The following is a 56,859-nucleotide window of genomic DNA, read 5'->3' as shown; positions in this document are numbered from 1 at the left end:
ATTTGCGTGACTTCTACCTCAAAAGCCTTAACCGCGATCAAAGCTTGACGGCGCGCCAGCGGCAGCCCCAACAAGCTATAACGAAAATCCGAACCTGGCGGCGCCGCTAGCTTGTAGCAATAATCATCGGGAGTCATCGATTCGTTGGTCGCTTGAGGGCGGTGGTTCGTTCCTCCGCACCGCCAATTTTTGCGTTCGGGAGCCGGCGAATTGCAATAGGCATGTTATTTGCCTTATTGCAGCTAACTTCTTCGAATACTCGTTGCAAAGCGAGGCCTATCATGATGACCATTGGCGATATTAATAAGCTGCCGGAATACGAGCGAGCCGTCACGCGCGCGTCCTATCACTACTATCGCGCCTTGTTGCACGGGGCTCCTGTCGCAACACGACTGCGGTTGCGGCAGTCCTGGCTGAGCGAAATGCGGCGGCGCTGGCCGGACGCTTGTAACGGCGCTCGGGCTTGATTCCGCAAACATCAGCGTTCTCCCGGTCGGACCGCGCAGGATGAGAGTTACTTGCGCGGCTGCAATTCTTGCAAGATGTCCTGGTTGTCCACGCTCAGCGGATTGAAAGGTACCGTCGACAGCGAGCTATCGTTTTCCTTTAATTCCTTGGCGGGCATATCGGCGGGCGGTTTGGCGCCATAGTGGACCTTGCCTTGCCGGTCAGTCCAGGTATAGATCTGCTTGGTCGGCTGCACGACGACCGGTTTGGCGTTGAGCTCGACGGCCTGCACCGGTTGGTTTTCAGGCCGGCGATTGCTGTAATGCACGCGTCCCGACCCATCCTTCCACGTATAAACACCCTCCTCGGCAACGATCGAACCGCTATGCAAGATCAGTAGGAAAGCTCCCAGCAGCAGAGGAGGCCACCTGCCGGCCAAGGAATGGCCCGCCGCGCGCTGGCGGGCTGAGGGAAACTGGAGGAAGTAGCACAATCCATCAAATCCGTCTTTGTGAAGGCCATTCATTGTCCGGGTCCTGCACGAAAGGAACAATCAAAACCGGCCGCTTCGAACTCAGGGTAATCCGCCGGGTGGTCGAGCCCAGAATGGCGTTGCCCAACGCATTGGATCCGGCGTGCGTGCCCATGGTGATCAAATCGGCGTCACAGCGGTCGGCCTCGCGCAAGATGGCTTCGTGCGGAATGCCGCTGACGACGCGGATTTCCGAGATGACTTGAGTCTGTTCGAGGGTCGATCCGAGTTCTTCGGCGCAGAACGTTTCCAAGCGCCGGTGGAATTTTTCCAGGATGCCGCTGGTGGCTTCGCGGTGTAACTCTTCCACCTTGTCAGGCGACAAGTAGTTATCCATCAGGAAGCGAACGGAGCTGCTCAGCGGTTCGACCACATGCAGCAGGACGATTTTGGCCTTGTGCTGTCTGGCCAATTCGACCGTAAAGCGTAGCACCGGTCGGGTGTAGGGGCTCAACGCCGTGGTATACAAGATAGTTTTGATCTGAGAGGACATACGCGCGCTCCGAACAGGGTGGAAGACCGAATAGGACGGCCGGTTGCTCAACCTGCTCCAACAAGCAATGGCCGTGCCCGCCGATAGCCTAATTCTAATCTTGTCTCTCTTGCAATCGCGCTTTGTGAAGCTCGCCTAACCAGCATGTCGTTATTGCAAAGCATGAAGCCAAGAAATCGTTGCGGATGTGGGTCGGTGGCCGCCGGACGGATTTTGAAGCGGGCGGCCAAGCCCGCCGAGCACAGCCGAAAATCAAGGCGATGGCGCTTGCAGTGGCCACCGGCCGCATTCGGCCCAGCAAGCAGCTCGCCTCAGGCGTTTGGGCCAAGGATGCCGGAAGGCGCGCTCGGTTGATCTCTCTTTAAACCCTCTATTGCTCTTAACCGTCATAGAGACTGGCTCAGATTGGGCCGGTCCAAACGGCCATTTCGAATGGCCCTGAAATGGAGCGTGATGAGAAACATCGAAGCAAGTTATTAATATATAAAGCTAAGCTAAGATTGGCCCGCTTTTTGCGATCAGCCTTCTCGGGCACATCGCAGCCGCCGGATCAAGGTCGCTCTTATCTTTTAGAGAAGACTGCGATTGTTGGAGCCGGCCGCGAGCCGGATCGTTTAAATCATTGGCTGAGAGTTATCATCATGCAACTGTCCGACGATACCGCGAAAAAATTTCCGAAAATGCTTTACTACGTAAAAATCAATATGCCGCAAGTGGCCGAGGTCCAAAAGATTGTCAACGCCATTCAGAAGCTGGCGGGAAAAACGACCAAGGAAACCATCAAAAATGCATTGAAGTGGGGCCAGGGTCCGACCATTACCGTGGTAAAGAATCTACGCTGCGCGGGTAAGAAAGCTTACGGTTGCTACACATGGAATTCCAATGAGTTGCGCGTCGATGAGAAATTAGTGAGGGATTTCGAAGCCGGCAAAGGTTTGGTCAGTATGAAAAACGGCAAGCAGGTCTATCTGCTTGGGGTGACGATCTTGCACGAGCTGACGCACTGGGCCGATGCTCAGGACGGCGTCGATGATGAAGTGCCGGGAGATCCTTCAAACGAAGAAGGTGAAGCTTATGAGAAAGGCGTTTATGGTGAAGTGCTGGGCTAATGTGGCGTGATGCTGGAGAAGGGCGGCTAGCGATGAAAAATGTTTCCCACGACCTGATGTTGTTGCTGGTATTGACGATCGGCGTTGCCTCGGCGCAAGCCGATGACATCAGACTTTCAGTACGGCCGGTCCTGCCCAGCCATCTGAGCCATGTGACATTCGCTGGGTCCGATGGATCGACTTGCCAAAAGGCGATCACCGTCAGGAACGCCGCCAATAACAGGGAAGGGGTAGCGGCTGAAAAAGCGTGGATTGCGTGGAAGTATCCGAAAGCGAAGGTAACGGAACAAGCGGTGAGCGGTGCTGGTAAAAAAACCTTTGATACGCTGGAAATAGAAACCATCCATGGCGAATCAAAGACCGTTTGCTTCGATATCACCGACTTCTTCGGGCAATGGTGACGGTACTGGCATGAGGCCGGCTTCGATAAGGCGTTGAAGCCGGCTGGTTCAAGCGCATAACCCCTCCTCCTTTTCAGAAATCGATGCCCATCGAGCAATTCGGTTTGCCGGCACAGGAGCTAAAGCGGTGATCAAATTCAAACCTTATCGCATCATTGTGAACGGTAACGATCAAGATGATGTGGAGTATGAACGATGGAAAGCGACGGGTGCCGATCCCGCCAAAAAGCCACAAAACCTGGATGACATGGAACTCAAGCCGAATCCGTTTTTTTCCGAGCAACATGCCTTGTATGAAACGGAGGTTTTTCGGCGTTTGTTGAAGATCAGCAAATTAAGAACGGGCCAATTAGTCCTGGCGGCCAGCCGCCAACTCGCTAGCGATCTTTACATCATACCGCCGGGCATCCGTGATACGGTGATCAGCATCGAGAGTGATAGTATTCGCTTTCAAATTTGCCCTGCTTCGACCGCCCATGCGCGCCCGGCCAACCGATACCTGAAAAACTCCCGAGTCGTATTTTCCCCGTTCCTGACAGGTTCTTGCCCTAAAGATGCGCCCTACGCGGATGACTCCACACTTTTACATGAATTGGTTCATGGGGTTCGGCCGAGCCAGTTCGAGAAATTAAAACCCGAGTCGACTAACGACCAATGGACCGACCTGGAGGAGTTTTTTGCGGTCATCGTCCAAGATATTTACCTGTCGGAGCGTGGCGACAAAGAGGTCAGAGGCGGCCATGACGCGGGGGCCAGCAGCTTGCCCGCCACCCGGACCGCATCCTACGAATTCATGGAAGATAAAACCAACCACGCTCGGGTCAAGGCGGCCCTCAAGCGCGAGAAGCTGGCCCAGCAGCTCGCCGTATTGGAGGATATTCCTTTCAATCCGTTTGCGGAATTCGAACGGGCGAAGCATGACCTGCGCTCGATTTAAGGCCCGCCCAACAAGCCGGCCTTGAAAGCCAGGCTCGCGCCCTGATAGACGCTGATGGCTTCGGCGATCGCCACCGGATCGTCAGCGGTCGGACGGGTGGTGAGCGATTCCCAATTCACGGTTTCGACGCGCGTCCGCTGGCCGGGGTTCAGGATGACCAGCCGGTCGTTTTCGAGATAGCCGACGGTCTGATAGGTGCTGATCAGTGCGTGTTCCTTGCCGGCGGGCAAGCGGTTCACATCATGGCCGAAAAACTTGCTGGTGTAAGACCAGTTCAACAAGCCAAGCAGAGTCGGGGCAATGTCGATCTGGGCGATCAGGCGTTGGTTGTGAGCGGCCGGGAACAGCTTGGGAGCGTAAATCAGCAGCGGAATCCGATAGCGCGCCAGCGGCAGATCGGTTTTGCCCGCCGCCGAGGCTTGGTGGTCGGCGACAATCACGAAAACGGTATCGTCAAACCACGGTTTGGTCGCGGCCCGCGCCAGAAAATCACCCAAGGCCCAATCGGCGTATTTGACCGCGCCATCGCGTCCGGTCTTGGGCGGAATGTCGATCCGGCCTTCCGGGTAGGTATAGGGCCGGTGGTTTGAAGTGGTCATGAGATGGGCGAAGAACGGTTGGACGGCGGCGTGCTTCGCGTCGAAGGTTTCCAAGGCCTTGGTATAAAGATCCTCATCGGCGATGCCCCAGATGTTTTCGTGATGAATTTTGCTCTTGTCCACGGCCAAGCGGTCGATCACTTCGTAACCGTTGTGACCGAAAAAGCCGTTCATGTTGTCGAAGTAGCCGTAACCGCCATACAGAAACAAGCTGGCGTAGCCTTTGGCGTTGAACACCGACGCCAGCGAAAACAGGTTTTCGTTGTGCGGGCGGCGGACGATGGCGTTGCCCGGCGTCGGCGGCACCGACAGCGCCAAGGCTTCCAAACCGCGCACGGTACGAGTTCCCGAAGCGAAGGCGCGGGGGAAGAACAGGCTTTCTCGGGTGAGGCGATCTAGGGTCGGCGTGATGTTTTTGGAGCTGCCGAAGCTTTGCATGAAGTCGGCGCTCATGCTTTCCAGCATCACCAGGACTACGTTCGGGTGCAGCTCTGGCCCTGGAGAGGTAATCCGGTAGGCCAATTGGCGCGGGTCGGCGCTGAGTGGTTCGCCGCCGGCCAACAGCATTTTCTGTCGCAATCGAGCGAAAACGACATCTTCAGGCAAGGTTCGATAAAAACGGCTGTAGTCGAGTTCGTTGTCCTTGAACGCGCGCACGAACTCGAACAAACCATTGCCGGCGATCTCTCGCGCATAAACATTTTGGAGCTCGTCACGGAGGTTGCCGGAGACGCTGGCCAGCAAGCCGACCGCCAGCAAGGCGTGCGCGCCGAACCCACCCAGCCGAGATTGCAGCGGGGTCGCCTGAGTGAGTCGACGCTTGAGGCGTCGTCGGAGTGAAACCGCCACCAGCAAGGACAAGCCCCCAAACGCGCCCAGAATCCAGCCGACCGGATAGGATTCGCGGATATTGCCGATGACTTCATCGGTATAAATCAGATAATCGACCGCGATGAAATTGAAGCGGGAGGAAAATTCGCTCCAGAAAAACCACTCCGCCGCCGCGCCGAACAGCAAGGCAAACAGACCGCCGGCCATTCCCACCAGCACCAGAATTTGCGTGAGTTGAAACCGAGCCCAGCGGGCGGACAGCACCGCCAGCAGCAAGCCCAACGGTAATGCGAGCAGCAGGGCGACGGTAAGATCGTAAAGCAGGCCCAACGCCGCCGCGCCGGCGAGCGTCGCCAGCGTCCAGTCGGCGTCGCCGCCCACACGCAGCGCCAGCGCGAGCCGGGTCAGGGCAAACAGCAGAAGGATGGCGGCGACGGTGTCCAGCACCAGGCCATAACGGCCAACCGGACACCGTCGGCCCGCTGAGCGAGCGTGATCAGCTTGGCTCGGAAGCGCCCATTCAAGCGGCTGCACTAGCCGTCCGTCGCGGTTGTTCGGAACCCTCGCTCGCGAGTTCGCCCAGCGTTTGGCGCAACGCCCGATTGACGGCGCTGACCACCGCGTTCAACGAGGCCGTGACGATGTTGCTGTCGATGCCGACCCCAAACCGCGTGGCCGGCTCGCCGTCCATCCGCACCTCGACATAGCAGACGGCGGTGGCGTTCGCGCCGGCCCCCATGGCGTGTTCGTGATAATCGACCACCTTTACGTCCAAACCATAATGCTGGTTCAAGGCGTCGGTGAAGGCGTCGATGGGTCCGTTGCCCTTGCCGGAAATCACTCGCTCCTGGCCGCGTTCGCGGATGGTGGAGGTCAGCTTGCGCACAGCGCTGGAATGACTGTCGGGAATGATGCGATGCTCGACGAAGTGGAACGGTTCGGTCCGTTGTAGGTATTCCGCCTCGAAGGCCGCCCAGATGTCATCCGAGGTGATTTCCTTGCCGGTGGCGTCGGCGATGGCTTGCACCCGCTGGCTGAATTCGACCTGCAAGCGGCGCGGCAGCTGCAAGCCGTGATCTTTTTCGAGCAGATAGGCGATACCGCCCTTGCCGGACTGGCTGTTGACCCGGATCACCGCCTCATAAGTCCGGCCCAGATCGGTCGGATCGATCGGTAAATAGGGGACTTCCCAGCGAGGATCGCCGCTGGCCCAGCGTTTTTCCTGCGCGGCGAAGCCTTTCTTGATCGCATCCTGATGCGAGCCGGAAAAGGCGGTGAACACCAGATCGCCGGCGTAGGGATGGCGGGGATGCACCGGAATCTGGTTGCAGTATTCGGCGGTGCGGACGATTTCGTCGATCACCGAGAAATCCAAACCCGGCTCGATGCCTTGACTGTAGAGATTCAACGCCAACGTGACCAGATCGACGTTACCGGTGCGCTCGCCGTTGCCGAACAAACAACCTTCCACCCGGTCGGCCCCCGCCATCAAGGCCAACTCGGCGGCGGCGACGGCGGTGCCGCGGTCGTTATGCGGGTGTACGCTGATGATGATGGAGTCGCGGCGCGAAACCCGTCGGCAGAACCATTCGATTTGATCGGCGTAGACGTTCGGCGTCGCCATCTCGACGGTCGCTGGCAAATTGAGAATCACCTTGCGCTCCGGCGTCGGTTGCCAGATATCCAGCACCGCCTCGCAGATTTCCAAGGCGAAATCCAACTCGGTAAAGCAGAAGGTTTCCGGCGAATACTCGAATGTCCACTCCGTTTCAGGTTGTTCGGCGGCGCATTCCGCGAACAGCCGCGCTCCGAATCGCGCCAGTTCGATGGAACCCGCGCGATCGACGCCGAACACCACTTCGCGGAAAATCGGCGCGGTGGCGTTGTACAGGTGCGAAATGGCGCGCTGGACCCCTTTCAAACTGGCGAAGGTGCGGCGGATCAAATCCTCGCGGGATTGGGTCAGCACTTGCACGGCCACATCGTCCGGCACCCGGCCGCCTTCGATCAGGCCGCGCACGAAGTCAAAATCGGTTTGCGAGGCCGACGGAAAGGCAACCTCGATTTCCTTGAAGCCCATCCGCACCAGCAGATCGAAGTAACGGCGCTTGCGCTCGCCATCCATCGGCTCGATCAGTGCTTGATTGCCGTCGCGCAAATCGGAGCTACACCAGCGCGGCGCGTGGCTGATGGTTTGGGACGGCCATTGCCGGTCCGGCAATTGGATCGGGGGAAAAGGGCGGTATTTACTACGGATATCCGAATGCATGATCAATTTCTCTCTGCTTGACGGTAGCTGGGGTTACAGTGCTGAAAAATGCGAATGCGGCGCGGATACGGCCGCCGGACCGCCGCTAGGCCCGACGACCGCGACTCAGTCGGAGCAGAGCAAGAGAGAGAACACGCACGAAAGCAGGACGATGAAGGCAACCCGCAATGCGGGGAGCGAAACAGGGGGATCGGTCAGAATCAGACATTGGGACAATCCTTGAAAGCGGTTCGGATGATCGACGGCGGCAGCAGAACCCGGCGCTCCACTCAGGAGGCCGGGCAACTCAGTCGCAGTTCGAACCGCTCGCGGGATTGTGCATTCATAATAGGTTCAAAATAACGCAGTCGGCCGTTTCAGGTCAAGTTGAATGTAAATCGTTATCATTAGTGAATCGGTCATGCCGACCATTGCGCCTTGGCTTTTCCTGACAGAGAGGGTTTATCTATGTCCGATACGTCGCAACCCCTGCAAACCGTCAAGGTCTGGGATCTACCAACCCGGATCTTTCACTGGACGCTGGTCGTGCTCATGATCGCCCAATGGCTGACCGCCGAGAACAGCGATACCATGACTTATCACATCTGGGGCGGTTACACGATCCTGGTTTTAGTGCTGTTCCGCCTGATCTGGGGCTTCGTGGGCAGCGATACCGTCCGCTTCGGCGATTTCGTCCGCGGGCCCGGCGCGGCGATAGAGTACGTCAAGGCGTTGCTGCGCGGCGAGACGCCGCTGTATCTCGGCCATAATCCCATGGGGGGCTGGTCGATCCTGGCGATGCTGGCGCTGTTGCTGGTTCAGGCGGGAACCGGTCTGTTCGCCAACGACGATATCACCATCGAGGGACCGCTGTACGGTTGGGTGTCAAAAAGCACCAGCGATTGGTTGACCACCGTTCATAAATTCAATTTCAACCTGTTGCTGGCGGTCATCGCGGTACATATTTCGGCGGTGTTGTTCTATTTGTTCGTGAAGCGCGAAAACCTGGTGCATCCGATGCTGAGCGGCCTCAAGCATTTGCCGCCGGATTCGATCGAACGGACCCCGCGAATGGTCAGCCCTTGGCTGGGTTTGGTGGTGCTGGCGGTCGCGATTGCGGCGGTTTGGCTGTTGGTGGGTTAGACGGCGGCGCAAACAGAAACGGGTCATGCGCCGGCATGACCCGCTCTCTTAAAAAGCTGAACTAACCATCAATCCTTGCGGAATTCCTTATGGCAGGCTTTGCAAGTTTCAGCGGTCTTGCCAAACTGCGCCTTGATCGCTTTCTCATCGCCGCTCTTGGCGGTTGCGGCCAGCTTGGCGGCTTCCTGTTGGAAATCCTTCATTTTGGTGTCAAATTCGCCCGCTTTCGTCCAGATCTCGGGTTTGGCCTCGGTGTTCTTGACCGCGTCTGGGCCGGTTCCCTTGGTGAAGCCTTCCGGTAGGGCTTTGCTGAGCATTTCGATGTATTGCGCGTGCCGGGCCACGGCGGCTGCATCGAATGGGGCTTCACCCTTCATCATCGCCCCGATGGGTTTGAAATTCCAGCCGATAATGGTGTAGACCGACTGGCGGTACTTAACGGTATCTTCTGGTTTCGCGTCGGCGGCGCTGACCGCTGTCCAGACGCTCATGCCCAGAATTCCACCCGCCAAAGCTATCGCGAATTGTTTTTTCATTGATTGCTCCAAAGCCCGCCACAGTAGATTTGATCCAAATAATAATGGCTATAGAGCGATTATTTTACAAGATCAGGCTGAAAGGAGGATGAATCAGCATCCGGCGTCGCTACCTGCAAGATGTAGCGCCAACCAGACCGCCGGCGGGGTTTCGCTGGTTTGTTCCACGCGATGCCGGTAATGCGCCGGGATATACACATAATCGCCGGGATTCAAAAGGCGCGCGGCATCCTCGCCAGCGAATAGCAAGGCCGCCTGACCTTGCAACAAAACCACCCATTCATCCCAAGCCTGGTCGTACCATTCGCCCGCTGGCGTCGCCTGTCCGCTGGAAACGATGCGTTCCAGGCGGCAGGATTCGGTGTGGAGCAGCTTATCAAACTGTTCCGAGGCGAGCGTGGCTGGAATGCCCGCGAACAAATTGCCGACTGGCAAGATCACGGCGTGATGCCGTTTCGGGGCGGAGCGGCGAGCCGGCGACGGATTGGGCGGCCACGGTTGGACGACGGCGCCGCAACCGACACTTCCCGCCATTGTCCGGGTAACAGCGCATCCAAGGTCCAGCCGCCGATGCGGCAGCGAACCAGCCGCAAGGTGGGATGTCCGACGGCGGCGGTCATCCTGCGAATTTGGCGGTTGCGTCCTTCGTGTAAGGTGATTTCCAGCCAGGCGGTCGGGATGGCCGCGCGATACCGGATCGGAGGCTCGCGCGGCCACAGCAGCGGTTCGCTAATGCGCCGCGCGCGAGCCGGGAGCGTGGGACCGTCGTTCAAGTCGATGCCCCGGCGCAGTTGCTCCAAGGCGGCTTCGGCAGGATTGCCCTCCACTTGGACCCAGTAGCTTTTGGACGGTTGGTAGCGCGGATGGCTGATGCGGGCTTGCAACAGGCCATTGTCGGTCAGCGCCAGCAAACCCTCGCTATCCCGATCCAGCCGGCCGGCGACACGAACGCCAGGGATAGTGAGATACGCCGCCAGCGTCGGCCGCCTGGCGGCGTCGGTGAATTGGCTCAGCACGCCATAGGGCTTGTTGAACAGGATCAAGCGGGCCGCCATCAGAACAACTTTCCTAGCTGCATGTATAACGAGGTATTGCCACCTTCGGCGTAGCCAGCGCCCAGGTAGAGCGGCCCGAGCAGCGTGTCGACGCCCACGAACACGCTGCCGGCCGGAATCAGCGAACCGAGCGTGATCTCGTGATAGTCGTTCCAGGCGCCGCCCACTTCCAGCGAGCCGCCCGCAAAAACCGGAATGCTGAAGGCGGCCGAGGTGTCGTCTAGTCGATACATGGAGAGCAACGCGCCCAATGCGGCGTACTGTCCCGAAAGTTGGCCGCTCTGATAGCCCGACAAATTTAAAAAGCCTCCTTGCAGAAAAAGGTCGTGAATACCTAATGCCTCACCCGACAATTTGCCCGCCAGCCGCAGGCGCGGGATCACCGAATATTGGCCCCACGTGTAAGCGTGCACGACATTCAGATCGAGCGTTCGAAAATCTCGATCGGCACCCAGCTCGGTCAGTGAATCGCGGAAAACCAGGTTGACGGAATCGCCCGAAGTCGGGAAGTTCAGGTTGTCTAGGGTATCCACTGTCCAGCGGAGCGAATAACCGCCCGCGTTGAAATTGCCTTCGTAAGCCGAGGGTTGACCCAAACGCAAATCGTTGCGGCCGGCTCCGTAAAATACGCCGAACGCCAATCGCCCCCAGCTTCCCAGATTGCGGCCGGCCTCCAGGCCGATTTCGGAGCGATAAACCCGAAAGCCGCTGCTCGCCGCGTAGGGGTCGTTGAAGACATCCAGATTGTATTGTTCGTACTTTAAGTAGGGGTTGAGATAGTAGTCTTGATCTTCGTTGAGCGGTTGGTGGAAGTCGCTGGTCAGGGCGATGTTGCCGCCCAGTTGGATGAAGTTGCGCCACTGCGCGCCCAGCCTGTTGAGCGCGCTCATGGTGTAGGCGGCGCCGACGCTGAATTCCGAGTCGCCCTTGAGATTGGCGCCGAGCAACATGCCGAACTTTAGGGTATCGGGGCCGATGTCTTGCTGGCGGGCTTCGACCACCAGGCCGGTTTTGCCGTTTTCTCGAAGCAGCGTGTAATTGACCCGCTGGAAGTCGCTCATGCCGTAAATCGCATTGAGATCGCGATTGAGTTTTTGGGGGTCGAGCCGGTCGCCCGGCTTGATGTGGAGTTGGCCGGCGATGACCTGATCGGACAGTCGGGTATCGTGCTCGATGCGGATGAAGTCGATGATCGGCCGCCCGGCTTGCGGGATGGGCGGCAGGCTGGCCAGATAGCTTTGATAGACCGCCGGCGCGGTGGTCAGCCGGGCCAGTTCCAGGTGTTGGGTCTGGGCGGCGGCATAGCCAATGGCCACGGCGTCGGCGGCGCGATTGAAGTCGATGCTGGTGAGATCCTGCAAATCGGGTACGATCAGTACGTCTTTGCGCCCCAAGGTGCTGAGTTGCTGGCTGGTGTTGCGGGCGGTCAGGATGTTGGTGAGCTGTTCGGTGATGGAAAGCACCGAGCTGAGTTTGTCGGCGCCGACCAGCGGCGCGCCCACGCTCACCGCGATGATGACATCGGGATGGCACAGCTCCCGCACCACATCCACCGGTACGTTATTGGCGACGCCGCCGTCCACCAGCAGCCGGCCATCGATCTTGACCGGCACCAGAATGCTGGGGATCGACATGCTGGCCCGCATCGCCCTGGCCAACTCGCCCGTTCCCAGCACCACCGGCGAACCGGTGGCCAGATCGGTCGCCACAGCCCGGAAGGGAATCCGCAACTGGTTGAAATCGTGCATGCTGGCGGCCGGCAACGACAGTTCCTCCAGCAGCAGCAACAGATTTTGCCCTTCGAGCAAGCCCATGGGCAACTGCACCCGGCCTTGCTTGATGCCGACTCGGGCGTTCAGCAGAACCCGCTGTTCCTGCTTGATGCGGAACGGCAGATCGGCGCGCGGCGGTCCGTCGGTGAAGATCTGAGGCCAGTCGATGTCTTGTAAGGTTGCGCTCATTTGATCGAGCGACATGCCGGAGGCGTACAAGCCGCCGATGATCGAGCCCATGCTGGTGCCGGCGATGCAGTCGACGGGAACCCGCATTTCTTCCAGGCGCTTGAGCACGCCGATGTGAGCGATGCCGCGAGCGCCGCCGCCGCCCAGCGCCAGCCCGATGCGCGGCCGGCCTGATTCGGTTGCAAGCGCCACCGGAGCGGTCCAGAGGGCTGCTAGCACCAACAGCAGTACGACGAACGTGGCAGGGAATGCAGGAAGAAACGGCCGCTGGATGGACATGGACGCTCGACGGTTGGGCTATTAAATTATGGGAGAAAGCATTCAGCGAAATTTCAGAGAATGTATGACAAATTTTCAAGGCAATGTGAAATGAGTTGCAAGGACCGAAGAGGGCGGTCGGCGGGAGGGTAAAAGGTATTGTCACCTCCAGCGCTCCCCGCCGTCGTTTCAGTACGGCAGGCCGAATTGGAAAAAGCAGTGGATTTCACCCGGATTGACTGATTTACAGGTGATAGGGCGGTCGGTTCCACCGAGATGCCATGATTGATGCGTGCTGAGTTGGAGGTGGTCATGTCTGACAATGAACGAGAGTCTTCCCAAGACGAACCCGCTATCGAAGAGCCGGTGCTGCGCGAGCGGCGCGATTTTCTGATCGGCTTGGGGAAATGGTCGAAAGCCGTCATCGGCGGCGTGGTGCTGGGCGGGGTGCTGCTGCCGGGTAAGGAAGCCGAGGCCGTGGGCTGGAGCAATCACAGCAACTGGGTCAATCTCGGCGGCGGCGGACCGGGTTGGGGCGGCCCCCGCTGGGGTTGGGGCGGCGGCTGGGGTTACGGCCCTGGCTGGTACAACCGCCGCCGTCACTGGTATAACGGACCCGGCTGGTACAACCGGCCCGGCTGGTACAACCGGCCCAGATGGGTGAACGGCGGCTGGTACAACCGCTGATCGCGCATGATGGACGAAGCGCTTTACAGCATTCCCCAGCAGTTGTCGGCGGCGGCGTGGCCGGGATGGTTGATCGTGCGAGCCAGCGATCCGGCCGCGTTGGTCGCGGCGCTGGCCTCGGAAAACCCCGAGCGCCTCATCGCCGTTCAATTGCTGGATTTGACCGCCGATTCCGAACCGTTCAACGCGTGGGCGCCGGGATTGCCGATCGAGCTGATCATGCGCGACCCCGCCGGCGAGTTTCCGCTGCTGTATGGTCATAGCAACCTGCTCGACAATCACCCGGTACGGGCGGTCGTTCCAGTCCAACCCGGTTTTGGCAAGGCGGTCAAGGTGGCGCTCGCCCTGGATTTTGCCGTGCGGCTGGAGCCGGCGCAACCCGAGCCGGCTTTGGTCGAGGAGTTGGCGGACATCCTGGAGTTTTATCTGCACCAAGCGACCGTTTCCCAACCTGTCGAATTTTTTCACGGCACGCTGTTGGGTTTTTATCACAATCAGCCGGAGCCGCTGTGGGCAGTGCTGGATGAAGAGCCGCAGTCCCTGCGTTACGTGGCCGATGACGGTACGGAATCGCGCCATGGCCGGCTGGCGGGCGCTGACATCCCGGCGGACAGCGCGCCCGATGCCGACTTGGCGGGTTGGATCGACCGAGTGCTGGCCAGCGCCGAGCAGTGTCGGAGCTGCGAGTTTTTAGCGAGCTGCGGCGGCTACTTCAAATGGCCGCGTCGCGATTATGACTGTGCTGGCGTCAAGCGCCTGTTCGGCGAGCTGCGCGCCGCCGCCGCCGACTTGCGCCGGGATTTGGCGGCGGCGCCGAACTGACCGATCACCCAAGCCCCGCCCGCGCCGGCAGGGCTTGAGTGCCGGCTCAGTAGCGCCGGTAGCGCCGGCGGGGTGGTGGCCGCCGGTATTCCTGGTCCTGACCGTAGATATTGCCGACCACAGCGCCCGCCGCGCCGCCGATGATCGCGCCGACGCCGGCATCGCCGCCGGTCAGACCGCCGATGGCCGCGCCGCCCGCCGCTCCCATGGCCGCGCCGCCCAGCGTACCCTGTTCGGTCGGTGTCATGTTGGCGCAGCCCGCGCTCAGCAAGAGAGTGGAGATCGCAAGCAAACAACCGAGTGTCTTCATGGTTGACCCCTTATTTTTTCGCTGCGGGCGGGTTGGGTTTCTGGGATAGCGCGTCCGCTTTTGGCGCCACGACCTCAAACCAGATCACTTCGAATATCGACCGCTTCTGTTGGTCGGGGTTCGCTTTGTAGTAGGTATCCACAGCCCCCATCATCTGCCGCAAGGTTGAGCCGTCCAGGGCTTGAACCATTTTTGGAACCAGCGTGCGGTATTTGGGCGCGGGACCGGTCAACTGGTACTCGGCCATCGCCATGTTGGTGATGCCGAGCAGGTAGGCCAGTTTTTCCCGTTCGGTGGCGGTGACCCATTTTTCGCCGTTGGGGAAGGGTAATTCCGCCTTGGCCGCGGAGATGGCCGCCGCCGGTTTTACCGCGGCCGGCTGAGGGGTGGGCTTCATGGGTTCGGCGGCCTGGGCGCTGGTCCCGCAAAGCAGGCCAACGGTCAGACCCAACGAGAGCAAAGCGGTCTCGAAACAGCGTGTTCTCGACATAAATCCTCCTTATTGACGAGGGTGAGAGTATCGCCGTTACCGGCGATTCAGGAGCCGGTGGCCGCCGGTGGTTGCCGCTCTTGCCGGGCGTTAAAGAGCCAAGCCCCGAGCAGATAAACCAACAGAAGGCCCAAGCCGATCCACAGCAGCAGGGGCGCTAGATTGCTAAAGGCGATATTGATGATCTCGCCGGCGAGGATGAACGCGGCGACCACGCACAGCCGCCAGTCGTGATAAAGGCCGGCGAGATAGGTGCTGAAGGCCAGCATCAGGCTGATGACGAAGCTGACTTGCCGGGAATCGAAGAGGTTGGTGAAGCCGTATTGGCCGGTCGAGGACATGATGAGCAAGAACGCCAGCGCCGTCATCACGCCCCAGTGCATGATCTGGTGCAGGATCAGCCGCAACCGATCATTGAACGTAGGGGGGGCGGAATCCCACTGGGTATAAATGCAAATCACTCCAAAAATCGGAATCAACCAGCGCCAAATGCGCTGGCTGTTACCCAGGTCGTAGCTGGTGTAGACGTTGGCGATCCAGGCCAGAATGACCATCAGATAGAAGCCGATATCATAAGGGCGAAACAGCCGTCTCAGCCAGCTCGGGCGCGGCCCCGGCGGCGGGTCTTGGACCAGTTCGAAGTCGGACATGACAGCATCCTTTAGCGGCGACGGAGTGGGTCGGTTGCGAACCTTCTTACAGGGTAGCGCATTGCTGCTTGATAAAACGAGCGGCGCTTTCCAGCACGATGTCTCGCGCCTGATGGTGCGGGACATGCCCGCAACCGGGCAGCCACAGGATTTCCCGTGGCCCGGCCACGCCGGCGGCGATGGCGTCGACCTGAGCGCGCGTGGCGTATTCATCATCCATCCCCTGAACGATCAAGGTCGGACAAGTAATATGGGGCAATTCGGCTTCCACGTTCCAGCGGCGGCGCGAGGGCCGCAACCAGGTATCGCACCAGCCCCGAAACGCCAGCTCGGTGTTCGCGCCGTGGTAGCGATGCAGGGCCTTGCGCAGCTCGCCGCGTTCGTAAGCGCCGCGAGCGGCTTCGATCCCGGTCAGGCAAACCTGCTCGATCAAAACGTGCGCGGCTTCGCAGATCGCCGCGCGGACCCGCTCGGGATAGGCGGCGGCGAACAGCAAGGCGATCGACGCCCCGTCGCTGTGCCCGAACAGGATGGGCGGATCGAGGATATCGCAAGCCATCAGCACCTCGGGTAGACTGTCGCGCGCCTCCCGCTCCAGGTAATCATCGGGGCGCGGGCCGCCCAGGGGGTCGGAGCGGCCATACCCCCAGCGCTCGTAAACCAGACCCGGCAGGCCGACGCGAGCGCACAGTTCCGCTGGAAAGTGCCGCCATTGGCCGATGCTGCCCAGACCTTCATGCAAGAAAACCAGGGTGGGGCCAGCGCCGCTGGCTTGAGCCGGCAACAGACGCTCGGCGTGCAAGCGGCGGCCGTCGACCTGAACAGTGAACGGTTTGCGGTGGATCTGCGAATTCATCGGTGAATTCATGCGGTGCGGTGTTCTTGAAAAATCGCCAGTAGGACATCCAGGCGCTGTCGGGGGTCGTTCATCTCCAGCAAGGCTTGGCGGGTGTGCAGCGGGAGCGGTAACAGTTCCGCCAGCCGATTGCCTATCCAGGCCGCATCTTCCCAATCCGGCGCCAGAAAGCGGGCATAGGACGCCAATTCTGCATTTTTCAGTAAATCGCGCAGCACGCGCGCGAGCGGCTCATGGCCGGGTAAGGGCGGTAGCGCCGGATCGTCCGGCAGCCACAACACCTGGCCGAGCAGCAATTGATCGGGCTGAAGCCGATGGCCGATCACCCGCAAGCGCTGCACGCCCAGGCAAGTGATCCCGAGCAAACCGTCGTCCAGGGCATCGAAATCCATGATGCGCGCCAGCGTGCCGACCGGATGGATGCTGGTCGGCGGGCCGCCCGCTTCGTGGCCTTGGTGGATCGTCACCACGCCGAAACCGCTGTCAGCGCGCAGACAGGCACTGATCATGTCCAGGTAGCGGGGCTCGAAAATCCGCAGCGGCAGAACGCCGCCGGGAAACAGGATGGTTTTCAACGGAAACAGCGGCAATTCTTGCGTGGCGGTTGCGGTCATCGAAAAAGCGGCCTCGATTCCGGTTCATGCTGGCCCCAATGCGGCAGTAGCGTATGCGGAATTTCCAACTGATCGAGGATTCGAGCCACAATGAAATCCACCAGTTCCGCGACGCTGGCCGGCCGATAATAAAAGCCGGGGTTGGCCGGCAGGATCACCGCGCCAGCGCGAGCCAAGCGCAGCATGTTTTCCAGATGGATCGCGGAAAACGGGGTCTCTCGCACCGCCAGAATTAATTTGCGGCCTTCTTTCAAGGTCACATCGGCGGCTCGTTCCAACAAGTTGTCGCTGTTGCCGTTGGCGATGGCCGCCAGAGCGCCGGTCGTGCACGGACACACCACCATCGCCCGCGCCGGCGCCGAGCCGCTGGCGGGCGGCGCGGTCCATTGGTCCTGGCCGAACACCCGCAGTTGCTCGGCGGCGCACTGGTAATGCTCGGTCAAAATCTTCTGAATGGCGTGCGGCCGGCCGGGTAATTGCATCTCGGTTTCCATGTGGATCACAATTTGGGCGGCCTTGGACAGCAGCAAGTAAACCGGCCAGCCGGCTTCGAGCAGGTATTGCAGCAACCGCAGCCCATAACGCGCTCCCGATGCGCCGGTCATCCCGAGAATGATGGGGCGATGGGCGGGCGGTCCGGTCGGGCTGGCCTGTTCTGAACGGCGCATGAGGTTTCCCAAATTTAACCGACTGCTACAGTGAGCGTGTTTTTCAAGGGCCGCTGTCCGCCGGTGTTCGGTTCGTAGCGCAAATCGGTGAGTGGAAGATTTAAAATAGGTCTAATTATTGCGATAGACGCTTGAACAAATAATAAATTTATGTATCATTAAATATACCAAAAATCGAAATTTTCTAACGCTAACGTAGGAAAAATAGGCATTATCATCGGCGGGTTGCTGGGTGTCAGGCCGCAATTGATGGGGCAATGTAAAACTTAGTATATCGGGAAGCCTTGAGGGATGCTCTAAGAAGGCAACATGCAAACCATTCTTATCGTTGACGACACGCCGGAAAATCTCCTGCTGCTGAGCGAGTTGCTTCAGCCCCATTACCGGGTGCGCGCCGCGAACTCAGGTGCGCGCGCCTTGCAGGTGGCCGCCAGCACGCCCCGACCGGACCTGATCTTGCTCGATGTCATGATGCCCGAAATGGACGGTTACATGGTCCTGGAGCGTCTGAAGGCGGAGTCTTGGACCGCTGGCATTCCGGTCATTTTCGTCACCGCGCTGGACCGCGGCAGCGACGAGGAACACGGGCTGGCGTTGGGAGCGGTGGATTACATCAGCAAACCGATCAAGCCGGCCGTCGTGCTGGCGCGGGTAAAAACCCAGCTCGATCTCAAACTTGCTCGCGACTGGCTGCAAGACCGCAACGCCGTTTTGGAGGCCGAGGTGGCGCGGCGGCTGGAAGAAAATCTGCTGATTCAGGATATCAGCATTCGGGCGCTGGCCCATCTGGCCGAAATCCGCGACCCGGAAACCGGCAATCACCTGCGCCGCACCCAAGGTTACATGCGGGCGCTGACCTCGCAGTTGCTGGAGCATCCCCGCTTTGCGGAGTTTCTGACCGAGCAGAACGTGCAGGCGTTGATCAAGTCCGCGCCCCTGCACGATATCGGTAAAGTGGGCATTCCCGACCATATCCTGCTCAAGCCGGGCAAACTGACTCCGGAGGAGTGGGAGATCATGAAAACACACAGCCGGCTGGGGCGCGACGCCATCGAACAAGCCGAGCGAGATGCTGAAAAGCCCGTGGAATTCCTGCGCATCGCTAAAGACATCGCCCATTACCATCATGAAAAGTGGGACGGTTCCGGCTATCCTGAAAAATTGGCCGGCGACGCTATCCCCGTTCCGGCCCGGCTGATGGCCTTGGCCGATGTGTTTGACGCGCTGATCGCCCGGCGGGTCTATAAGGCGCCGATCTCGTTCGAGCGCGCGGTTGGCATCATTCGCGAGGGACGGGCGAGCCATTTTGACCCGGATATCGTGGATGCTTTTCTGGACTGTTTGGACGAATTCGAAACCATCGCCGCGCGGTACGCCGACTGCGAGGCGGATATTCTCGCCAAGCTCGAACGGCTGTCGAGCGCGCCGGGGGCCGATGCTTGAACGGGTCGGGAGCTTGCCGGGCGAGAAGGTCTTGGCTTGAACTTTTTTTCTAGACAGACGGTGTGACAACGTTTGTGGATGCGAACCAAAATCAATCCATAAGCATCCTCTACAACCTGGCGCTGACCATGGCCGGCGAAACGCGCCCGCGCCCGCTGGCGACCGGGATGCTCCAGCAGTTGCTGGTCCATACGGGCTGCGCTTGCGGGGCGTTGCTGCTCGATTCCAAGCCAGGCGATGCGGCGACAGCCAGCGTAGAGGTGCAGGTCTATAGCACGGTGGGCAGTCAGTCTCTGCGCGACTTGGAAGGACAGACCATGCGTTGGCCGGCGCGGTTGCTGCAAAACGAGCAGGCCCTTGCTGAATTGAGCTGGTTTCCTGATAGAGCGCGCTATCCTCATGCGTTGCACCTGATTTTGCCGGAGGTCGGCCACGTCTTGCTGTTTTCGGCGCAACCGCTGGACGCCGCCGCGCGGCAGGCGAAGGTGCTGTTTTCACCCATTCTGACCAAATTCGCGCGCAGCCTGAAGCTTTGTTTGGACAGCGAACGCCAGCAGGCCGCTTTACTGGAAGCCAAGGATGCCGCCGAAGCGGCCAGTCGGGCCAAGAGCACGTTTCTGGCCAACATGAGCCACGAAATCCGCACGCCGATGAACGCGATCATCGGCTTGACCCATTTGCTGAGCCAGCAGATCAATGCGCCCAAGCAACGGGAGCCGCTCCTCAAGATCAGCGACGCCGCGCAACATCTGCTGCGCATTCTCAACGACATTCTAGATCTTTCCAAGATCGAGGCCGGCCGGCTTATTTTGGAAGAAACCGAGTTTTCGCTGGTTCAACTCATCGACCACACCTTCAGTCTGCTGGGGGAGCGGGCGGCCACCAAGGGGTTGGGGCTGATCCACGCAATCGCGCCGGAGGTGCCGGCGCGGTTGCGCGGTGATTCGTTGCGCTTGCGACAAATCTTGTTGAACTTCATCGGTAACGCCATCAAATTTTCCGAACGCGGGCAGATTACCGTCCATGCCCGGCTCGATGCTCAGGACGGCGAAAGCGTGCTGTTGCGCGTTGAAGTGGAAGATCAGGGCATCGGCCTGACGCCGGGCCAACAGTCGCGGTTGTTTCAAGCCTTCGTGCAAGCGGATGATTCCACCACGCGCCAATACGGCGGCACCGGCTTGGGGCTGGCGATCAGCCAGCGTCTGGCGCTGCTGATGGGCGGCGATGTGGGAGTCTCCAGCACCCTGGGCGTCGGTAGCACCTTCTGGCTGACGGTTTGGCTGGGCAAGGTGGCGAATGAAGCGGCCCAATATGCCGCTGTCGCGCCCGATGTCTCGCCCGAACAGCGGCTGGCCCAACAGTATCGCGGCGCGCGGCTGTTGCTGGTCGAGGACAATCCGGTCAATCAGGAAGTAGCCCGCGCGCTGTTGGAACATACCGGACTGGTGGTGGAGGTCGCCGACGATGGCCGACAGGCGGTGGAGCGGGTGCGCGATAATGACTATGCGCTGGTGTTGATGGACATGCAGATGCCGGTCATGGGCGGTCTTGAAGCGACCCGGTCCATCCGTCGCTTGCCTGACAAGGCGACTTTGCCGATCCTGGCGATGACGGCCAACGCTTTCGACGAAGATCGCCAGCACTGTTTGGATGCCGGCATGAACGCGTTTATCGGCAAGCCGGTGACGCCGGAAATCCTCTATCGGACGCTGCTGGCTTGGCTACCGGTTTCGGTGAGGGCGAATCCGCTCGAACCAGGCTCGAAAGTCGCGACCGCCGCCTTGACGCCAGCGACAGCGCTGGAGCAGCTCTCGCAACGCCACGGGGGGGCGCCGGTCCCGCCACCGTTGGAGCTAGCGGTCGAAGATCGGGTCCGGGCGCGTGAGGCGCTGGCGCAATTGGACGCCTTGTTAGCCGAGGACGATACCCGCGCCAACGCGCTCTGGTTTGAATCGGCGTTACTGATCGAGGCCGTTTTGGGTCCTGTAGCCGTTCGCTTGCGCGGGGAAATGGTTCGCTTCGAGTTCGATAAAGCGTTGCTGACGCTGCGCGCGGCTCTCGCATCCAATCCTATCGTGGCGGAGCGATAACCGCTATTGCGGCCCCGTAAGCAAGCGGGCGAGCCTGGAAACGCAAGTCGAGCTGATTCGGAAATGCCAGCCGCGCTCAGCCGCCAGCCGCGCGCAGGGATTTCAGCAAGCGTTCGTGAATGCCGCCGAAACCGCCGTTGCTCATGATCAAAACCTGCGTGCTCGGCTCGGCTCGTTCTCTAATCGCGGCCAACGTGTCATCGAGCGTGTGGCAGACTTGCCCGCGCGCGCCGAGCGCCGCCGCCACCGCGTCTAGGTTCCAACCCAGATCGGGCGCCTGATACAGCACCACGGCGTCCGCCGCCGCCAGCGCCGGGGCCAGGCTGTCCTTGAAAACGCCCAATTTCATGGTGTTGGAGCGCGGCTCCAGCACGGCGATGATCGGCCGGTCGCCGACGCGGGCGCGCAAACCGGCTAGCGTGGTGGCGATCGCGGTGGGGTGGTGGGCGAAATCGTCGTATACCGTCACGCCGTTGACCGTGCCGCGCGTTTCCAAGCGTCTCTTGACCCCTTCGAAGCGGGCCAGCGCGCGGATAGCCTGGTCGGACGGCACGCCGGCATGGCGGGCGGCGGCGATGGCGGCGAGTGCGTTGTGCACGTTATGCGCTCCCGATTGGGTCCATGCCACCCGGCCCTGCCGCACGCCGTGATAGCACACCTCGAAGGTGCTGCCATCGGCGGCGCAGTCACGCGCTTCCCAGTCGCGCGCGCCGAATTTTTCCACCGGCGTCCAGCAGCCCAGCGCCAGTACCTCAGTCAAGTTCGCGTCGTCGCCGTTGGCGACGACCAAACCCGCGCCGGGCACGGTCCGCAGCAGGTGATGGAACTGGCGTTGGATGGCGGCCAAATCGGGAAAGATGTCGGCGTGATCGAATTCCAGATTGTTCAACACCAGCGTGCGCGGCCGGTAATGGACGAACTTGGAGCGCTTGTCAAAAAACGCGGTGTCGTATTCGTCCGCTTCCACCACAAAGAAGGGCGCGCGTCCCAAGCGGGCGGACTGGCCGAAGTTGGCTGGAATGCCGCCGATCAGAAAACCGGGTTCCAGGCCGGCATCCTCCAGAATCCAAGCCAGCAGGCTGCTGGTGGTGGTCTTGCCGTGAGTGCCGGCCACCGCCAACACGTGCCGGTCGCGCAGCACGTACTCGGCCAGCCACGCCGGCCCGGAGGTGTAAGGCAGGTTGCCGTCGAGCATGGTTTCGACGATGGGGCGGCCCCGGCTCATCACGTTGCCGACCACGATCATGTCGGGCTTGAATTCAACGAGCTGGCCGGGATCGTAGCCTTCCCGCAGCGCGATGCCGGCTTCGGCCAGTTGGGTACTCATCGGCGGATAGACGTTGGCGTCGCAGCCGGAAACGGTGTGGCCGGCGGCGCGGGCCAGCAGGGCGACCCCGGCCATGAAGGTGCCGCAGATACCTAGAATATGAATGTGCATGTACGAATCTCTCCGATGGGTCCGAGCGCGGAACGGGTCGGTTCGGTTCAGGCAGGTTGCGGGCCGATCCAGCCCGTCAGCGTCCAGGACAGAAACGTGTAGCCCAGCGCGTATAAGGCGCCCTGCCAAATAGAGGCCTCGAAGGCGTGGCGCAGAATGTGGGCCATGACCGCGATGCTCCAGACCATCAATCCCAATAGCAGTAACGACGGTAGCTCGATACCGCCTTCTTGTCCCTGTTGGCTGATCCAGACCAGCAGCGGCAAGGCCAGCAAGCCCAACAGGGTACCGGAACCGGTCAGAGCGCTGAGGGTTTGTTCGAACCGTTGCGGATGCCGGCGCAGGATCAGCCCCAGATAGAGCAGCCCGCCCAACAGCACCATGTCCAGCAGGATTTGCAACAGCGCCACCGCAACCGCAACCGGGGCGCTGATCAACAGGACCACCAAGCCCGACAGCGCGTAAGCCAGCAAGCACATTTTGAGCAGGGGCGTCGAGGCCGGTACGTCTTGGGGCGCTTTGCGGAACAGGCAAATATCGAGGAACAGGTTGAACAGAGCGAGCATGATCGTCAGTGGCGGATGATCGAAGCGTCCGCCGCGGCGCCGGCCAGCAATCCAGCGATGTCGATGGCGTCGAAGGCGTAACGGTGGCCGCAAAATTCGCAATCGACTTGGATTGTGCCCTGTTCGTCCACGGTTTGCCGCAGTTCGGTTGCTCCCAGCGTGTGCAGCATGGCGGCGGTGCGTTCCCGCGAGCAGGTGCAACGATAGGCAAAGGCCTTCGGCTTGAACAGCCGCACGTCTTCTTCGTGAAACAGCCGGTGCAACAGGGTGGCGGCGTCCAGCTCCAGCAGCTCGGCCGGTTGCAGGGTGGCGGCCAGCGTTTCCAGGCGGTGCCAAGCATCCGCGTCGGCGGCGACCGTATCGGGTAACCGTTGCAACAGCAGTCCGGCGGCGATTCGTTCGTCGGCGCTCAGCCGCAGCCGGGTCGGCAGCTGTTCGGAGCGCTCGAAGTACTCTTCCAGCGCTTCGGCCAAGGTGGCGCCGCGCAAGCTCACCACGCCCTGATACGGTTCCCGGCCCTGACCGGGATCGAGGGTCAGCACCAGCGTGCCGTCGCCGCATAACTCCCGAAGCGGTTTCGATTCCGGTTCGCCGTCCCAGCGCGCCAAGGCGCGCAAGGTTCGCTCCGAGGTGACTTGGACCACCACCAGCCGCAGCGGTCCGCGCGCCTGGATTTGCAAGGTCAGCAGGCCGTCGAACGTGATGGCGGCCGCCAGCAGGACCGCGGCGGCGGTCGCTTCTCCCAACACCCGCCGCACCGCCGGCGGGTAAGCGCGGCGTTCGAGCACCGTCCGCCAGGCGGAATCGAGCTGGACGATCTCACCGCGGGCGGCCAGGCGTTCGAAGAGAAAGCGGTGCAGGGAATCGCGCTCGGCCATGATGGGCAGGTCGTCGGCTCAGCCTTTCAGCTTCACCATCAGTAGATCATTCACCTGTTGCGGGTTGGCCTTGCCCTTGGAGGCTTTCATCACCTGCCCGACGAAAAAGGCGAACAGCTTATCCTTGCCGGCGCGGTACTGCGCCAGTTGCTCGGGGTTGGCCGCGATCGCCTCATCGATCACCTTTTCGATGGCGGAGCTGTCGGTGATCTGTTTCAGGCCGCGTTTTTCGATGATGGCGTCGGTGTCGCCCTCGCCGGCCCACAGCGCCTCGAATACCTCCTTGGCGATTTTACCGGAGATGGTTTGATCTTGAATCCGCCGCAGCAGGCCGGCCAGGCGCGCCGGGCCGACCGGGCTGGCGGCGATGTCGCGATTGTCCTTGTTCAGAAAGGCCGACAGATCGCCCATCACCCAATTGGCGCACAGCTTCGGCTCTCCGCCCAGCGCCGCGACAGTCGCTTCGTAGTAATCGGCCAAAGCACGACTGGTGGTCAGCACCCCGGCATCGTAAGCCGATAGGCCGTATTGCGTCATGAAGCGTTGCTTCTTGGCGTCCGGCAGCTCCGGCAGGCCGGCGCGGGCGGCGGCGATGAAAGCTTCGTCGATGACCAGCGGCAACAGGTCGGGGTCGGGGAAGTAGCGGTAATCGTTGGCTTCCTCCTTGCCCCGCATCGAACGGGTTTCGCCTTTGTCCGGGTCGTACAGTCGGGTTTCCTGCGCCACCTTGCCGCCGGCTTCGAGCAAGTCGATTTGTCGCTCGATCTCGAATTCGATCGCCCGCTCGACGAAGCGGAACGAATTGAGGTTCTTGATTTCGGCGCGGGTGCCCAGCTTGGGGTCATGTTTGCGCCGCACCGACACGTTGGCGTCGCAGCGGAAGGAGCCTTCCTGCATGTTGCCGTCGCAGATGCCCAGATACACCACCAGCTGATGCAGCTTTTTCATGTAGGCCACCGCTTCCTTGGCCGAACGCAAATCCGGTTCGGAGACGATTTCCAAAAGCGGCGTGCCGGCCCGATTCAGGTCGATCCCGGACAGACCCTGGAAATCCTCGTGCAGCGACTTGCCGGCATCCTCCTCCAGATGGGCGCGAGTGATGCCGATCCGCTTGCTGGCTCCATCGTCCAGATCGACGGTCAACTGACCCTTTTGCACCACCGGCAGTTCGTACTGGCTGATTTGATAGCCTTTGGGCAGATCGGGATAAAAGTAATTCTTGCGGGCGAAGATCGAGCGCCGCGCGATCTCGGCGCCGATGGCCAGCCCGAACATCGCGGCCATGCGCACCGCCTCCCGATTGAGCACGGGCAATACGCCGGGCATGCCCAGATCGATGGCGCAGGCTTGAGTATTCGGTTCGGCGCCGTAAGCGGTGGACGCGCCGGAGAAAATTTTGCTGTCAGTGGCGAGTTGGGCGTGGATTTCCAGCCCGATGACCGTTTCCCATTCCATCCGTCGAAACCTTGCAATGATGAGTGAGCGTCAGGCGAACGCGGCGGGCGCGCGGGCGTGCCAGTCGGTGACCTGTTGGTAGCGGTGCGCCACGTTCAACAGGCGATCTTCGGCGAAGTAATCGCCGATCAGTTGCAGGCCGACCGGGCGCTGGCCGACGAAACCGACCGGCAGCGACAGCCCCGGCAGTCCGGCCAGATTGACCGCGATCGTGTAGATGTCGGACAGATACATGGTGATCGGATCGTCGGCCTTTTCGCCCAGATTGAAGGCCACGGTCGGCGAAGTCGGCCCGGCGATCACGTCCACCTGCTCGAAGGCGCGCCGGAAATCGTCGCTGATCAGCCGGCGGATTTGCTGCGCTTTCAGATAATAAGCATCGTAATAACCGGCGGATAGCACGAAGGTGCCAACCAGAATCCGGCGGGTGACTTCGGCCCCGAAGCCTTCGGCGCGCGAGCGGGTGTACAAATCCGCCAGATCCTTGGGCTGGTCGCAGCGGTGGCCGTAACGCACGCCGTCGAAGCGCGCCAGATTGGACGAGCATTCCGCCGGGGCGATCACGTAATAGGCGGGAACCGCCAACCGGCCGTTGGGCAGGCTGATGTCGAGCACGGTCGCGCCCAGTTTCCGATACTCGGCGATGGCGGCTTCGACCGCGCGGGCGACCCCATCGTCCAGACCTTCGCCGAAATACTCTTTCGGCAGGCCGATTTTCAAGCCGTCCAGCGGCCGGTCGAGCGCGGCGAGATAATCCGGCACCGGTCGCTCCACGCTGGTGGAATCGCGCGAATCGAAGCCGGCCATCGCGCCCAGCAACAGCGCGCAGTCCTCGGCGGTGCGCGCCATCGGCCCGCCCTGATCGAGGCTGGAGGCGTAAGCGATCATGCCCCAGCGCGATACCCGGCCGTAGGTCGGTTTGATGCCGGTGATGCCGCACAGCGCGGCGGGTTGGCGGATCGAGCCGCCGGTGTCGGTGCCGGTGGCGGCCGGCGCCAGGCGGGCGGCCACGGCGGCGGCGGAACCACCGGACGAGCCGCCCGGCACCGCGTCCAAGTCCCAGGGATTGCGCACCGGTCCGTAGAAGCTGGTTTCGTTGGACGAACCCATGGCAAATTCGTCCATGTTGGTTTTACCGAGCATCACCATGCCGGCGGTGTTCAGCTTTTCGACCAGCGTGGCGTCATAGGGGGCGATGAAGCGATCCAGCATCCGCGAGCCGCACGAGGTGCGCACTCCGTCCGTGCAGAAAATATCCTTTTGGGCGACGGGAACGCCGGTCAACGGCCCCGCTTCGCCGCGTTGGCGGCGCTGGTCGGCGGCGCGGGCCTGCGTCAAGGCCGCTTCGGCCGTCACCGTAATAAAAGCGTTCAGTCCCGGATTGAACCGTTCGATCCGTTCCAGAAAGGCGCGCGTCAGTTCCTCGCTGCTGAATTGACCGGCGGCGAGGCCGGCGCCGAGTTGAGCGATCGTCTTGTCGTGCATGGCGGGGGCAAAACCGTTTATTCGATGACTTTGGGGACCAGGTACAAACCGGCCTCGACGCGCGGGGCGATGGTTTGGAACCGTTCGCGCCGGTCGGGTTCGGCGACTTCATCGGCGCGCAGGCGTTGCGCCATGTCCAGCGGATGGGCCATCGGAACGACGCCGGCGGTGTCCGCGGCGCTCATCTGCTCCACCAGTTCCAGGATGGCCGACAGGTTGCGGGCGTAGGTCGGCACGTCTTGTTCGCGGATGGCCAGTCGCGCCAAATGGGCAATTTTAGCGACTTCGGCGGGTCCCAGGGACATCGTCTGAATTCTCCTTGCAACGTAAACGAACAGCAACCCTACCATATTTACCGACTTGCTCCTAACCCCCCTGCTTGCTAGCATTAGCCGCTTTTGGACAACCAGGTAGTTTAATAACATGTTCAAATGGTTGCGCGGTAAGTTCTCCAACGATCTTTCGATTGATCTGGGAACCGCTAACACGTTGATTTACGTGCGGGGTGCCGGCATCGTTCTCAACGAGCCCTCGGTGGTCGCCATCAATCAAGATCCCGTTCGGGGCGTCCGCACGATCTCGGCGGTTGGCACGGACGCCAAACGGATGTTGGGCCGCACCCCCAACAACGTGTCCACGATCCGGCCGATGAAAGACGGCGTGATCGCCGATTTCACCGTCACCGAGAAGATGCTCCAGCATTTCATCCGCAAGGTTCACGCCCGCAAGTTTTTCAACCCCAGCCCACGGGTGTTGATCAGCGTGCCCTGCGGCTCGACCCAGGTCGAGCGGCGGGCGATTCGCGAATCGGCGATGGGGGCCGGCGCGCGGGTGGTGTATCTGATTCCCGAACCGATGGCGGCGGCGATCGGCGCCGGCATCCCGGTCGAGGAAGCGCGCGGGGCGATGGTGCTCGACATCGGCGGCGGCACTTCGGAGGTCGCGGTGATCTCGCTGAACGGCATCGTCTTCGCCGGCGCGGTGCGCATCGGCGGCGACCGTTTCGATGAGGCCATCATCAATTATGTGCGGCGCAATTTCGGCGTGCTGATCGGCGAGCCGACCGCCGAGAAGATCAAGCACGAAATCGGCAGCGCCTATCCGACCAACGAAGTGCGCGAGATCGAGATCAAGGGCCGCAATCTGGCCGAGGGCGTGCCGCGCAGCTTCACCCTCAACAGCAACGAAATCCTGGAAGCCTTGCAGGAGCCGCTGTCGGGGATCATCGGTTCGGTGAAAATGGCGCTGGAGGCGACTCCGCCCGAGTTGGCCGCCGACGTGGCCGAGCGGGGTATCGTCCTGACCGGCGGCGGCGCGCTGATGCGCGATATCGACAAACTGCTGGTCGAGGAAACCGGCTTGAACGTGGTGATCGCCGATGATCCGCTGACCTGCGTGGCGCGCGGCGGCGGCCGGGTGCTGGAGCTGATCGCCAAGGACGAGCGCGCCATCGACGCCTTCGCCATCGAATGACCGTTGGCCGCTCTCGAACCCAGCAAGCGTATCCAATACTTGTTCAAGATCAATCCCACGGCGATCTTGCGGCTCGGGTTTTGGGTGCTGCTGTCCATCGTCATGATGACGGTGGACCACCGCTATCGGTATTTGAGCGGCGCGCGCGACGTGCTGGCGACCGCCATCTACCCCTTGCATTATCTAATGCGTTTGCCGACTGACACCAAGAGCTGGATGAACGAGAATCTGGCCGGCCGCGGCGCGCTGCTGGAAGAGAACGCCCGCTTGCGCGAGAAACAGTTGTTTTTCGACGTGCAATTGCAGAAATTGACCGCCTTGGAAGCAGAAAATCGCCGCTTGCGCTCGCTGTTGGAGTCGACGGTGAACATGACGGAACGGGTGCTGGTCGCCGAAATGCTGGCGGTGGATTTCGATTTGTACCGCCATCATATCCTGATCAACCGAGGCCGCCAGCACGGCGTCTACGTCGGTCAGCCGGTTCTCGACCAGCAAGGCGTGGTCGGCCAGATCATCCAGGCCGATCCGCTCACCTCGACGGTGATTCTCATCACCGATCTCAGCCACGCCCTGCCGATCCAGATCAACCGCACCGGAGTGCGGACCTTAGCGCTCGGCACCGGTAACTTTCAGGAGCTAAAATTGCCGCACATCCCCAACAACGAGGATGTGAAAATCGGTGATTTATTGGTCACCTCGGGTTTGGGGGGGCGATTTCCGCCCGGCTATCCGGTCGGTACGGTCGCCAAGGTGGCCTTCGATCCCGGCAGCCCCTTCGCCAGCATCGTGGCTAAACCGGTCGCTCGCTTGGACCGAATCCGGGAAGTGATGCTGTTGGAAGGCGGCGCCGACATCCAGCAATCCGCTCCGACCGTCAAGGACCCGGAACCGATCGCCAAGGGGCTGGCCCCGACCGTCAAGAGACCCGGTACGGCGCGCCCGCCATGACCGGGGACCCCCGTTCCGGCGGCTGGATCATCGCGCTCAGTTTTCTCCTGGCGTTTTTGCTGGGGGGGATCCCGTGGCCGGGCTGGTTGGAGCGGTTTCGACCCGATTGGGTGGCGATGGCGCTGATTTTCTGGAGCATCGCGCTGCCGCATCGCGTCGGCATCGGCAGCGGCTGGTTGGTCGGATTGCTGCTGGATGTGGGGCGCGGCGCGCTGTTGGGCCAACATGCCCTGGCGCTCGCGGCAGTGGCGTATTTGACCTTGCAGACTTACCGGCGCATCCGGGTGGTTCCGGTTTGGCAGCAGACCTTCAGCATCTTGGTCTTCTTGTTGGTCGAGCAGATTTTGGTGTTCTGGATCAGCGGAGTGATCGGTTATCCACCGAAAGACTGGTGGTATCTGGCGCCGGCGGTGGGTGGCATGGTGTGCTGGCCCTTGGTGTTCATCATCTTGCGCGATGTATGCCTGTATTTTCAGATCAGTTGAGCGTGGCGGGCCGACATGAGTCAGTGGCGTTCGGCGGCTAGGCCGCCCATGGATAAGCTGCTGGTCCGGGAAAAGGACAACACGGCTGAAAGCGAGCTGTTTTTCCGGCGTGTGCTGATCATGGTGGTGGCGGTGTTCGTGGCGTTGCTGGCGGTCTCGGGCCGGTTGGTCTATCTCCAGGTGCTCAACCACGACCGGTTCACGACGCTTTCCGAAAGCAACCGCGTCCGCCTGCAACCGCTGCCGCCGACCCGCGGCTTTATCTACGACCGCAACGGGGTGCTGCTGGCCGATAATCTGGCCTCCTACCATCTTGAAGTCACCCCGGATCAGACGCGGGATTTGGACGCCACCCTGGCGGCGATTCGAGCTCGTATCGCGCTGTCGGATGGCGATATCGAAAGGTTTCGCAAGCTGGCGCGGCGCAACCCGCCGTACACCGGAGCGCCGCTGCGCTTTCAGTTGACCGACGAGGAAATCGCCCGCTTGGCCATCGACCTGTATCGCATGCCCGGCGTGGATATCAAGGCCGATCTGACCCGTCGCTATCCTTTGAAAGCGCTGGGCGTTCACGCCATCGGCTACGTCGGGCGCATCGACGAGGCCGAATTGAGCAAGCTGGACCCCGGCCAATACAGCGGCAGCACCCATATCGGCAAGACCGGGGTGGAGCGTTCCTACGAAGAGGTGTTGCGCGGGCGCGCCGGTTACGAGGAGGTCGAAACCAACGCCGAAGGTCGCCCGCTGCGGGTTTTGAAACGGACCGCGCCAGTGCCGGGGCAAAACATCTATCTCAGCCTCGACATGCGCCTGCAAGCCATCGCCGAAAAAGTGTTGGAAGGTCACAACGGCGCCATCGTCGCCCTCGACCCGCGCAACGGCGAGGTACTGGCCTTGGCCAGCCAGCCGATTTACGACCCCAACCCGTTCGTCAACGGCATCGATTTCGCCTCCTATCGCCAGCTCAATACCTCTAAGGACCGGCCGCTGCTCAACCGCGCGCTGCGCGGGGTTTATCCGCCCGGTTCCACCATCAAGCCGCTGATGGCGCTGGCGGGGTTGGAGTATGGGGTCGTCAACCGCAACAGCGGCGTTTTCTGCGCGGGGGTGTATCGCTTGCCGGGCGTGAGCCGTAAGTTTCACGACTGGAAGCGCAGCGGACACGGCAGCGTCAGCCTGGATCGAGCGCTCGCCCAGTCCTGCGACGTGTATTTCTACAATTTGGCGATCAATCTCAGCATCGATCGAATTGATGCGTTTCTGGACAAGTTCAGCATGGGCCGACCGACCGGTATCGATCTGCCCGGTGAGAAAGGCGCTTTGCTGCCCTCACGGGAATGGAAGCGCAAGATCCACAAGCAGGACTGGTTCGGCGGCGACACGCTGAGCGCCGGCATCGGCCAGGGGTTTTTCCTGGCGACGCCGTTGCAGTTGGCGCACGCGGTCGCGATCATCGCCCAACGGGGCGGCAACCATCAACCCAGAATCGTCCATGTCACCGAAGATCCTGGCACTCGGGTCAAAACGCCGGCCGAGCCGCGAAAGCTGCCGCCCGTGGCGGTTAAAAACCCGCGCTTTTGGGATGCGGTCATCACCGGCATGGTCCACGTGGTCGAGGGCGGCACCGCCCACAAAATCAGAAGCCCCAAGTATCAAATCGCCGGCAAGACCGGTACGGCGCAGGTGTTCACGCTGGGTCAGGGCGAACGGTACAACGCCAAGCGTCTGGCAAAACATCTGCTGGACCATGCGCTGTTCATCGCTTTCGCCCCAGTGAACGATCCGCGCATCGCCGTGGCGGTGATCGCCGAGCACGGCGGCGGCGGCAGCGCCACCGCCGCACCGTTGGCCCGTAAGGTCATGGACGCCTATTTGCTGGATAAATATGATAATTCTGTCCTCGAAGGCCTGGAGCCCACGCCGGCTGTGAAACGCAATGGATTGGAATAACGGTCGCCGGCTGTTAGGGTCGATCCAGCTCGACCCTCCGTTGCTGCTGGGCTTGTTGATGGTTTCGGGATTGGGCTTAGTCGTGCTCTACAGCGCCGGCCAGCGCAATCTCGATTTGGTGTACGGTCAAGCCATGCGCCTGGGGTTGGGGTTCGCCATCATGCTGGCGCTGGCCCAACTGCGCCCGAGTTATATCCGGTTTTGGTCGCCGTGGATCTACTTGGTCGGCGTGTTGTTGCTGCTGGCGGTGATGGTGGCGGGTGACGTTTCCAAAGGCGCGCGGCGCTGGCTGGATCTCGGCGTGCTGCGGTTTCAACCGTCGGAGATCATGAAGCTGGCCGTGCCGATGATGATGGCGTGGTTTTTTGCCGAAAAACCGTTGCCGCCGCGCTGGTTGCCGCTGTTGATCGGCGCGCTGATCACGGCGGTCCCCTTCATTTTGATCGCCAAGCAACCGGATTTGGGTACGGCGCTGGTGGTGGGTTGCGCGGGCGCCGTCGCGCTGTTTCTGGCCGGGCTGAGCTGGGTGTTGATCGTGACCTTGCTGGCCTTGTTGGGGGCGGTGATTCCGCTGTTCTGGACCTTTGTGATGCACGATTACCAGCGGCAGCGGGTGTGGACCTTCCTCGACCCGGAAAGCGACCCGCTGGGGACCGGCTATCATATCATTCAGTCCAAGATCGCCATCGGTTCGGGGGGGATTTACGGTAAGGGTTGGTTGAACGGCACCCAGTCCCATCTGGATTTTCTGCCGGAAGGATCGACCGATTTCATCTTCGCCGCCTTTTCCGAGGAGTTCGGGCTGGTCGGCGGCTGTGTGTTGTTGACGCTGTATTTTTTCATCATCGCCCGCTGCCTGTACATGGCCACCCGGGCGTCCGATACCTACGGTCGCTTGTTATGCGGCAGCCTGACGCTGATCTTTTTTGTCTATGCGTTCGTAAACTCCGGGATGGTGTCCGGGCTGTTGCCGGTGGTGGGGTTGCCGTTGCCGCTGTTCAGCTATGGGGGAACTTCCCTAGTGACGATCATGGCCAGCTTCGGTATGCTGATGAGCGTTTATTCGCACCGCCGGACTCTGACGCGGTAACCGCCACCCTTGCCAATGACGAATTTGCGCGTGAATAGCCCGTTGTTGCTTGCTTTGATCCTGCTGTTGAGCGCTTGCGCGCAGCCCATGACGGCCCAGCGCCCAGCGTATGCCCCGATGGGCTCATTGCCTGATGCCGCCCCAGCCCCCGCACCGCCGCCGGATTCGGCGGCGGATTCGACGGGCGCGATTCCTGGCCAGCCGCTGGGCGGCCGTTCCGACGTGCGAGCGTTCATCCGCCAGATGGCGGCCCAGCACGGCTTCAATGCGGGACGGTTGCAGGCGACTTTCGACCGCGCTTACGCTCAACCCAGCATCATCGCCGCTATGTCCAGACCGGCCGAAGCCAAGCCTTGGCACGGCTATCGCTCCATTTTCCTCAATGCCAAACGCATCGAGGGCGGCGCGGCATTCTGGCGCGCCAACGCGGCGGCGCTGGCGCGCGCCGAACAGGTTTATGGGGTGCCGCCGGAGTATGTGGTCGCCATCATCGGCGTCGAAACCCAATACGGCGGCAACATGGGCAAATACCGGGTGCTGGAAGCGCTGGCCACCCTGGCGTTCGACTACCCCCGGCGCGCGGATTATTTTCGCAAGGAACTGGAGAGTTTCCTGCTGCTGGCCCGCGCGGAGAGCGTCGATCCGCTGATGCCGCGCGGTTCTTACGCCGGAGCCATGGGCTACGGGCAGTTCATGCCGAGCAGCTTTCGGACTTATGCGGTGGATTTCGACGGTGACGGCCATCGCGATCTGTGGCGGAACCCGCGAGACGCCATCGGCAGCGTCGCCAATTATTTCAAAAAGCATGGTTGGCAAACCGGCGAGCCGGTCGCTGCCCCGGCGGCGGTCAGCGGCGGCAGCTATCCGGCCTTGGTCAGCCGGCGCTTGAGCCTGCCACAACACAGCGTCGGCGGCCTGCGGAGTCAGGGAGTCTCACCTTTAGAGCCAGTGAACGACGGACAAGCGGCGATGTTATTGGAGTTACAAGGCCGCGATGACCCCGAATACTGGCTGGGATTTCATAATTTTTACGTGATCACTCGCTACAATCACAGTCAGTTGTACGCCTTGGCGGTGTACCAGCTCAGTCAGGAAATTCGCGAGCGCTACCTTCGAAATCAAACGGGGGTTCTCAAGCCGGAACCCAGCGTTCGCGCCGGCTGAGCGATCCACAAAATCCATGAGAAGCGCACTGATGGAACGCATCGATCGATGCGTCCGGCGGTGAGGGAGGTGTTTTTATGGTGAAATCGTATTGGAATCACGCCTTGGTTTGGGCGTCGCTGGCGGGCGCGCTCACCGGCTGTAGCACGGTTCCCGAACATTCCGCGCCGGCCGGTCCACCAGCCACCGAGCCGCCTGCAAGCGCTCAAAATGGCGGCAAGGACCCGGTCTTACAGCTCGAACCACCCAGCCGCAGCGGCAATGCCGACAGTTACGTGGTGTTCGGCCGGCGCTATCGGGTGAAGGAAACCAGCGAAGGTTATCGCGAACAAGGTACCGCTTCCTGGTACGGCAAGGATTTTCACGGTCGCAAGACCTCCAGCGGCCCGCGCTACAACATGTTCGACTTGACCGCCGCGCACAAGAGCTTGCCGATCCCGACCTACGTGCGGGTGAGCAATTTGACGAATGGGCGGGATGTGGTGGTCAAGGTGACCGATCGCGGACCATTTGTCGGCAACCGGCTCATCGATCTGTCTTATACGGCCGCCGAACGCTTGGGTATGTTGGGAAAAGGCACGGCCCAAGTGGAAGTGACCGCACTGGAGCCTTACCAAGTACTCCCCAAACTGGCGGCGCGGCGTGCCGAAGCCAAGGAACGTTTGGCCGACCCACCGCCTCAGGGGCAATCGAATCCGGAATCTGCCACCATCTCCACCGCTCGCGAAAAGCCGAACCGACCCGCGGAGCCGGCAGCATCCCGAGCAGAGCTGACGGCCGTTCGTGCTGAAATGCCGCCACAGCCGGATCGTCCGACCCAACCGGCGGCGAACACTGAACCCTCCGCGCTTCAACTCGCCTATACGGAACCGCGCCCGCCGGAAACGCCGGCGGTTGTTCGCGCTGAAACACCGCCACAGCCGGATCGTCCGACCCAACCGGCGGCGAACACTGAACTCTCCGCGCTTCAGCGCACCCTTGCGGAGCCGCGCCGCTCGGAAACACCCGTATTGGATGTGCCCGCGCCACGCCAGGCCGCAGAGTCAGAAGCCGCCGTGAAGCGGACTCCCGCAGTCGCACGGAGCCGGATCCAACCTCGCGCGCGGCTGGCCGCCGAGCCGCTGGCGCCCGCCAAAAGCAAGTTGCTAGCGGTGGGACGCCCGGATGGCGGCCAGTCGGAACCGCATTCGACCGGAACGAACTCGCTCGGGTCCCGTAAGGCATCCAACTCGGCCAAACGCGTGGAGCCTCGGCCCTTTCGAGAAGCTGGCGCGCTCAAACCGGTGGTGGCGCGGCTGGCTGGCGTGAAGATGAACCGCTCGCGTTCCGCCGGCGACTGAGCTGGGCTTGACGTGCGAGCACAGGCCGCCTTGTCGGTTGCGACGCTGAGGCGGTTTGCTGTTGGGACTCGTTTCTGGCTAAAATCATTCATTTAGTTTGCCACTCCTGAACTGAAAGACCGTTGCGACATGCCGCATTCAAAGAAAATCCGTAGCTTGTTTTTGCCGTTCCTCGCGTTTGTTGTATTGCTGTCGAACGGGGTTCCCGTTCGAGCCGAGCCCGTACCGCCACCGCCGCAAGTGCCGGTGCGCGGTTACGTGTTGATGGATTATCAGAGTGGCAACCTCCTGGCCAACATGAAGGGCGACGAACGGATGGAGCCGGCCAGCATCACCAAGCTGATGACCGGTTATGTGATCTACAAGGCCCTGAAATCCGGCAAGATCCATCTGGACGATAAAGTCACCATTACCGAGCGGGCTTGGAAGGTGGTCGGTTCCAAGATGTTCGTCAAGGTCGGCACTCAGGTGCCGGTGGAAGAATTGTTGATGGGCATGGTGGTCCAGTCCGGCAATGACGCGACCGTGGCGCTGGCCGAGCATGTGGCCGGTTCCGAGGAAACCTTCGCCAAGCTGATGAACCAGGAAGCGGAGCGGCTGGGCTTGAAGGGCAGCCACTTCACCAACGCGGCCGGCTTGCCCGATTCCAACCATTACATGTCCGCTCGCGACATCGCCGTCTTGACGCGGGCGCTGATCCGGGATTTTCCCGAGCATTACGCGCGTTATTCGGTGCGCAGCTTCAAGTACAACAATATCGAACAGCCCAATCGCAATCGTCTGTTGTTCACCGATTCCTCGGTGGATGGCGTCAAGACCGGCCACACCGAGTCGGCGGGCTACTGTCTGGTGTCGTCCGCCAAACGTAACGACACCCGTCTGATCGGCGTGGTGTTGGGCGCCGCCAAAGAGAAAGACCGCTTTCAAGCCAGTGAGGCGCTGCTGAACTACGGCTTCAGCTTTTTCGAAAGCCGCAAGCTGTACGATGGCGCTACCCCCATCGTTAGCTCTCGCATTTGGAAGGGGAAGGAGAATGAGCTTCCGTTGGGAGTGGCCTATCCTTTGTACGTGACCGTGCCCAAGGGGCAAGCGCCGCAGGTCAGCACCACCACCACCGTTCAGCCCAAAATCGTCGCGCCGGCGCAGAAAGATCAGCCCTTCGGCGAGATCGTGGTCAAATTGGGCGATCAGGAAGTGAGCAAGATTCCTTTGGTCGCACTGAAGGAAGTGCCGGAAAGCGGCTGGTTCGGACGTTTGCTCGATTCGATCTTGATGTTTTTCTATTATCTTTTCCATTGACCGCGAGTGATGGATGTTAAAGCGCCTGGACCGGATGACGGTTCGCTGTTGCGGTTTCCGTGCGATTTTCCCATCAAGGTCATGGGGGCCAGCACGGCTGAACTGCGCCTGCTGGCTATCGAACTGGTGCGCCGGCACGTTCCCGATCTGAATGAGGCGCAAGTGCGAGTACGGGACAGCCGCGCCGGTCGTTACCAGTCAGTGACGGTGACGGTGCGCGCCCGAGACCGCGAGCAATTGGACGCCATCTATCGGGAACTCAGCGGCCACCCGCAAATCGCGCTGGTGCTGTGATCCCGACCGCGCCCGTCCGGCGGGCCGAGCCGTTGCTGCTGCGTCGGTTGGGACGGTATGATTATCGAGCGGTATTCGATGCGATGCGCGCGTTCACCGCGCGCCGGGACGTTGCGACCCCGGATGAATTGTGGTGGGTCGAGCATCCTCCGGTCTTTACCCAAGGCCAAGCCGGCAAGGCGGAGCATTTGCTGGCGCCGGGAGAGATTCCGGTGGTCCAGGTGGATCGCGGCGGTCAGGTGACTTATCACGGCCCCGGTCAATTGGTGGTGTACTGTTTGCTGGACGTGCGCCGGCTGGGATTGGGCCCGCGCGCGCTGGTGACGGCGCTGGAGCGGTCGGTGATCGAATGGCTGGCCGACCGGGGCGTCGCCGCGCGCGCCCGACCCGATGCGCCGGGCGTTTACGTGGCGGATGCCAAGGTGGCGTCGCTGGGCTTGCGCATCCGGCAGGGCCGTTCCTACCACGGCCTGAGTCTCAACGTCGCCATGGACTTGGAGCCGTTCACTCGCATCAATCCTTGCGGTTATCCCGGCTTGCGGGTGACTCAGTTGCGCGAGATCGGGATCGAGCTGACGCTGGAAGCCGCCGCCGAGGAGTTATTACCGCGCCTCGGCCACAAACTGGGCTACACTTGTTTCGGCCATTGTGCGGGTTTGCCTTGATGGCTGCTATTTTTGTTCCGCTGCCGGATTTGACGGGCAATAACGGCAAACCCTTGAATCGAATCTTGGGTGTTCGCGCGTTCACTTTCAGGAACCCATTATGTCCGAACCTACCAGTCCTCGCGATGCCGTGGCCGGTTCCCTCGAACCCACCCTAACCCAACCCGCGGTCCGACCGGATTCCCGCCAAGGTGAGAAGCTGCGCGGCGCGGAAAAAGTCGCCCGCATTCCCGTCAAGATCGCTCCGACCGACCCCAAGCAGCGCCCGCGCAAGCCCGCCTGGATCCGGGCCCAATTCCCCGGCACGGCGGAAGTACTGCGGCTGAAACAGGTTTTGCGGGACAATCGGTTGCATACGGTCTGCGAGGAAGCCAACTGCCCGAACCTCGGCGAATGCTTCGGCCACGGCACGGCCACCTTCATGATCATGGGCGATATCTGCACCCGGCGCTGCCCGTTCTGCGATGTGGGACACGGCCGGCCCAACCCGCTCGATCCCGACGAGCCTGACAACTTAGCCCGCACGGTGGCGGCGATGGGTTTGAACTACGTGGTGATCACCTCGGTGGATCGAGATGACTTGCGCGACGGCGGCGCGGCCCATTTCGCCGCTTGCGTCCGAGCCGTGCGCGCCGGGCGACCGGGAATCGTCATCGAAACCTTGACGCCCGATTTTCGGGGGCGCATGGATGTGGCGCTGGCTATTCTGGAGCAGGCGCCGCCGGACGTGTTCAATCACAATCTGGAAACCGTGCCGCGCTTGTACCGGAAGGCCCGACCCGGCGCTGATTATCAGTACTCGCTGGAGTTGTTGCGGCGCTTCAAGGAGCGCCAGCCACGCGTTCCCACCAAGTCGGGCTTGATGCTGGGTTTGGGTGAAACGCTGGCGGAAATCGAGGAGGTCATGCGCGCGCTGCGCGCCCACGCGGTGGACATGCTGACGCTGGGCCAGTATTTGCAGCCCAGCCTCCACCATTTGCCGGTCGAACGCTATGTGCCGCCGGAGGAATTCGAACAACTGCGGGTGTTCGGCGAGTCGCTGGGTTTCACCCACGTGGCCTCCGCGCCCATGGTGCGTTCCTCCTATCACGCCGATTCCCAAGCCAAGGGCGCCGGCGTGGGCTGAACGCGACCCCGAGACGGGCGTTGTTTTTCTCGCCTGAGCGGTAGGTCTGTAGCCGGAGAAAGGAACCGCGGGGCTTCTTTAGCGAGGAGTTTAGCCGCTTATCAGGCGGGTGAAGCCCTCGGGCGAGACTCGATGGGCTTGATCCCGCTGGCAGCGCGGCTATCCACCCTTCTGACAGCGGCCGCACCGGCGAGCGCGCCGCCAAGGGAAGCGCGCCGTTATTTTGGAGTTTTTTCGCATGAAGAAAGCCAGCGACAAGATCGGCAAAGAAGGTTTTGAACATCAGTCGAGCGGCGCGGTTGCCATGCCTGCCGCACCCACTCATTACGTGGCGGTCGGCGCGTCGGCGGGAGGTCTTGAAGCGATCGAGCTGTTCTTCAGCCACATGCCGCCCGAAAACGATTTGGGCTTCATCGTCATCCAGCACCTCTCGCCGGATTACAAAAGCTTGATGGTCGAGCTGCTGTCTAAAAAGACCCTCATGCCGGTCCGGCGGGCGGAAGATGGAATGCTGGTGCTGCCCAACCATGTTTACCTGATTCCGCCGAAGAAAAATCTCACCATCTTTCACGGCAAGCTGCTGCTGAGCGAACAAGATCACAGCAAGGGCGTGAATTTGCCGATCGATGTGTTCTTGCGCTCGCTGGCCGAGGATCAGAACGAAAAGGCGGTGGCGATCATCCTCTCCGGCACCGGCAGCGACGGCACGCGGGGCGTGCGCGCCATCAAGGAATACGGCGGCATGGTCATGGTGCAGAGCGAGGAAAGCGCCAAGTTCGACGGTATGCCGCGAGCGGCCATCGCCACCGGTTTGGCCGACTTCGTGCTCCCGCCCGACCAGATGCCCGATCAACTGCTCTCCTTCGCCAAGCACCCCTATATCACCAAGGTCGAACGCTCCGAAACCCTGTTGAGCGACGAACAGGGGTTGACTCGGATCTTTGCGATCCTGCGGGAGAAGTGCAAGGTCGATTTCACCTTCTACAAACCCAGCACCGTCACCCGGCGCATCGAGCGCCGCATGACCATCAATCAAACCGACGATATCAGGGACTACGTCGCCTTTCTTTCCAACCGTCCCGGTGAGGTGGTGGCGCTGTATCGCGAGTTGCTGATCGGCGTCACCAGCTTTTTTCGCGATCAGGAAGCCTTTGATCGGCTGGCGCAAATTGCGCTGTCGGAGATTTTCAAGAACACCGAAAGCCGGGAAAGCCGTTTTTGGGTGGCGGGCTGTTCCACCGGCGAAGAGGCCTACAGTTTGGCCATCCTGGCCCGCGAAACGATGGAGCAATTGGGCGTTTCCCGCGATGTGAAAATTTTCGCCACCGACATCGACCGCGACGCCATCCACTTCGCCGCCAACGGCTGTTTTCCCGAAAGCATCGCCGCCGATGTTTCGCCCCGGCTGCTGGCCAAATATTTCTACAAGAAGGAGGACAACTTTCAGATCGCCCGCAACATTCGGGAAATGGTGGTCTTCGCCCAGCATAACCTGATCAAGGACCCGCCGTTCACCAATATCGGTTTGATCAGTTGCCGCAACCTGCTCATTTACCTTCAGCCGATTTTGCAACGCAAGGTGTTGGAGTTTTTCAATTTTTCGCTCAATCCCGGCGGCGTTCTGATGCTGGGGACCAGCGAGACCACCGGCGACATGACCGACTATTTCGAAGTGCTGGATTCGAAATGGAAGCTTTACCGCTCGAAAGGGCGTCTCAAGCCCTTGTCCGACGCCACCCACCTGCTGTCCGTGACCGACACCCGCGCTCGCAATCTGCGGGGTCAATTCGCCACCGTGCGCCGCAGCGTGCGCCTGAGCGAGGAAGAGCGAGTGCTAGAGCGCCTGCTGGACGCGATCACGCAGGCCTATATTCCGCTGGCGATCACCGTCAACGCGCAACTTGAAGTGCTGCATGTCCTCGGCGACGCCGGCAACTATTTCAAGCTGCCCTCGGGCAAGGTGGTCAACGACATTTCCAAGATGGCGGCTCGCGAGCTCGCCGTCCCACTGGCCACCGGCATTCAAAAGGTGTTCCGCCAGCGGCAGGAACTGCGCTTTTCCAACATCCGCCTGTCCCAGGAAAGCGGAGTCCGGGTGGTGGATTTGCGCATCCGCCTGCTGCCGGAGAAGAAAGGTCAGGAATCCCTGGTGGTGGTTTTTATCGAGGAAGTCAAAAAAGACGAATCGCTGGAGGCGGACGCCGACATTCAGTCCTACGATTTATCCAAAGTGGCCGAAGAGCGCTTGCGGGATCTGGAGCACGATCTGCAATTCACCCGCGAGAACCTGCAAGCCACCATCGAGGAATTGGAAACCTCCAACGAGGAGTTGCAAGCCACCAACGAAGAGTTGCTGGCCAGCAATGAGGAGTTGCAATCCACCAATGAGGAGTTGCAATCCACCAATGAGGAGCTGTTCACCGTCAACACCGAATATCAGAGCAAGATGATCGAGTTGACCGAGTTGAACAACGATGTGGAAAATCTGTTGGGCGCGACCCGGTTCGGCCTGCTGTTGCTCGACGAAAATCTGGAAATACGACGCTTTTCTCCAGAAGTCGCTCATGTTTTCAAATTGTTGAACAGCGATGTCGGTCGGCCCATTACCCACATCTCTCACTATCTGACCAACGGCGATCCCGTTCGGATGGTTCAGGAAGTCCAGGCGACCAGCCAACCGCTGGAACAGGAGGTCCGCACCCAAAAAGGGCGCTGGTATCTGTTGCGGGCCGTACCCTATACCGTGGGGCCCAAGTCTTTTTCCGGTATTGTGCTGTCGTTCGCGGATGTGACCCGCTTCAAGGAGCTGCAACTGGAATTAGTCGAACGGGAGGCCATTCTTAAGCAAACCACCCGCTTGGCGAAGGCGGGAAGCTGGCGGTTCATTCTCGCCGGCGGTGAATATCGCTGGTCGGAAGAGGTTTTCCGCCTTTACGGCGTCGAGTCCGGCCAGCAGCCTTCCGTGGAGGAGAACATCAATTTTTGCGTGCCGGAACAGCGCCCAGCCATCACCGATGCCTTCCGGCGCGCTTGTCACGAAGGCGTGCCTTACGATTTGGTGTTGGACATCGTTACGGCCAACGACCGGCGGCGCCGGGTGCGGGCCACGGGCTGGCCGGTCGTGCGAGACGGACAGGTGATCGAAGTGTCGGGCGTTTTCCAGGAGCTGGCCGAAGCCTGACTCGACGTGGTTGCCCGCCAGCGAGGCGGCGCGCAGCCGCGATCCACAACCAGCACCCTCATTTAGCGCCATCGAGCGGGGAAGGTCGATGAAGTCGGATTTGGGCGACCGCCAGCAAGCGCTGCGCGAGCGAGCGGAAGCCATGCTTTCCCGGTCCCGCCGCGAGCGGCGCGACCTTTCGCCGGCCGAGGTCGAGAGCATCATCCACGACTTGTCGGTCTACCAGATCGAACTGGAGCTGCAAAATGAGGAGCTGCGCGACGTTCAAGCGCAGCTCGGCCGCGCCAGAGATCGTTTTGCCCGGCTTTACCATCAGGCGCCGGTCGGTTACCTGACCCTGGACCCCAACGGCCTCATCGAGCAAGCTAACCAAACCTTCGCCGACATGGTGGGGCGGCAAGGCGCCGAACTGGTCGGACGAGCGCTGGTCGATTTCATGATCGCCGCGGATCAGGCCATCTTTCGTGGCCGCTTCAAGCCCTTTTTCACCAATCCGGACGGCAAGAGCATGGATGTCACCCTGCAAGGAAGCGGCTGCCGTGCCTTGACGGTGCGGTTGGCCGGCAGAAGGGCCAGCCGGGGAGCGTCCGCTCAAGCCAGCGCCGGCCATCCCGTGCTATTGGTGGCCGCCAGTGACATCACCGAGCGCAAGCGCGCGGAGGAGGAACTACAACGGCTGTCGCTGGTGGCCGCGCACAGCACCAATGCCATTTTCATCACCGATGCCGAGCGCCGCATCGAGTGGGTCAATCGCGCGTTCACCCGGTTGAGCGGTTTTGCAACCGCCGAGCTTCAGGGCCGACCTTTAAGGGATGTGTTGCGGGGCGCGGAGACCGATCTCGCCACCCTGGCGGCCATCGAGCACGCGATGAAAACCGGCGGCGGCTACGAGGGCGAAATTCTCAGCGACCACCGCGAAGGCTCGACCTACTGGACGCAGCTGTTGATCGATCCGGTGCGCGATGAGGCGGGGCGCCTCATCCGCTTTATCGGCGTGCAAACCGATATCACCGCGCGCCGGCAGGCCCGATTGGCGCTCCAGGAAAAAAATGCCGAACTGGAACGATTCATTTATCTGATTTCACACGATTTCAAAAGCCCTTTGGTCACCATCAAGGCTTTTTTGGGCTACCTGGAGCGGGATTTGATGCGATCCGACACCGCTCAAATCGCGCAAGACTTGGTTTACATTCACGCCGCCGCCGACCGGATGAGCCAGTTGCTGGAGGAGTTGCTGGAGCTGCCGCGCAACGGGCGGATCGAGCGTCCGCCGGTGCGGGTCGACTTCCAGGATTTGGTCGAAGAGGCCCTGCGTCTGACAGCGGGTGGTATCACCGAGCGGGGAGTGACGGTGCGGTCGGACCGGGCGGCGGTCACGCTGGTGGGTGACGGCGCTCGCTTGCTGGAAATCTGGCAAAATCTGATCGAGAACGCCGTCAAATACATGGGCGAACAGAGCGTGCCGCGCCTTGAGATCGGGGTCGAGCGCCGAGGCTGGGAGCTGGTTTTTTACGTGCGCGACAACGGAATGGGCATCGAGCCACGCGATCAGGAACAAGTGTTCGGCTTGTTCGAAAAACTCGATCCGCAAAGCGAAGGAACGGGCTTGGGGCTGGCGCTGGTCAAACGCATCGTCGAGAGCTATCGCGGTCATATCTGGCTGGAGTCAGCGGGCCGCGGCCAGGGAACCTGCGTTCGCTTCACCCTGCCCGAGGCCGTCGAAGAGCGCTGCGAGACCCAAGAATAAATGCCGTCCTCTGGGTGGGGTGGCCGAGCCGGGCCAACGCACGCCGGACGCACGGCGCCCGTTTGGACATTGTTGCCCGCTTCCGTCGGCCTGGTGCCTTGCCAAAACGCTGGCTGCTTGACCGAGCCTACCAGGTGGATGAAATCGTGTGTGAGGAAACCGTGTTGACTGTCGACCCCCTGAGAATTTTAATCGTCGAAGATGAAGCGGCCCATGCCGAAGCGATTCGCCGCGCTTTCCAGAACGCCGGCACGACCGCCGCTATCGATAGGGTCGGCACGCTGCGCGAGTACCGCGCGTGGATCGCCGCCCGCACCCCGGATATCGCCTTGGTGGATTTGAATTTGCCGGACGGGCGGGGGGTGGAACTGTTGAAGCCTCACGCGACGGCCGGCGAGTTCCCTATCCTGATCATGACCAGTTACGGTAACGAGCAAATCGCGGTGGAAGCCTTAAAGGCCGGCGCGCTGGATTATGTGGTCAAGTCCGCCGGGGCGTTTGCCGCCATGCCGCGCGTGGTGGCCCGCGCCGTGCGCCAGTGGCGGCTATTGCGGGAGCATCAGGAAGCGGAACGGATCTTGCGCCAGTCCGAGCGGCGCTTTCGCGCCGTGGCGCGGCTGTGCGCGGACTTTGCCTACTCTTGCCTGCGCGACGACGCAGGCCATTATCGCGTCGATTGGCTGACCGATACGTTCCATACGCTGACCGGCTTCAGCGAAGCGGAAGTGCGCGAACACCGAGACTGGTGGTTCGTGGTGCATCCCGAGGATCGCGAACCCTTCTTGGCATTGTTGGGCCAGTTGGAACCGGGCCAGACGACACGCCACGAATTTCGGGCGATCCTGCATGATGGCGAGATCCGTTGGTTTGCCCAGCGCATCGAGTGCGCGGCAGAGCCTGAAACACCAGAGCGCTGGCGGATTATCGGCGCCGTGCGGGAGCTGACCGAACGGCGGGATTCCGCGCGGATTTAGTCAGGGTCACGCCCGAGATCGCCGTCGCGCGCTGGTTGCGCGCAGCCGGCAAAGCCCTGGCCCGGTCAATAACCCGCCGCCGATCCGCCCGGCCGGCGGAGGTCGGAAAAGCCGTACAAGCCTTCGGGCTGGCGCACGATGCTTTGGGTGTCGCCCAGCGCATCCTTGACCGCGACCGTGTGACCGAGCTCGCGCAGCAGACGCACGGTGTCGGGGCTAAACCCTTCTTCGATCCGCAATTCGTCCGGCAGCCATTGATGGTGAAAGCGGGGGGCGAGGGTGGCTTGGGCGACGTTCATGTTGTGGTCGATGACGTTCGAAATGATTTGCAGCACGGTGGTGATGATGCGGCTGCCGCCGGGGCTGCCGGTGACCAACACCGGCTGGCCGTCCTTGAGGACGATGGTCGGACTCATCGAGCTGAGCGGGCGTTTGCCGGGCGCCACGGCGTTGGCGTCGCCGCCGATCAGGCCGTAGGCGTTCGGCGTGCCGGGCTTGGCGGCGAAATCGTCCATTTCATTGTTGAGCAGGATGCCGGTGCCTGCCGCCACGATGGCGGAACCGTAAGGAAAATTCAGCGTGTAGGTCACGGCGACCGCGTTGCCGTCCCGGTCGATCACCGAATAATGCGTGGTCTGCTCGCTTTCATGGCGTTGCGGTTGGCCGGGTTTGATCTCGGAAGCCGGCCGGGCGCGGTTCAGGTCGATGCGTCCCGCCAGTTCCTTGGCGTAGGCTTTGGACGTCAGGCCGGCGACGGGTATCTTGACAAAATCGGGATCGCCCAGATATTCGCTGCGGTCGGCATAGGCCACTTTCATGGCTTCGGTCATGCGGTGCAGGGTGGCGGCGCTGCCGGCGCCCAACTCAGCCAGCGGCCAGGTTTCCATCATGTTGAGCAATTGAATGAGATGGACGCCGCCGGAGCTGGGCGGCGGCATCGATAGGATATCGTAACCGCGATAGCTGCCGCGCGCCGGCTGCCGGACCACCGCCCGGTACTTCTTGAGATCGTCTAGGGCGATCAGGCCACCGTGCGCCTTCATGTCGGCGACCAGCCGGCGAGCGATTTCGCCTTGGTAAAACGCCGGTGGACCTTGTTCGGCGATCAGCTTGAGCGACGCCGCTAAATCCGGTTGCGCCAGCGTCTCACCCGTTTGATACGGCGAGCCGTCGGGCTTGAAAAATTGTTTTAGGCTGGCCGGCCAGCGCGCCATGCGCCCGCGGGATTCCTGAAGCGATTGGGCCAGTTCGGGGCTGACCGCGATCCCTTGTTCGGCCAAACGGATGGCGGGCGCGAGCAGTTGCGGCCACGGCAAATGGCCGTGGCGGCCGTGAGCGAGCGCCAGTCCGGCCACGGTGCCCGGCACGCCGGCGGCCTGATGGCTGTGGCGGATGCGGGTTTCGTCCACCTCGCCCTTTTCATTCAGATAGAAATCTCGCCGGATGGCGGCCGGTGCGACTTCCCGAAAGTCGATGGCTTCGCTTTGCTTTTCAGCGGCATCGTAAACCAGCATGAAGCCGCCGCCGCCCAAATTTCCGGCCTGGGGCAACGTGACCGCCAGCGCAAAACCGATCGCCACCGCGGCATCCACCGCGTTGCCGCCTTGCCGCAGGATAGCCACGCCGACTTGAGTGGCTAGCGCTTCCTGGGTGACGGCCATGCCGTTGCGAGCCGCGACCGGATGGATGCGGTCGAGGAGGTTGTAGGGGGTGACATCGGACCAGCCCGTACCCGGCGACAGCGCGCACAGCAGAGCTGACAGGAGCGGACCAAGCCAGCGCGAACGCTGAATCGATTGGCGCATGAGACCTCCATTCCAACACCCGCTTGCGGCAACACCACCACGCCGTTACCGAAAACCGGCCGGAGGCCAACCGCGCGGCGGCGCTGTGCTTCAAAACAGCTTGAAAACGTACCCCAACAAGGCAGCGGCCGAACCGACCAACGCGACGATGCCCAGCGTCAGCGCCAAGGTGACGCGTGAGGCCAAGGAGCTTTCGGCCGACGCGCCGAGGTTGGCGCCGGCTTGCAAAATCGCCCGCTCGGCGGTTTCCCGAGCAATGGTTTCGATCACCGGTTGAATGCCCGAGCGGACCGTTTGCACGAGCTGCTGTTTGAATTCCGGGTTGGCTGTGAGCAGGGTCAGGTTGGCCTTGCTCTGCTGGTCGATCTGAGTTTCGAGTTCCTTGAGCAATTCCTCGCGGTTCAGCTCCAAGCTCCGGGCGACGTTGCGCTGGGAAACGCCTTCGCTGACTTCGCGGGCCGCTTGTTCGGCCACGCTGCGAGCGCTTTCCTGGGCGGCGCTGCGCGCCGTACGTTCGGCGGTGCCTCGGGCGATTTCGGTAGCCACCTGTTTGGCGGCTTCCTGAGCGGCGCGCACCGCCGCGTGGGCCGCGCGCCGTCCCAGGTCTTCGGAAACGCCGCGCGCGGTTTGCGTGGCGATTTCCCGAGCTAAATTGGGCACCAGTTCTTGAATGATGTCGCGAGCGACCTTCTCGGCCGCCGCCCAGGCGACGCGTTCGGCGAGCTGCTCGATATCGCCAGCGCCCTCAGCGAGCGTTGGCGTGGCTGGCGCCTCTCTGGTCGCGAGCGAAGGCGCGGCGGGAGCCGGCGTCGGTTTTTCGACCACGGTCGGCATCGGAATCGCGGTCGCGGGGGTCGCCGCTTCTTCCAGCGAGATGACGGCGGTTCCTTCACCGACGGCGCGCAGCACGGCGTCGAGCTGGTTGGGGGTATAAGGCTTCGACAGAAAACTGACCGCGCCGCTTTCCTTGGCATCCCGCTTGTCCTCGTCGGTGGCATTGGCGGAACACATGATGATGGGCGGAGAATCCTGGAGGTTTTGCCCGGTGATGGCCCGGCTGGTTTCGAAACCGTCCATGCCGGGCATCATGACATCCATGAAAATGATATCGGGTTTCTTGTTGTCCAGATATTTGATGCAGTCTTCACCCGATCCGACCCAATCGACCTCGACACCGCGCTCCAGCAGCAGCTTGCGCAAGGTGAGATGAGCAACTTTCGAGTCATCCACCACCAGTGCCTTTTTGATGTTCATTCAAACCTCCTACAGCATCAGAATTGTTAGTTATATTGGACGTGGTGCGGTTTTGCAACGAGGCGCGGCAGACTTTTAATCGGACAAACGACAAACGTCTCGCGTTTGCGAGTCGATGACATTATATTAATAAGCAATTGGAACCTAGATTGAATATACGGATATACACTTCCTTCCCTTTGTCGCCCTCCTTGGCCGACAGCTCTTGGTAACTCCCCTGAGGAATAGGTCATGAAGAGAACCGTGCTCGCACTTTTTATTCCCCCGGCGGCCGTGGTCCGTTACGGCTGCGTGGCCTGCACCGCCGCCCCGATCGGCGTGTTCTGGTTGAGCGGTTTGGCCAGCATCGCCTACGGACTAGGCACCGCGGCGGGCGGTCCCGTCGCGTTGGGCGTCCTGCTGTGGCTGATCGCGGCCGGCTGGGCGCGCTTGGTCATTCGGGGCGTAGCAAGCGATACGCTGCAACGTAAAGATAGCACACAAGCGAATCTGGCGATACCACAGTTGGACGAGTCTGACCCATTCACCCAACTTCGGACCCCCCATTAAGCCTCATCGCGTTGCGATAGAAGCAAAGAGGGAGGCTAAAAGCCTCCCTCTTGCGTTTTCGGAGGATCGCTCAGGGATGCTCGTCGGCCGTTTCCTTGGCGCGGGGCAGCAAGTCCTCGCGGCTGATGCCCAGATAGAGCGCGGTGGCGCTGGCGATATAGATTGACGAGTAGGTGCCGACCATGATGCCGATGATCATGGCGATGGAAAAACCGCGCATCACCACACCGCCGAAGAAATACATCACGATCACCGACAGCAGCGTCACGAAACTGGTCATGATGGTGCGCGAGAGCGTTTCATTGATCGACGAGTTCATGATCTCCAGCGTGGAGCCTTTGCGGCGCTTGCGGAAGTTCTCGCGGATGCGATCCAGCACCACCACCGTGTCGTTGACCGAGTAGCCGATCACCGCCAGCACCGCCGCCAGCACTGTCAGATCGAACTCGATCTGAAACAGCGAAAACCAGCCGACCGTGAACAGCACGTCGTGGATGGTGGCGGCGATGGTGCCGACCGCCAGCCGCCATTCAAAGCGGAACATCACGTAGACCAGGATGCCGGCCAGCGCGCCGAGCGCCGCCAGTCCGCCTTGTTCCACCAGCTCCTGGCCGACTTGCGGGCCGACGAATTCCGCCCGCGCCAAGGTCGCGCCCGCGCCGCCCTCGGCGGTTTGCAGGGCGCGCAGCACCTCATTGCTCAGCGTGGCGGCGTTGTTCTGTTCGCCGTGCGGCGGAATACGAATGAGTACGTCGCGGGCGGTGCCGAAATGCTGGGTTTGGGCCGCGCCAAAACCAGCCTTGGCCAGCGTTTCACGGATCTTCGGAATTTCCACCGGTTGCGGGTATTGCACTTCCAACACCGTGCCGCCGGTAAAATCCAGCCCCAGATTCATGCCTCGGACCAGCAGCGCGATGATGGCGATTAACAGCACCACGACCGACCAGATCATCGCCAGCTTGCGCCAGCGCAGAAAATCGATGTGGGTGTCGTAAAGGCTGAAGAAGGGTCTCATGCGTGTTTCCATCCGCCGTTCAGACGGTCAATGTGTGCAGCTTGCGGCCGCCGTAAAGGAGGTTGACCAGCGCCCGCGAGCCGGTGACCGCCGTGAACATGGAAGTCAGGATGCCGATGCTGAGCGTGACCGCAAAGCCCTTGATCGGGCCGGTGCCAAAGCCGAACAGCATGATCGCCGCGATCAGGGTAGTCAGATTGGAATCGAGGATGGTGTCAAACGCCCGGTGGAAACCGGCGTGAATCGCCGCCTGCGGGCTGTTGCCGTTGCGCAGCTCCTCGCGGATGCGCTCGTAAATCAGCACGTTGGCGTCCACCGCCATGCCCATGGTCAGCACGATGCCGGCGATGCCGGGCAAGGTGAGGGTCGCTTGCAGCATCGACAGAGCGGCGATCAGCAGCACGACGTTGGCCACCAGCGCGGCGGTAGCGATCAGACCGAAGATTTTGTAACGCCAGATCATGAAACCGGCGATTACCAGCAACGCGATGGCGGCGGCGCGGAAGCCCTGGGCGATGTTTTCCTTGCCGGCGCTAGGGCCGACCGTGCGCTCCTCGATGATTTCGATGGGGCTGACCAGCGCGCCGGCCCGCAGCAGCAAGGCCAGATCGCGGGCCTCGCGGGTGCTGTCCAGGCCGGTGATCTGGAAGCGCCGGCCCAGCCGGTCGCGGATGGTGGCGACGTTGATCACCTCTTCAACGGTGTAGGTGTTCTTTCTAAGTTCGCCGTCCACCCGTTTGGTTTCAGTTTTATTTTCGATGAACACCACCGCCATGCGCTTGCCGATGTTGTCCTTGGTGCCGGCTTCCATGCGGCTGGCGCCTTTGCCATCCAGTGAAATGAACACCGCCGGCCCACCGTTCTGCTGGTCGAGGCCGGAGGAAGCGTCGACGATGGAATCACCGGTCAGCATTACCCGTTTTTGCAGGAGCACCGGCCGGCCTTGCCGGTCTTTGTACAACCGCGAATTGATGGGAATCCGATTGGTGCTGGCCGCTTGAGTCCAATCGTTTTCCTCATCGGCCAGCCGGAATTCCAGGGTGGCGGTCGCCCCCAGGATTTCCTTGGCGCGGGCGGTATCCTGAACGCCGGGCAGCTGCACCACGATCCGGTCGCTGCCCTGCTGCTGGATGATCGGTTCGGCGACTCCCAGTTCGTTGACCCGGTTGCGCAGGGTGGTGATGTTCTGTTGCAGGGCGAAATCGCGTTTTTCCTTGATTTCGCGCTCGCCGAGTGTCAGCTTGAGGCCGAGCGGCCCTACCTCGCTTTGTTGCAGGTTGCCGAGGCTCTTGCGCAGCAGCGGCGCGGCCTTGTCGCGTTCGGCGGCGTCCTTGAACTCGACCTGGACGCCGCCGGTCGCGGCGCGGCCCACCGAGGTGTACTGCACTTTATCGTTGCGCAATTGGCTGCGGATTTCATCCACGTAGCTGTCTTCGACCTGCTTGACGGTGGCGTCCATGTCGACTTGCATTAAAAAATGCACGCCGCCGCGCAAATCCAGACCCAGATACATCGGATTCAGGCCGAGCGCGCGCAGGAAGGACGGCGCCGAGGAGGCGAGATTGAGGGCGACGATATAGTCGCGGCCCAAGCGGTCCTTGAGGATGTCGGCGGCTTTGAGTTGTTCTTCAGAGTCGGAAAAGCGGATCAACAGACGGTCAGCTTCCAATTCCAGGCGTTTGTGCGGCAGCTTTTCGGCTTCGAGTACGGTGCTGACCCGAGTTTGAAACGCGGCGTCGATGGGAATGTTGGCGCGGGCGCCGGAAATCTGCACGGCGGGATCTTCGCCAAACAGATTGGGTAGCGCGAAGATCAGCCCCCAAAAAATGACGAGGCCGATCAGCAGGTATTTCCACCAGGCGTATTGGTTCAGGGCGTGCGGAGTAGACATGAAACGGTGATTCCCGCGTGAGCGCCGGGGGCGCGATTACAAATTTCCTTTAAAGGTGCCCTTGGGCATCAGCGAGCCGATCGCTTGCTTTTGAACCCTGATCTGCACGCCGTCGGCGATTTCAGCCTGAACGAAGTTGTCGCCTACATCGGTGATACGCGCCAGCACGCCGCCACCGGTGACGATTTCATCGCCTTTCTTCAGGCCGTCCACCATTTGCTTGTGTTCCTTGGCGCGCTTGGTCTGCGGGCGGATCAACAGGAAGTAAAACGCCGCGATCAAGATGATGGGAAACAGCAGGTTCATCAACCCCATCGCGCCGTTGGCGGAAGCGCCGGTGGCGGTCTGAGCGGCGGCGTCTTGGATGAAGAAGTTCAATAGGCTTTCCATGGGACTCCTCGGTGATAGCTAGCCTCGTGCCGCGGGCGCGCTCGCAGCGAATCGGGAAGGGCAGGCGGCATTGGTGCGGGGGCGGGGTTCGAGGCTGATTTTTAAAGCGCGTCATTATACACGGGTAGGGCGATTTGCCCGCGCTTTTCGTAAAGTTCCGCGGCGAATGTCGCCAGTCGCTGACCGGCGATGGCTTCGCGCAGGGCTTGCATGAGCTCCTGATAGTAGTGCAGGTTGTGAATGGTATTGAGCCGGGCGCCGAGAGTTTCGCGGCACTGGTCCAGATGGCGCAGGTAGGCGCGGCTGTAATGGCGGCAGGTATAACAGCCGCAGCGTTCGTCCAGGGGGCGGTCATCGTGGCGATAGCGGCTGTTGCGGATGCGGATGTCGCCGTGATGGGTGAAAAGATGGCCGTTGCGGGCGTTGCGAGTCGGCAGCACGCAGTCGAACAAATCGACGCCCCGACGCACCGCTTCGACGATGTCTTCCGGCTTGCCGACGCCCATCAGATAGCGCGGGGCCTCCGGCGGGAGCAGCGGCACGGTCGCGTCGAGAATCCGCAGCCGCTCCGCCGATGGTTCGCCCACCGCCAGCCCGCCGATGGCGTAGCCGTCGAAACCGATCTCGCGCAAGCCCTCCGCTGAAATCCGGCGCAGGGTTGGATACATCCCGCCCTGCACGATGCCAAACAGCGCGGCGGGGTTGTCGCCGTGGGCGATCTTGCTGCGTCGCGCCCAGCGCAGCGACAGTTCCATGGATCGACGCGCTTCCGTTTCGGTGGCCGGATAGGGGGTGCATTCGTCGAAAATCATGACGATGTCCGAGTCGAGCGAACGCTGGACCGCCATTGATTCCTCCGGTCCCAGAAATACCGTGCCGCCGTCCACCGGCGACTGAAATTTCACGCCGGCTTCGGTGATCTTGCGAATCGCCGCCAGGCTAAATACCTGAAAGCCGCCGGAATCGGTCAGAATCGGCCCGTTCCAGTGCATGAAACCGTGCAAGCCGCCGTGTTGTTCGATGATGGCCGCGCCGGGCCGCAACATCAGGTGAAAGGTGTTGCCGAGGATGATTTCGGCGCCGCTGGCGCGCACCTCCTCCGGGGTCAGCGTCTTGACTGTGCCGTAGGTGCCGACCGGCATGAAGGCCGGGGTTTCCACCGTGCCGCGTGGGAAGCTCAACCGGCCGCGGCGCGCCGCGCCCTCGGTGTTAAAGACTTCAAAATCCATGATGTGGATAATAGTGCTCGTGTGTTGCGGGGCGCTTATCTTGACGAGAAGGCGCGGCGCTGACAAGGTCGGATCGGGGGTGGATGGCTTGAAATTCCGAGGGTTCGCGAATTTTTGAAGGGTGAGCGACATGCGTCATTTTGGTTTGGTTGCAACGGTTTTGATGGTTTGCGTTCAGCCTATTGTGGCCGTAACCGCGGAGTTGACTCGGTTGACGGTCGGATCGGCGGAATTTCAGGTGGAGTTGGCCCAAACTCCCGAACAGCGCGAACGCGGTCTGATGTACCGCGCCGCGCTGCCTGACGACCGGGGCATGTTGTTCGTCCAGCCGCCGGGACCGGCGGTATTCTGGATGAAAAACACCCTTATCCCGTTGGATTTGCTGTATTTTGACAGCGAAGGGCGCTTGTCTCAGATCGTGGCGGAAGCGCCGCCCTGCAAGATAGCGAACTGTCCGCTTTATCCGAGCCAGACGCCGACCGTGCGCTACATTTTGGAGATCAACGCCGGTGAGGCGGCGCGGCGCGGCATCCGCATCGGCGAGCGGCTCACATTCGAAAAACCGCCATCTCCGTGAGTGGCGATTCAAAAGGATCAAGGCGTGTGACGAACGACGCACCACCCCACGAAGATGACAGCCGGCCGTGTTTCATCCGGTTCGGCCGGGCCGTTTGCGGCGAGCTGAGTCAGGCCGAGCGGCGCGAATGGTGGCTGGCGAACGGCTTGGGCGGCTACGCGGCCGGCACCGTGGCCGGCACTTTGACCCGTTGTTACCACGGTCTGCTCATCGCCCCGGTGCGGTCGCCGTTGGATCGCCGGTTGCTGTTCGCCAAGGCTGACGCCATTTTGCTGGACGGGGCGCAGGAAGTTGCCTTGTGCAGCAACCGCTGGAGCGAGACGGTCGTCGATCCGCGGGGCTACGTGCATGTCGAATCCTTCCGCCTGGAAGGCCGGATGCCGGTCTGGCGTTTTGCCGTGGGCGATCTCGTGTTGGAGCAGCGGATTTGGCTGGAGCCAGGCGCGAATACCACCTATGTGGTTTATCGCTTGCTTTCGAACGGTGCCGGACGCAGCCCACTTTTGCGGGTGCGGCTGTTGGTCAACAGTCGCGACCATCACGCCACCACCGAAATGGCAGCCTTTCAACCGGTGATCGAAGCGCCAACCCCGTCCGAGCGGGTGATTCGTACCGCGGAGACTGCGCTACGACTATGGGTCGTCGGTGGTGTGATCGAGGGTGAGGTGACTTGGTTCGAAAATTTCGATCTGCCGCTGGAGCGGGAGCGGGGTCTGGCGGACCGCGACCACCATCTTTGTGTGGGCGAAGCGGTGCTGCCTTTAGCGCTTGGGGTGTGGACGGGAGTCGTCGCCAGCCTTGATGAGCGTAACTCGCTGGATTTGAACGCGGCGTTGCACCGCTGCCAGCGGCGAGAAATGGACTTGTTGGACCACGCGCGGGAGCGCGGGCCCGAATTGCGCCGGGCGCCGGACTGGATACGGCAATTGGTGTTGGCTGCCGACAGTTTTGTCTTTGCCCGGCCGCTGCCGGAGCTGCCGGAAGGCCAATCGGTCATCGCCGGTTATCCCTGGTTCGGCGATTGGGGTCGGGACACCATGATCGCGTTGCCCGGTCTGACGCTGGCTACCGGATGTGACGATGTCGCCCGTCGCATCCTGCTCACCTTCGCCCGCTTCATCGATCGGGGCATGTTGCCCAATGTGTTTCCCACGGCGGGAGAGGCACTGGCTTACAATACCGTCGACGCCGCGTTATGGTACGTCGAAGCATGGCGGGCTTTCCTGGAGGACAGGAGTGAAACCGATCTCTTGCTTGAAGCCTTCCCAGTCTTGCAGGAGATCGTGGCTTGGCATGTCGCCGGAACCCGTTACGGCATCGGCATGGATCCCCGCGATGGGTTGTTGCGTGCCGGCGAGCCGGGCCTGCAACTGACCTGGATGGATGCCAAAATCGATGATTGGGTGGTGACGCCGCGCATCGGCAAGCCGGTGGAGATCAATGCGCTCTGGTATAACGCGCTGCGCGTCGTGGCCGATTGCGCTCGCCGGCTCGGCCAGTCGTCGGCCTTTTACGAAGGGCTGGCCGCGCAATCCCAGCAAGGTTTCCAGCGCTTTATCCGCCCCGATGGGGAGGGATTGTTCGATGTGCTAGACGGTCCCGATGGCGATGATGCGCGGATTCGTCCGAACCAGCTTTTGGCGGTCAGCCTGTCGCACAGCCCGCTCGATTCCAGCGCCCGACAGGCTGTGATGCGGGTTTGCGGTCGCGAGTTATTCACGTCTTACGGCTTGCGTTCGTTGACGCCGCGTCATGCTGAATTCACAGGCTGCTACAGCGGCGGCGTTTTAGAACGCGACGGCAGCTATCACCAGGGTCCGGTTTGGGGTTGGCTGCTGGGTCATTATGCGCTGGCGGTTTATCGGGTGCATGGCGATGCCGCTAAGGCGCAGGCCTGGCTGGAGCCGATCCGCGATCACCTGTTGGATGCGGGTTTGGGCACCATCAGCGAAATTTTCGATGGCGCGCCGCCTCACTCTCCTCGTGGCGCCCCTTCCCAAGCTTGGTCGGTCGCGTGCGTGCTCGAAGCTTGGTGGCGGCTTGAGCGGTTGAAAGGCCGGTCGAATCGACCATCAGGCGCTGGTTGAGAGCGGTATCGAGTCCGGCGGGTTGGCGGTGTCGCTCGGTGGCCGCGCGGCGTGGTGGCTTAAGCTCCGGTAGGCTCCGGTGGCCGATAAACGCCACCGGAGTCCTAAGAGCACAGCTTGGCGCGGGGATTATTTCACCGGTGTATTCATATCGGTTTGAATCTCGCTCAGAGTCAGGGCGCGGTTGTAGATGCGAACATCATCGATGCGGCCACTGAAATATTCTCCCCAATGGCTGCTCCCGCCGATTCTCAATGGATTGGCAGAGATTTCCATGGTGCCGCTCACCGAGCGTTGAGCCACCAATGTGCCGTTTAGGTAAAGGCGCTCCGCGGTACCGTCATAAGTGGCGGCTAGATGAGTCCAGCCGTTGCCAGGCAACGCGGTATCGCCGTAGAGCAATGGGTAACTACCGATTTTGGCGCCCATGGCTGGCGCATTGCCAAAAGCCGTGCTGGCATAAAGGTAGTAAAGAGAATCTATCTCTTTGACAATCACGGGCTTCCAGCCCTCGTTAGTGCTGGGATATACCCATGCTTCCAGCGTCATTCCGGTCGTCAGGTCCAGGCTGGCCGAGTCGTTGACCGTGACTAAATCGTCAACCCCGTCAAAGGATAACGCTTTCCCGTACTTGCCGGCGATCCGAGTGGAACCGCTGATGGTGCCCTGGTTCCCTTGCCCGGAAGTGTCGAGCGCGGTGGTGCCGCTGGCCTCTTCAAAATTGTAAGCAGCGACCAAGCCGCCCGTTTTGGTACCGGCGCCAGCCACCGTGATATAGCTGGTCTGCGTCTTGCTGTTGCTGCCGGCTGGTCCAGTAGCGGTCAGGCTGACTGTGTAAGTGCCTGTCTTGGAGTAGGTATGCGTAGGATTGGCTGAGGTGCTGGTCGTGCCGTCACCGAAGTTCCAGGAGTAACTGGTGATGGTGCCGGTCGACGTATTCTTGAACGTCGTGGACAGCGGCGCTGGTCCCGAAGTGGGGGTTGCGCTGAAACTGGCTGCCGGCGAAGCCGCTGAAATCGAAATGTAGTTGGTTTTAGTCGCGGTATTGCTGCCGCCGGGCCCCGTGGCGATGAGCTTGACGGTATAAGTGCCGGGGTTGGTATAGGTTTTGATGGCGTTTTTGGCGGTGCTGGTGGTGCCGTCGCCAAAATTCCAGGACCAACTCGTGCTGTTGCCGGTCGAGGTATTAGTGAAGTTGATCGAGGTTGCGGTGGTGGCGCTGGTCGGGCTGGCGCTGAAGCTGGCGACAGGCGCCGCCGTGCTAGGGGGGGTAGACGCGCTAGGCACGGAAACCGAAACGTAATTGGTTTTGGTGGCGGTATTG

At 61.4% G+C, this 56,859-nt stretch carries 54 protein-coding genes and 1 pseudogene (1 of these 55 cut by a window edge); 26 read left to right on the top strand and 29 right to left on the bottom strand.

The features are described 5' to 3' along the window. Positions 1–137: the 5' end (the start) of a squalene/phytoene synthase family protein gene (locus tag IPK09_11700; protein ID MBK7984276.1), read on the bottom strand. The gene continues 733 nt to the left of window position 1, outside the view; 137 of the gene's 870 nt are visible here — the first part of the coding sequence; the start codon lies at positions 135–137; its stop codon lies off the left edge, out of view. A 144-nt stretch (positions 138–281) separates the two neighbouring features. On the opposite strand from IPK09_11700, the gene IPK09_11695 reads away from it, so the two are divergent. Beyond that, positions 282–467 carry a hypothetical protein gene (locus tag IPK09_11695; GenBank protein MBK7984275.1) on the top strand — a complete coding sequence of 62 codons (186 nt, stop codon included), beginning with the start codon at positions 282–284 and terminating at the stop codon, positions 465–467. A gap of 47 nt (positions 468–514) precedes the next feature. On the opposite strand, the gene IPK09_11690 is transcribed toward IPK09_11695, so the two are convergent. Further along, on the bottom strand, positions 515–940 hold the full coding sequence (locus IPK09_11690; GenBank protein ID MBK7984274.1) for a DUF4124 domain-containing protein: 426 nt from the start codon (positions 938–940) through the stop codon (positions 515–517). 4 nt (positions 941–944) lie between these two features. Beyond that, positions 945–1,472, bottom strand: coding sequence for a universal stress protein (locus tag IPK09_11685; GenBank protein ID MBK7984273.1), 528 nt, complete (start codon positions 1,470–1,472; stop codon positions 945–947). A gap of 641 nt (positions 1,473–2,113) precedes the next feature. On the opposite strand from IPK09_11685, the gene IPK09_11680 reads away from it, so the two are divergent. From IPK09_11680 to IPK09_11670, 3 genes are all read left to right on the top strand, one after another. Continuing rightward, positions 2,114–2,581 (top strand): hypothetical protein, encoded by a 468-nt coding sequence (locus tag IPK09_11680; protein MBK7984272.1) that lies wholly within the window; start codon positions 2,114–2,116, stop codon positions 2,579–2,581. Between the two features lie 32 nt (positions 2,582–2,613). After that, positions 2,614–2,982 carry a hypothetical protein gene (locus IPK09_11675; GenBank protein ID MBK7984271.1) on the top strand — a complete coding sequence of 123 codons (369 nt, stop codon included), beginning with the start codon at positions 2,614–2,616 and terminating at the stop codon, positions 2,980–2,982. A gap of 127 nt (positions 2,983–3,109) precedes the next feature. Further along, the gene (locus tag IPK09_11670) at positions 3,110–3,919 is read left to right on the top strand and encodes a hypothetical protein (GenBank protein MBK7984270.1); all 810 of its coding nucleotides are present in this window, start codon (positions 3,110–3,112) and stop codon (positions 3,917–3,919) included. Here the strand turns inward: IPK09_11670 and IPK09_11665 are convergent. Both IPK09_11665 and leuA read right to left on the bottom strand, forming a co-directional pair. Continuing rightward, entirely contained in the window at positions 3,916–5,799 is a 1,884-nt protein-coding gene (locus IPK09_11665; protein MBK7984269.1) for an LTA synthase family protein, read from the bottom strand. The genes IPK09_11670 and IPK09_11665 overlap by 4 nt on opposite strands. A 70-nt stretch (positions 5,800–5,869) precedes the next feature. Further along, complete coding sequence (leuA, locus tag IPK09_11660) at positions 5,870–7,618, bottom strand: 2-isopropylmalate synthase (protein ID MBK7984268.1); 1,749 nt, start codon at positions 7,616–7,618, stop codon at positions 5,870–5,872. Between the two features lie 447 nt (positions 7,619–8,065). On the opposite strand from leuA, the gene IPK09_11655 reads away from it, so the two are divergent. Further along, the gene (locus IPK09_11655; GenBank protein ID MBK7984267.1) at positions 8,066–8,740 is read left to right on the top strand and encodes a cytochrome b/b6 domain-containing protein; all 675 of its coding nucleotides are present in this window, start codon (positions 8,066–8,068) and stop codon (positions 8,738–8,740) included. Positions 8,741–8,808: 68 nt separating this feature from the next. Here IPK09_11655 and IPK09_11650 read toward each other — a convergent pair whose 3' ends face one another. The 4 genes from IPK09_11650 to IPK09_11635 form a co-directional block, all read right to left on the bottom strand. Further along, positions 8,809–9,276 carry a cytochrome c gene (locus IPK09_11650; GenBank protein ID MBK7984266.1) on the bottom strand — a complete coding sequence of 156 codons (468 nt, stop codon included), beginning with the start codon at positions 9,274–9,276 and terminating at the stop codon, positions 8,809–8,811. 93 nt (positions 9,277–9,369) lie between these two features. Continuing rightward, the gene (locus tag IPK09_11645) at positions 9,370–9,810 is read right to left on the bottom strand and encodes a cupin domain-containing protein (GenBank protein ID MBK7984265.1); all 441 of its coding nucleotides are present in this window, start codon (positions 9,808–9,810) and stop codon (positions 9,370–9,372) included. Then, positions 9,714–10,331: a pseudouridine synthase gene (locus tag IPK09_11640; GenBank protein ID MBK7984264.1), complete on the bottom strand. Its 618-nt coding sequence runs from the start codon at positions 10,329–10,331 to the stop codon at positions 9,714–9,716. The genes IPK09_11645 and IPK09_11640 overlap by 97 nt, the downstream gene beginning before the upstream one ends. Next, positions 10,331–12,571, bottom strand: a complete 2,241-nt coding sequence (locus tag IPK09_11635) for a patatin-like phospholipase family protein (GenBank protein ID MBK7984263.1) — start codon at positions 12,569–12,571, stop codon at positions 10,331–10,333. Before IPK09_11635 ends, IPK09_11640 begins: the two co-directional genes overlap by 1 nt. 291 nt (positions 12,572–12,862) lie before the next feature. On the opposite strand from IPK09_11635, the gene IPK09_11630 reads away from it, so the two are divergent. After that, on the top strand, positions 12,863–13,237 hold the full coding sequence (locus tag IPK09_11630) for a hypothetical protein (protein ID MBK7984262.1): 375 nt from the start codon (positions 12,863–12,865) through the stop codon (positions 13,235–13,237). A 6-nt stretch (positions 13,238–13,243) separates the two neighbouring features. Then, positions 13,244–14,059 (top strand): hypothetical protein, encoded by an 816-nt coding sequence (locus IPK09_11625; GenBank protein ID MBK7984261.1) that lies wholly within the window; start codon positions 13,244–13,246, stop codon positions 14,057–14,059. 46 nt (positions 14,060–14,105) lie between these two features. Here IPK09_11625 and IPK09_11620 read toward each other — a convergent pair whose 3' ends face one another. Genes IPK09_11620 through IPK09_11595 form a run of 6 tightly spaced genes read right to left on the bottom strand, consistent with a single transcriptional unit; the run spans position 14,106 to position 17,647 of the window. Next, positions 14,106–14,369 carry a hypothetical protein gene (locus tag IPK09_11620; GenBank protein ID MBK7984260.1) on the bottom strand — a complete coding sequence of 88 codons (264 nt, stop codon included), beginning with the start codon at positions 14,367–14,369 and terminating at the stop codon, positions 14,106–14,108. A gap of 10 nt (positions 14,370–14,379) precedes the next feature. Continuing rightward, entirely contained in the window at positions 14,380–14,859 is a 480-nt protein-coding gene (locus IPK09_11615; GenBank protein ID MBK7984259.1) for a hypothetical protein, read from the bottom strand. A 47-nt stretch (positions 14,860–14,906) separates the two neighbouring features. Beyond that, on the bottom strand, positions 14,907–15,509 hold the full coding sequence (locus IPK09_11610) for a hypothetical protein (protein ID MBK7984258.1): 603 nt from the start codon (positions 15,507–15,509) through the stop codon (positions 14,907–14,909). Positions 15,510–15,555: 46 nt separating this feature from the next. Continuing rightward, positions 15,556–16,365, bottom strand: a complete 810-nt coding sequence (locus tag IPK09_11605) for an alpha/beta hydrolase (GenBank protein MBK7984257.1) — start codon at positions 16,363–16,365, stop codon at positions 15,556–15,558. A gap of 8 nt (positions 16,366–16,373) precedes the next feature. Next, the gene (locus IPK09_11600; GenBank protein MBK7984256.1) at positions 16,374–16,979 is read right to left on the bottom strand and encodes an LON peptidase substrate-binding domain-containing protein; all 606 of its coding nucleotides are present in this window, start codon (positions 16,977–16,979) and stop codon (positions 16,374–16,376) included. Further along, entirely contained in the window at positions 16,976–17,647 is a 672-nt protein-coding gene (locus IPK09_11595) for a UbiX family flavin prenyltransferase (protein MBK7984255.1), read from the bottom strand. Before IPK09_11595 ends, IPK09_11600 begins: the two co-directional genes overlap by 4 nt. Before the next feature lie 309 nt (positions 17,648–17,956). Here IPK09_11595 and IPK09_11590 point away from each other — a divergent pair, with 309 nt between their 5' ends. Both IPK09_11590 and IPK09_11585 read left to right on the top strand, forming a co-directional pair. After that, positions 17,957–19,090, top strand: a complete 1,134-nt coding sequence (locus IPK09_11590) for a response regulator (GenBank protein MBK7984254.1) — start codon at positions 17,957–17,959, stop codon at positions 19,088–19,090. A 128-nt stretch (positions 19,091–19,218) separates the two neighbouring features. Then, the gene (locus tag IPK09_11585; protein ID MBK7984253.1) at positions 19,219–21,180 is read left to right on the top strand and encodes a response regulator; all 1,962 of its coding nucleotides are present in this window, start codon (positions 19,219–19,221) and stop codon (positions 21,178–21,180) included. Positions 21,181–21,256: 76 nt separating this feature from the next. Here IPK09_11585 and mpl read toward each other — a convergent pair whose 3' ends face one another. From mpl to gatC, 6 genes are read right to left on the bottom strand one after another with little or no spacing between them, the layout of a single operon-like run. Beyond that, positions 21,257–22,618 carry a UDP-N-acetylmuramate:L-alanyl-gamma-D-glutamyl-meso-diaminopimelate ligase gene (mpl, locus tag IPK09_11580; protein MBK7984252.1) on the bottom strand — a complete coding sequence of 454 codons (1,362 nt, stop codon included), beginning with the start codon at positions 22,616–22,618 and terminating at the stop codon, positions 21,257–21,259. A 47-nt stretch (positions 22,619–22,665) separates the two neighbouring features. Next, positions 22,666–23,184 (bottom strand): hypothetical protein, encoded by a 519-nt coding sequence (locus IPK09_11575; GenBank protein MBK7984251.1) that lies wholly within the window; start codon positions 23,182–23,184, stop codon positions 22,666–22,668. 5 nt (positions 23,185–23,189) lie between these two features. Beyond that, complete coding sequence (hslO, locus tag IPK09_11570; GenBank protein MBK7984250.1) at positions 23,190–24,062, bottom strand: Hsp33 family molecular chaperone HslO; 873 nt, start codon at positions 24,060–24,062, stop codon at positions 23,190–23,192. A gap of 18 nt (positions 24,063–24,080) precedes the next feature. Further along, positions 24,081–25,517: an Asp-tRNA(Asn)/Glu-tRNA(Gln) amidotransferase subunit GatB gene (gatB, locus tag IPK09_11565; protein MBK7984249.1), complete on the bottom strand. Its 1,437-nt coding sequence runs from the start codon at positions 25,515–25,517 to the stop codon at positions 24,081–24,083. 30 nt (positions 25,518–25,547) lie between these two features. Further along, positions 25,548–27,002 (bottom strand): Asp-tRNA(Asn)/Glu-tRNA(Gln) amidotransferase subunit GatA, encoded by a 1,455-nt coding sequence (gatA, locus tag IPK09_11560; protein ID MBK7984248.1) that lies wholly within the window; start codon positions 27,000–27,002, stop codon positions 25,548–25,550. Between the two features lie 17 nt (positions 27,003–27,019). Then, positions 27,020–27,307 carry an Asp-tRNA(Asn)/Glu-tRNA(Gln) amidotransferase subunit GatC gene (gatC, locus tag IPK09_11555; protein MBK7984247.1) on the bottom strand — a complete coding sequence of 96 codons (288 nt, stop codon included), beginning with the start codon at positions 27,305–27,307 and terminating at the stop codon, positions 27,020–27,022. A 118-nt stretch (positions 27,308–27,425) separates the two neighbouring features. Between gatC and IPK09_11550 the strand changes: the two genes are divergently transcribed. The 14 genes from IPK09_11550 to IPK09_11485 all read left to right on the top strand — a co-directional run bounded on the left by IPK09_11550 (position 27,426) and on the right by IPK09_11485 (position 44,738). After that, a complete protein-coding gene (locus IPK09_11550; protein ID MBK7984246.1) occupies positions 27,426–28,475 on the top strand; it encodes a rod shape-determining protein in 1,050 nt (349 codons plus the stop codon). A 3-nt stretch (positions 28,476–28,478) separates the two neighbouring features. After that, positions 28,479–29,423, top strand: coding sequence for a rod shape-determining protein MreC (gene mreC / locus IPK09_11545; GenBank protein ID MBK7984245.1), 945 nt, complete (start codon positions 28,479–28,481; stop codon positions 29,421–29,423). Then, a complete protein-coding gene (gene mreD / locus IPK09_11540) occupies positions 29,420–29,908 on the top strand; it encodes a rod shape-determining protein MreD (protein ID MBK7984244.1) in 489 nt (162 codons plus the stop codon). Before mreC ends, mreD begins: the two co-directional genes overlap by 4 nt. A gap of 48 nt (positions 29,909–29,956) precedes the next feature. Further along, complete coding sequence (mrdA, locus tag IPK09_11535) at positions 29,957–31,858, top strand: penicillin-binding protein 2 (protein MBK7984243.1); 1,902 nt, start codon at positions 29,957–29,959, stop codon at positions 31,856–31,858. Then, entirely contained in the window at positions 31,845–32,948 is a 1,104-nt protein-coding gene (gene rodA, locus IPK09_11530; GenBank protein MBK7984242.1) for a rod shape-determining protein RodA, read from the top strand. The genes mrdA and rodA overlap by 14 nt, the downstream gene beginning before the upstream one ends. Before the next feature lie 30 nt (positions 32,949–32,978). Continuing rightward, positions 32,979–34,112 (top strand): lytic murein transglycosylase B, encoded by a 1,134-nt coding sequence (gene mltB, locus IPK09_11525; protein MBK7984241.1) that lies wholly within the window; start codon positions 32,979–32,981, stop codon positions 34,110–34,112. 77 nt (positions 34,113–34,189) lie between these two features. After that, entirely contained in the window at positions 34,190–35,452 is a 1,263-nt protein-coding gene (locus IPK09_11520) for a septal ring lytic transglycosylase RlpA family protein (GenBank protein ID MBK7984240.1), read from the top strand. Positions 35,453–35,581: 129 nt separating this feature from the next. Then, the gene (locus tag IPK09_11515) at positions 35,582–36,751 is read left to right on the top strand and encodes a D-alanyl-D-alanine carboxypeptidase (GenBank protein MBK7984239.1); all 1,170 of its coding nucleotides are present in this window, start codon (positions 35,582–35,584) and stop codon (positions 36,749–36,751) included. Positions 36,752–36,760: 9 nt separating this feature from the next. Next, entirely contained in the window at positions 36,761–37,045 is a 285-nt protein-coding gene (locus tag IPK09_11510; protein ID MBK7984238.1) for a DUF493 domain-containing protein, read from the top strand. A 32-nt stretch (positions 37,046–37,077) separates the two neighbouring features. Further along, positions 37,078–37,710: a lipoyl(octanoyl) transferase LipB gene (lipB, locus tag IPK09_11505; protein ID MBK7984237.1), complete on the top strand. Its 633-nt coding sequence runs from the start codon at positions 37,078–37,080 to the stop codon at positions 37,708–37,710. 100 nt (positions 37,711–37,810) lie between these two features. Next, entirely contained in the window at positions 37,811–38,836 is a 1,026-nt protein-coding gene (gene lipA, locus IPK09_11500; protein MBK7984236.1) for a lipoyl synthase, read from the top strand. A gap of 304 nt (positions 38,837–39,140) precedes the next feature. Then, on the top strand, positions 39,141–42,017 hold the full coding sequence (locus tag IPK09_11495; GenBank protein ID MBK7984235.1) for a PAS domain-containing protein: 2,877 nt from the start codon (positions 39,141–39,143) through the stop codon (positions 42,015–42,017). A gap of 88 nt (positions 42,018–42,105) precedes the next feature. Continuing rightward, the gene (locus IPK09_11490; GenBank protein MBK7984234.1) at positions 42,106–43,764 is read left to right on the top strand and encodes a PAS domain S-box protein; all 1,659 of its coding nucleotides are present in this window, start codon (positions 42,106–42,108) and stop codon (positions 43,762–43,764) included. Between the two features lie 134 nt (positions 43,765–43,898). Continuing rightward, on the top strand, positions 43,899–44,738 hold the full coding sequence (locus tag IPK09_11485; GenBank protein MBK7984233.1) for a response regulator: 840 nt from the start codon (positions 43,899–43,901) through the stop codon (positions 44,736–44,738). Positions 44,739–44,803: 65 nt separating this feature from the next. On the opposite strand, the gene ggt is transcribed toward IPK09_11485, so the two are convergent. Both ggt and IPK09_11475 read right to left on the bottom strand, forming a co-directional pair. Beyond that, positions 44,804–46,543, bottom strand: a complete 1,740-nt coding sequence (ggt, locus tag IPK09_11480) for a gamma-glutamyltransferase (protein MBK7984232.1) — start codon at positions 46,541–46,543, stop codon at positions 44,804–44,806. A 90-nt stretch (positions 46,544–46,633) separates the two neighbouring features. Beyond that, complete coding sequence (locus tag IPK09_11475; protein ID MBK7984231.1) at positions 46,634–47,797, bottom strand: response regulator; 1,164 nt, start codon at positions 47,795–47,797, stop codon at positions 46,634–46,636. A gap of 231 nt (positions 47,798–48,028) precedes the next feature. Here IPK09_11475 and IPK09_11470 point away from each other — a divergent pair, with 231 nt between their 5' ends. Continuing rightward, complete coding sequence (locus IPK09_11470; protein ID MBK7984230.1) at positions 48,029–48,346, top strand: hypothetical protein; 318 nt, start codon at positions 48,029–48,031, stop codon at positions 48,344–48,346. 70 nt (positions 48,347–48,416) lie between these two features. On the opposite strand, the gene secF is transcribed toward IPK09_11470, so the two are convergent. From secF to tgt, 4 genes are all read right to left on the bottom strand, one after another. After that, positions 48,417–49,361: a protein translocase subunit SecF gene (secF, locus tag IPK09_11465; GenBank protein MBK7984229.1), complete on the bottom strand. Its 945-nt coding sequence runs from the start codon at positions 49,359–49,361 to the stop codon at positions 48,417–48,419. 19 nt (positions 49,362–49,380) lie between these two features. Next, entirely contained in the window at positions 49,381–51,234 is a 1,854-nt protein-coding gene (gene secD / locus IPK09_11460) for a protein translocase subunit SecD (protein MBK7984228.1), read from the bottom strand. Positions 51,235–51,288: 54 nt separating this feature from the next. Continuing rightward, positions 51,289–51,642, bottom strand: a complete 354-nt coding sequence (gene yajC, locus IPK09_11455) for a preprotein translocase subunit YajC (GenBank protein MBK7984227.1) — start codon at positions 51,640–51,642, stop codon at positions 51,289–51,291. A gap of 101 nt (positions 51,643–51,743) precedes the next feature. Beyond that, positions 51,744–52,871 (bottom strand): tRNA guanosine(34) transglycosylase Tgt, encoded by a 1,128-nt coding sequence (gene tgt / locus IPK09_11450; protein MBK7984226.1) that lies wholly within the window; start codon positions 52,869–52,871, stop codon positions 51,744–51,746. A 211-nt stretch (positions 52,872–53,082) separates the two neighbouring features. Here tgt and IPK09_11445 point away from each other — a divergent pair, with 211 nt between their 5' ends. Together IPK09_11445 and IPK09_11440 are read left to right on the top strand one after the other, a co-directional pair. Next, a complete protein-coding gene (locus IPK09_11445) occupies positions 53,083–53,448 on the top strand; it encodes a DUF192 domain-containing protein (protein MBK7984225.1) in 366 nt (121 codons plus the stop codon). 74 nt (positions 53,449–53,522) lie between these two features. Beyond that, positions 53,523–55,535: a glycogen debranching enzyme family protein gene (locus tag IPK09_11440; GenBank protein ID MBK7984224.1), complete on the top strand. Its 2,013-nt coding sequence runs from the start codon at positions 53,523–53,525 to the stop codon at positions 55,533–55,535. 129 nt (positions 55,536–55,664) lie between these two features. On the opposite strand, the gene IPK09_11435 is transcribed toward IPK09_11440, so the two are convergent. Both IPK09_11435 and IPK09_11430 read right to left on the bottom strand, forming a co-directional pair. Next, complete coding sequence (locus tag IPK09_11435) at positions 55,665–56,360, bottom strand: LamG domain-containing protein (GenBank protein ID MBK7984223.1); 696 nt, start codon at positions 56,358–56,360, stop codon at positions 55,665–55,667. After that, positions 56,355–56,648 (bottom strand): annotated as a pseudogene (locus tag IPK09_11430) (PKD domain-containing protein). Before IPK09_11430 ends, IPK09_11435 begins: the two are co-directional and overlap by 6 nt. Between the last annotated feature and the right edge of the window lie 211 nt (positions 56,649–56,859).

The organism is Candidatus Competibacteraceae bacterium (genome assembly GCA_016713505.1).
Classification (GTDB): domain Bacteria; phylum Pseudomonadota; class Gammaproteobacteria; order Competibacterales; family Competibacteraceae; genus Competibacter_A.
This window is presented reverse-complemented; position numbering and strand designations above follow the sequence as displayed.

What these genes read in the sequence shown, in the direction of transcription:
- IPK09_11695 (MBK7984275.1), top strand. Translation starts at nt 282, where the DNA reads ATGATGACCATTGGCGATATTAATAAGCTGCCGGAATACGAGCGAGCC.
- IPK09_11685 (MBK7984273.1), bottom strand. Translation starts at nt 1,472, where the DNA reads ATGTCCTCTCAGATCAAAACTATCTTGTATACCACGGCGTTGAGCCCC.
- IPK09_11680 (MBK7984272.1), top strand. Translation starts at nt 2,114, where the DNA reads ATGCAACTGTCCGACGATACCGCGAAAAAATTTCCGAAAATGCTTTAC.
- IPK09_11675 (MBK7984271.1), top strand. Translation starts at nt 2,614, where the DNA reads ATGAAAAATGTTTCCCACGACCTGATGTTGTTGCTGGTATTGACGATC.
- leuA (MBK7984268.1), bottom strand. Translation starts at nt 7,618, where the DNA reads ATGCATTCGGATATCCGTAGTAAATACCGCCCTTTTCCCCCGATCCAA.
- IPK09_11655 (MBK7984267.1), top strand. Translation starts at nt 8,066, where the DNA reads ATGTCCGATACGTCGCAACCCCTGCAAACCGTCAAGGTCTGGGATCTA.
- IPK09_11650 (MBK7984266.1), bottom strand. Translation starts at nt 9,276, where the DNA reads ATGAAAAAACAATTCGCGATAGCTTTGGCGGGTGGAATTCTGGGCATG.
- IPK09_11645 (MBK7984265.1), bottom strand. Translation starts at nt 9,810, where the DNA reads ATGGCGGGAAGTGTCGGTTGCGGCGCCGTCGTCCAACCGTGGCCGCCC.
- IPK09_11640 (MBK7984264.1), bottom strand. Translation starts at nt 10,331, where the DNA reads ATGGCGGCCCGCTTGATCCTGTTCAACAAGCCCTATGGCGTGCTGAGC.
- IPK09_11635 (MBK7984263.1), bottom strand. Translation starts at nt 12,571, where the DNA reads ATGTCCATCCAGCGGCCGTTTCTTCCTGCATTCCCTGCCACGTTCGTC.
- IPK09_11630 (MBK7984262.1), top strand. Translation starts at nt 12,863, where the DNA reads ATGTCTGACAATGAACGAGAGTCTTCCCAAGACGAACCCGCTATCGAA.
- IPK09_11625 (MBK7984261.1), top strand. Translation starts at nt 13,244, where the DNA reads ATGATGGACGAAGCGCTTTACAGCATTCCCCAGCAGTTGTCGGCGGCG.
- IPK09_11620 (MBK7984260.1), bottom strand. Translation starts at nt 14,369, where the DNA reads ATGAAGACACTCGGTTGTTTGCTTGCGATCTCCACTCTCTTGCTGAGC.
- IPK09_11615 (MBK7984259.1), bottom strand. Translation starts at nt 14,859, where the DNA reads ATGTCGAGAACACGCTGTTTCGAGACCGCTTTGCTCTCGTTGGGTCTG.
- IPK09_11610 (MBK7984258.1), bottom strand. Translation starts at nt 15,509, where the DNA reads ATGTCCGACTTCGAACTGGTCCAAGACCCGCCGCCGGGGCCGCGCCCG.
- IPK09_11605 (MBK7984257.1), bottom strand. Translation starts at nt 16,365, where the DNA reads ATGAATTCGCAGATCCACCGCAAACCGTTCACTGTTCAGGTCGACGGC.
- IPK09_11600 (MBK7984256.1), bottom strand. Translation starts at nt 16,979, where the DNA reads ATGACCGCAACCGCCACGCAAGAATTGCCGCTGTTTCCGTTGAAAACC.
- IPK09_11595 (MBK7984255.1), bottom strand. Translation starts at nt 17,647, where the DNA reads ATGCGCCGTTCAGAACAGGCCAGCCCGACCGGACCGCCCGCCCATCGC.
- IPK09_11590 (MBK7984254.1), top strand. Translation starts at nt 17,957, where the DNA reads ATGCAAACCATTCTTATCGTTGACGACACGCCGGAAAATCTCCTGCTG.
- IPK09_11585 (MBK7984253.1), top strand. Translation starts at nt 19,219, where the DNA reads ATGGCCGGCGAAACGCGCCCGCGCCCGCTGGCGACCGGGATGCTCCAG.
- mpl (MBK7984252.1), bottom strand. Translation starts at nt 22,618, where the DNA reads ATGCACATTCATATTCTAGGTATCTGCGGCACCTTCATGGCCGGGGTC.
- IPK09_11575 (MBK7984251.1), bottom strand. Translation starts at nt 23,184, where the DNA reads ATGCTCGCTCTGTTCAACCTGTTCCTCGATATTTGCCTGTTCCGCAAA.
- hslO (MBK7984250.1), bottom strand. Translation starts at nt 24,062, where the DNA reads ATGGCCGAGCGCGATTCCCTGCACCGCTTTCTCTTCGAACGCCTGGCC.
- gatB (MBK7984249.1), bottom strand. Translation starts at nt 25,517, where the DNA reads ATGGAATGGGAAACGGTCATCGGGCTGGAAATCCACGCCCAACTCGCC.
- gatA (MBK7984248.1), bottom strand. Translation starts at nt 27,002, where the DNA reads ATGCACGACAAGACGATCGCTCAACTCGGCGCCGGCCTCGCCGCCGGT.
- gatC (MBK7984247.1), bottom strand. Translation starts at nt 27,307, where the DNA reads ATGTCCCTGGGACCCGCCGAAGTCGCTAAAATTGCCCATTTGGCGCGA.
- IPK09_11550 (MBK7984246.1), top strand. Translation starts at nt 27,426, where the DNA reads ATGTTCAAATGGTTGCGCGGTAAGTTCTCCAACGATCTTTCGATTGAT.
- mreD (MBK7984244.1), top strand. Translation starts at nt 29,420, where the DNA reads ATGACCGGGGACCCCCGTTCCGGCGGCTGGATCATCGCGCTCAGTTTT.
- mrdA (MBK7984243.1), top strand. Translation starts at nt 29,957, where the DNA reads ATGGATAAGCTGCTGGTCCGGGAAAAGGACAACACGGCTGAAAGCGAG.
- rodA (MBK7984242.1), top strand. Translation starts at nt 31,845, where the DNA reads ATGGATTGGAATAACGGTCGCCGGCTGTTAGGGTCGATCCAGCTCGAC.
- IPK09_11520 (MBK7984240.1), top strand. Translation starts at nt 34,190, where the DNA reads ATGGTGAAATCGTATTGGAATCACGCCTTGGTTTGGGCGTCGCTGGCG.
- IPK09_11515 (MBK7984239.1), top strand. Translation starts at nt 35,582, where the DNA reads ATGCCGCATTCAAAGAAAATCCGTAGCTTGTTTTTGCCGTTCCTCGCG.
- IPK09_11510 (MBK7984238.1), top strand. Translation starts at nt 36,761, where the DNA reads ATGGATGTTAAAGCGCCTGGACCGGATGACGGTTCGCTGTTGCGGTTT.
- lipA (MBK7984236.1), top strand. Translation starts at nt 37,811, where the DNA reads ATGTCCGAACCTACCAGTCCTCGCGATGCCGTGGCCGGTTCCCTCGAA.
- IPK09_11495 (MBK7984235.1), top strand. Translation starts at nt 39,141, where the DNA reads ATGCCTGCCGCACCCACTCATTACGTGGCGGTCGGCGCGTCGGCGGGA.
- IPK09_11490 (MBK7984234.1), top strand. Translation starts at nt 42,106, where the DNA reads ATGAAGTCGGATTTGGGCGACCGCCAGCAAGCGCTGCGCGAGCGAGCG.
- ggt (MBK7984232.1), bottom strand. Translation starts at nt 46,543, where the DNA reads ATGCGCCAATCGATTCAGCGTTCGCGCTGGCTTGGTCCGCTCCTGTCA.
- IPK09_11475 (MBK7984231.1), bottom strand. Translation starts at nt 47,797, where the DNA reads ATGAACATCAAAAAGGCACTGGTGGTGGATGACTCGAAAGTTGCTCAT.
- IPK09_11470 (MBK7984230.1), top strand. Translation starts at nt 48,029, where the DNA reads ATGAAGAGAACCGTGCTCGCACTTTTTATTCCCCCGGCGGCCGTGGTC.
- secF (MBK7984229.1), bottom strand. Translation starts at nt 49,361, where the DNA reads ATGAGACCCTTCTTCAGCCTTTACGACACCCACATCGATTTTCTGCGC.
- yajC (MBK7984227.1), bottom strand. Translation starts at nt 51,642, where the DNA reads ATGGAAAGCCTATTGAACTTCTTCATCCAAGACGCCGCCGCTCAGACC.
- tgt (MBK7984226.1), bottom strand. Translation starts at nt 52,871, where the DNA reads ATGGATTTTGAAGTCTTTAACACCGAGGGCGCGGCGCGCCGCGGCCGG.